53 protein-coding genes and 1 tRNA gene (2 of these 54 cut by a window edge) are annotated in these 55213 nt (G+C 69.0%); 23 read left to right on the top strand and 31 right to left on the bottom strand.

Annotated elements, in window-relative coordinates; genetic code table 11:
• Positions 1 to 712 carry the 3' portion of a lytic murein transglycosylase gene (locus JGR78_RS00535; RefSeq protein WP_182792179.1) on the top strand. 557 nt of this gene lie to the left of the window's left edge, so only the last 712 of its 1269 coding nucleotides appear in the window; the start codon falls outside the window, past its left edge; the stop codon is at positions 710 to 712.
• Between the two features lie 172 nt (positions 713 to 884).
• Here the strand turns inward: JGR78_RS00535 and JGR78_RS00530 are convergent.
• Positions 885 to 958: transfer RNA gene (locus tag JGR78_RS00530), tRNA-Cys, on the bottom strand.
• A 224-nt stretch (positions 959 to 1182) separates the two neighbouring features.
• Positions 1183 to 2409: an argininosuccinate synthase gene (locus tag JGR78_RS00525; protein WP_182792180.1), complete on the bottom strand. Its 1227-nt coding sequence runs from the start codon at positions 2407 to 2409 to the stop codon at positions 1183 to 1185.
• A 118-nt stretch (positions 2410 to 2527) separates the two neighbouring features.
• Between JGR78_RS00525 and ilvA the strand changes: the two genes are divergently transcribed.
• Entirely contained in the window at positions 2528 to 3775 is a 1248-nt protein-coding gene (ilvA, locus tag JGR78_RS00520; protein WP_182792181.1) for a threonine ammonia-lyase IlvA, read from the top strand.
• Positions 3776 to 3925: 150 nt separating this feature from the next.
• A complete protein-coding gene (locus JGR78_RS00515; RefSeq protein ID WP_234450796.1) occupies positions 3926 to 5185 on the top strand; it encodes a PP2C family protein-serine/threonine phosphatase in 1260 nt (419 codons plus the stop codon).
• Here the strand turns inward: JGR78_RS00515 and JGR78_RS00510 are convergent.
• The 6 genes from JGR78_RS00510 to JGR78_RS00485 form a co-directional block, all read right to left on the bottom strand.
• Positions 5178 to 5837, bottom strand: coding sequence for a L,D-transpeptidase (locus JGR78_RS00510; protein WP_182792183.1), 660 nt, complete (start codon positions 5835 to 5837; stop codon positions 5178 to 5180). The two genes, JGR78_RS00515 and JGR78_RS00510, sit on opposite strands and share 8 nt — an antisense overlap.
• Positions 5838 to 6420: 583 nt before the next feature.
• On the bottom strand, positions 6421 to 6939 hold the full coding sequence (locus JGR78_RS00505) for a histidine phosphatase family protein (protein ID WP_182792184.1): 519 nt from the start codon (positions 6937 to 6939) through the stop codon (positions 6421 to 6423).
• 92 nt (positions 6940 to 7031) lie between these two features.
• Positions 7032 to 7931: an acetylglutamate kinase gene (gene argB / locus JGR78_RS00500; RefSeq protein ID WP_182792289.1), complete on the bottom strand. Its 900-nt coding sequence runs from the start codon at positions 7929 to 7931 to the stop codon at positions 7032 to 7034.
• Between the two features lie 74 nt (positions 7932 to 8005).
• Positions 8006 to 10981, bottom strand: coding sequence for a calcium-binding protein (locus tag JGR78_RS00495; protein ID WP_234450795.1), 2976 nt, complete (start codon positions 10979 to 10981; stop codon positions 8006 to 8008).
• 92 nt (positions 10982 to 11073) lie between these two features.
• A complete protein-coding gene (locus JGR78_RS00490; RefSeq protein ID WP_182804427.1) occupies positions 11074 to 12222 on the bottom strand; it encodes a GNAT family N-acetyltransferase in 1149 nt (382 codons plus the stop codon).
• A 31-nt stretch (positions 12223 to 12253) separates the two neighbouring features.
• Complete coding sequence (locus JGR78_RS00485; protein ID WP_182792186.1) at positions 12254 to 13093, bottom strand: MoxR family ATPase; 840 nt, start codon at positions 13091 to 13093, stop codon at positions 12254 to 12256.
• Between the two features lie 166 nt (positions 13094 to 13259).
• On the opposite strand from JGR78_RS00485, the gene dksA reads away from it, so the two are divergent.
• On the top strand, positions 13260 to 13682 hold the full coding sequence (gene dksA / locus JGR78_RS00480; RefSeq protein WP_182792187.1) for an RNA polymerase-binding protein DksA: 423 nt from the start codon (positions 13260 to 13262) through the stop codon (positions 13680 to 13682).
• Between the two features lie 61 nt (positions 13683 to 13743).
• Positions 13744 to 14877, top strand: a complete 1134-nt coding sequence (locus JGR78_RS00475) for an FAD-dependent monooxygenase (protein WP_182792188.1) — start codon at positions 13744 to 13746, stop codon at positions 14875 to 14877.
• Between the two features lie 173 nt (positions 14878 to 15050).
• On the opposite strand, the gene glmM is transcribed toward JGR78_RS00475, so the two are convergent.
• The 6 genes from glmM to xth form a co-directional block, all read right to left on the bottom strand.
• Positions 15051 to 16400 (bottom strand): phosphoglucosamine mutase, encoded by a 1350-nt coding sequence (gene glmM / locus JGR78_RS00470; protein ID WP_182792189.1) that lies wholly within the window; start codon positions 16398 to 16400, stop codon positions 15051 to 15053.
• Positions 16397 to 17386 (bottom strand): dihydropteroate synthase, encoded by a 990-nt coding sequence (folP, locus tag JGR78_RS00465; RefSeq protein ID WP_182792190.1) that lies wholly within the window; start codon positions 17384 to 17386, stop codon positions 16397 to 16399. Before folP ends, glmM begins: the two co-directional genes overlap by 4 nt.
• 56 nt (positions 17387 to 17442) lie before the next feature.
• Positions 17443 to 18228 (bottom strand): dihydroneopterin aldolase, encoded by a 786-nt coding sequence (locus JGR78_RS00460; RefSeq protein WP_182792191.1) that lies wholly within the window; start codon positions 18226 to 18228, stop codon positions 17443 to 17445.
• Positions 18229 to 18295: 67 nt separating this feature from the next.
• Positions 18296 to 18835, bottom strand: coding sequence for a cell wall hydrolase (locus JGR78_RS00455; RefSeq protein ID WP_182804429.1), 540 nt, complete (start codon positions 18833 to 18835; stop codon positions 18296 to 18298).
• Between the two features lie 191 nt (positions 18836 to 19026).
• Entirely contained in the window at positions 19027 to 21624 is a 2598-nt protein-coding gene (locus JGR78_RS00450; RefSeq protein WP_182804431.1) for a putative PEP-binding protein, read from the bottom strand.
• Between the two features lie 55 nt (positions 21625 to 21679).
• Positions 21680 to 22468 carry an exodeoxyribonuclease III gene (gene xth, locus JGR78_RS00445; protein WP_182792194.1) on the bottom strand — a complete coding sequence of 263 codons (789 nt, stop codon included), beginning with the start codon at positions 22466 to 22468 and terminating at the stop codon, positions 21680 to 21682.
• A gap of 103 nt (positions 22469 to 22571) precedes the next feature.
• On the opposite strand from xth, the gene JGR78_RS00440 reads away from it, so the two are divergent.
• Entirely contained in the window at positions 22572 to 23075 is a 504-nt protein-coding gene (locus tag JGR78_RS00440) for a DUF421 domain-containing protein (RefSeq protein WP_182792195.1), read from the top strand.
• A 15-nt stretch (positions 23076 to 23090) separates the two neighbouring features.
• On the opposite strand, the gene JGR78_RS00435 is transcribed toward JGR78_RS00440, so the two are convergent.
• Both JGR78_RS00435 and JGR78_RS00430 read right to left on the bottom strand, forming a co-directional pair.
• On the bottom strand, positions 23091 to 24362 hold the full coding sequence (locus JGR78_RS00435) for a hemolysin family protein (protein WP_182792196.1): 1272 nt from the start codon (positions 24360 to 24362) through the stop codon (positions 23091 to 23093).
• A 6-nt stretch (positions 24363 to 24368) separates the two neighbouring features.
• Positions 24369 to 24692 (bottom strand): iron-sulfur cluster assembly accessory protein, encoded by a 324-nt coding sequence (locus tag JGR78_RS00430; protein WP_182804433.1) that lies wholly within the window; start codon positions 24690 to 24692, stop codon positions 24369 to 24371.
• Between the two features lie 81 nt (positions 24693 to 24773).
• Between JGR78_RS00430 and JGR78_RS00425 the strand changes: the two genes are divergently transcribed.
• Complete coding sequence (locus JGR78_RS00425; RefSeq protein ID WP_182792291.1) at positions 24774 to 25934, top strand: deoxyguanosinetriphosphate triphosphohydrolase; 1161 nt, start codon at positions 24774 to 24776, stop codon at positions 25932 to 25934.
• A 3-nt stretch (positions 25935 to 25937) separates the two neighbouring features.
• Here JGR78_RS00425 and JGR78_RS00420 read toward each other — a convergent pair whose 3' ends face one another.
• Positions 25938 to 26822, bottom strand: a complete 885-nt coding sequence (locus JGR78_RS00420) for a DMT family transporter (RefSeq protein WP_182804435.1) — start codon at positions 26820 to 26822, stop codon at positions 25938 to 25940.
• A gap of 107 nt (positions 26823 to 26929) precedes the next feature.
• Here JGR78_RS00420 and JGR78_RS00415 point away from each other — a divergent pair, with 107 nt between their 5' ends.
• A complete protein-coding gene (locus JGR78_RS00415) occupies positions 26930 to 27349 on the top strand; it encodes an OsmC family peroxiredoxin (RefSeq protein WP_305798480.1) in 420 nt (139 codons plus the stop codon).
• A 3-nt stretch (positions 27350 to 27352) separates the two neighbouring features.
• Here JGR78_RS00415 and JGR78_RS00410 read toward each other — a convergent pair whose 3' ends face one another.
• The 3 genes from JGR78_RS00410 to JGR78_RS00400 all read right to left on the bottom strand — a co-directional run bounded on the left by JGR78_RS00410 (position 27353) and on the right by JGR78_RS00400 (position 30722).
• Positions 27353 to 28069, bottom strand: a complete 717-nt coding sequence (locus JGR78_RS00410) for a hypothetical protein (RefSeq protein WP_182792200.1) — start codon at positions 28067 to 28069, stop codon at positions 27353 to 27355.
• The gene (locus JGR78_RS00405) at positions 28069 to 29667 is read right to left on the bottom strand and encodes a peptide chain release factor 3 (RefSeq protein ID WP_182792201.1); all 1599 of its coding nucleotides are present in this window, start codon (positions 29665 to 29667) and stop codon (positions 28069 to 28071) included. Before JGR78_RS00405 ends, JGR78_RS00410 begins: the two co-directional genes overlap by 1 nt.
• A gap of 182 nt (positions 29668 to 29849) precedes the next feature.
• Positions 29850 to 30722, bottom strand: a complete 873-nt coding sequence (locus tag JGR78_RS00400; RefSeq protein ID WP_182792292.1) for a branched-chain amino acid aminotransferase — start codon at positions 30720 to 30722, stop codon at positions 29850 to 29852.
• Positions 30723 to 30883: 161 nt separating this feature from the next.
• Between JGR78_RS00400 and JGR78_RS00395 the strand changes: the two genes are divergently transcribed.
• Together JGR78_RS00395 and JGR78_RS00390 are read left to right on the top strand one after the other, a co-directional pair.
• Positions 30884 to 31429 (top strand): MarR family winged helix-turn-helix transcriptional regulator, encoded by a 546-nt coding sequence (locus JGR78_RS00395; protein ID WP_182792202.1) that lies wholly within the window; start codon positions 30884 to 30886, stop codon positions 31427 to 31429.
• On the top strand, positions 31426 to 32130 hold the full coding sequence (locus JGR78_RS00390) for a response regulator (protein ID WP_182792203.1): 705 nt from the start codon (positions 31426 to 31428) through the stop codon (positions 32128 to 32130). Before JGR78_RS00395 ends, JGR78_RS00390 begins: the two co-directional genes overlap by 4 nt.
• Before the next feature lie 196 nt (positions 32131 to 32326).
• Here the strand turns inward: JGR78_RS00390 and rfbA are convergent, their stop codons facing one another.
• The 4 genes from rfbA to rfbC are packed head-to-tail and all read right to left on the bottom strand — an operon-like array spanning position 32327 to position 35706.
• Complete coding sequence (gene rfbA, locus JGR78_RS00385) at positions 32327 to 33211, bottom strand: glucose-1-phosphate thymidylyltransferase RfbA (RefSeq protein ID WP_182792204.1); 885 nt, start codon at positions 33209 to 33211, stop codon at positions 32327 to 32329.
• Positions 33208 to 34059: a dTDP-4-dehydrorhamnose reductase gene (rfbD, locus tag JGR78_RS00380; protein WP_182792205.1), complete on the bottom strand. Its 852-nt coding sequence runs from the start codon at positions 34057 to 34059 to the stop codon at positions 33208 to 33210. Before rfbD ends, rfbA begins: the two co-directional genes overlap by 4 nt.
• 58 nt (positions 34060 to 34117) lie before the next feature.
• The gene (rfbB, locus tag JGR78_RS00375; protein WP_182804437.1) at positions 34118 to 35155 is read right to left on the bottom strand and encodes a dTDP-glucose 4,6-dehydratase; all 1038 of its coding nucleotides are present in this window, start codon (positions 35153 to 35155) and stop codon (positions 34118 to 34120) included.
• Positions 35152 to 35706, bottom strand: coding sequence for a dTDP-4-dehydrorhamnose 3,5-epimerase (gene rfbC / locus JGR78_RS00370; RefSeq protein WP_182804439.1), 555 nt, complete (start codon positions 35704 to 35706; stop codon positions 35152 to 35154). Before rfbC ends, rfbB begins: the two co-directional genes overlap by 4 nt.
• Positions 35707 to 35814: 108 nt before the next feature.
• Here rfbC and rsmD point away from each other — a divergent pair, with 108 nt between their 5' ends.
• The gene (rsmD, locus tag JGR78_RS00365; protein WP_182792208.1) at positions 35815 to 36372 is read left to right on the top strand and encodes a 16S rRNA (guanine(966)-N(2))-methyltransferase RsmD; all 558 of its coding nucleotides are present in this window, start codon (positions 35815 to 35817) and stop codon (positions 36370 to 36372) included.
• An 87-nt stretch (positions 36373 to 36459) separates the two neighbouring features.
• Here rsmD and mog read toward each other — a convergent pair whose 3' ends face one another.
• The gene (mog, locus tag JGR78_RS00360) at positions 36460 to 37002 is read right to left on the bottom strand and encodes a molybdopterin adenylyltransferase (RefSeq protein WP_182792209.1); all 543 of its coding nucleotides are present in this window, start codon (positions 37000 to 37002) and stop codon (positions 36460 to 36462) included.
• 152 nt (positions 37003 to 37154) lie between these two features.
• Here mog and JGR78_RS00355 point away from each other — a divergent pair, with 152 nt between their 5' ends.
• The 3 genes from JGR78_RS00355 to JGR78_RS00345 are packed head-to-tail and all read left to right on the top strand — an operon-like array spanning position 37155 to position 40195.
• Positions 37155 to 37808, top strand: a complete 654-nt coding sequence (locus JGR78_RS00355) for a protein-L-isoaspartate O-methyltransferase (RefSeq protein WP_182804499.1) — start codon at positions 37155 to 37157, stop codon at positions 37806 to 37808.
• Positions 37805 to 39196, top strand: a complete 1392-nt coding sequence (locus JGR78_RS00350; protein WP_234450794.1) for a TolC family outer membrane protein — start codon at positions 37805 to 37807, stop codon at positions 39194 to 39196. The genes JGR78_RS00355 and JGR78_RS00350 overlap by 4 nt, the downstream gene beginning before the upstream one ends.
• A gap of 45 nt (positions 39197 to 39241) precedes the next feature.
• A complete protein-coding gene (locus JGR78_RS00345; protein WP_200559377.1) occupies positions 39242 to 40195 on the top strand; it encodes a hypothetical protein in 954 nt (317 codons plus the stop codon).
• 192 nt (positions 40196 to 40387) lie between these two features.
• On the opposite strand, the gene JGR78_RS00340 is transcribed toward JGR78_RS00345, so the two are convergent.
• Genes JGR78_RS00340 through surE form a run of 3 tightly spaced genes read right to left on the bottom strand, consistent with a single transcriptional unit; the run spans position 40388 to position 42943 of the window.
• Complete coding sequence (locus JGR78_RS00340) at positions 40388 to 41449, bottom strand: M23 family metallopeptidase (RefSeq protein WP_200559376.1); 1062 nt, start codon at positions 41447 to 41449, stop codon at positions 40388 to 40390.
• Positions 41450 to 41479: 30 nt separating this feature from the next.
• Positions 41480 to 42142 (bottom strand): protein-L-isoaspartate(D-aspartate) O-methyltransferase, encoded by a 663-nt coding sequence (locus tag JGR78_RS00335; protein ID WP_182792296.1) that lies wholly within the window; start codon positions 42140 to 42142, stop codon positions 41480 to 41482.
• A 6-nt stretch (positions 42143 to 42148) separates the two neighbouring features.
• Positions 42149 to 42943 (bottom strand): 5'/3'-nucleotidase SurE, encoded by a 795-nt coding sequence (surE, locus tag JGR78_RS00330; protein ID WP_182792211.1) that lies wholly within the window; start codon positions 42941 to 42943, stop codon positions 42149 to 42151.
• A gap of 155 nt (positions 42944 to 43098) precedes the next feature.
• Here surE and JGR78_RS00325 point away from each other — a divergent pair, with 155 nt between their 5' ends.
• Genes JGR78_RS00325 through JGR78_RS00315 form a run of 3 tightly spaced genes read left to right on the top strand, consistent with a single transcriptional unit; the run spans position 43099 to position 45400 of the window.
• Positions 43099 to 44013, top strand: a complete 915-nt coding sequence (locus JGR78_RS00325; RefSeq protein WP_182792212.1) for a sulfite exporter TauE/SafE family protein — start codon at positions 43099 to 43101, stop codon at positions 44011 to 44013.
• 4 nt (positions 44014 to 44017) lie between these two features.
• Entirely contained in the window at positions 44018 to 44860 is an 843-nt protein-coding gene (locus JGR78_RS00320) for a TIGR02186 family protein (protein WP_182792213.1), read from the top strand.
• A gap of 51 nt (positions 44861 to 44911) precedes the next feature.
• Positions 44912 to 45400 carry a DUF305 domain-containing protein gene (locus tag JGR78_RS00315; RefSeq protein WP_182792214.1) on the top strand — a complete coding sequence of 163 codons (489 nt, stop codon included), beginning with the start codon at positions 44912 to 44914 and terminating at the stop codon, positions 45398 to 45400.
• Between the two features lie 3 nt (positions 45401 to 45403).
• Here the strand turns inward: JGR78_RS00315 and JGR78_RS00310 are convergent, their stop codons facing one another.
• The gene (locus JGR78_RS00310) at positions 45404 to 46585 is read right to left on the bottom strand and encodes an alanine--glyoxylate aminotransferase family protein (protein ID WP_182792215.1); all 1182 of its coding nucleotides are present in this window, start codon (positions 46583 to 46585) and stop codon (positions 45404 to 45406) included.
• Between the two features lie 184 nt (positions 46586 to 46769).
• Between JGR78_RS00310 and JGR78_RS00305 the strand changes: the two genes are divergently transcribed.
• From JGR78_RS00305 to JGR78_RS00285, 5 genes are all read left to right on the top strand, one after another.
• Positions 46770 to 48509 (top strand): ABC transporter ATP-binding protein, encoded by a 1740-nt coding sequence (locus JGR78_RS00305; RefSeq protein ID WP_182792216.1) that lies wholly within the window; start codon positions 46770 to 46772, stop codon positions 48507 to 48509.
• Positions 48509 to 49255, top strand: a complete 747-nt coding sequence (locus JGR78_RS00300; RefSeq protein WP_182804443.1) for a folate-binding protein YgfZ — start codon at positions 48509 to 48511, stop codon at positions 49253 to 49255. Before JGR78_RS00305 ends, JGR78_RS00300 begins: the two co-directional genes overlap by 1 nt.
• 288 nt (positions 49256 to 49543) lie before the next feature.
• Positions 49544 to 50632 (top strand): DNA polymerase IV, encoded by a 1089-nt coding sequence (gene dinB / locus JGR78_RS00295; protein WP_182804445.1) that lies wholly within the window; start codon positions 49544 to 49546, stop codon positions 50630 to 50632.
• Positions 50633 to 50691: 59 nt separating this feature from the next.
• Positions 50692 to 51555: an EamA family transporter gene (locus tag JGR78_RS00290; RefSeq protein WP_182804447.1), complete on the top strand. Its 864-nt coding sequence runs from the start codon at positions 50692 to 50694 to the stop codon at positions 51553 to 51555.
• A gap of 277 nt (positions 51556 to 51832) precedes the next feature.
• Positions 51833 to 52159, top strand: coding sequence for a DUF6280 family protein (locus JGR78_RS00285; protein WP_036704285.1), 327 nt, complete (start codon positions 51833 to 51835; stop codon positions 52157 to 52159).
• Between the two features lie 52 nt (positions 52160 to 52211).
• On the opposite strand, the gene JGR78_RS00280 is transcribed toward JGR78_RS00285, so the two are convergent.
• Positions 52212 to 52931 carry an LrgB family protein gene (locus JGR78_RS00280; RefSeq protein WP_182792220.1) on the bottom strand — a complete coding sequence of 240 codons (720 nt, stop codon included), beginning with the start codon at positions 52929 to 52931 and terminating at the stop codon, positions 52212 to 52214.
• Positions 52928 to 53281 carry a CidA/LrgA family protein gene (locus tag JGR78_RS00275; RefSeq protein WP_182792221.1) on the bottom strand — a complete coding sequence of 118 codons (354 nt, stop codon included), beginning with the start codon at positions 53279 to 53281 and terminating at the stop codon, positions 52928 to 52930. Before JGR78_RS00275 ends, JGR78_RS00280 begins: the two co-directional genes overlap by 4 nt.
• Positions 53282 to 53406: 125 nt before the next feature.
• Between JGR78_RS00275 and JGR78_RS00270 the strand changes: the two genes are divergently transcribed.
• A protein-coding gene (locus tag JGR78_RS00270; RefSeq protein WP_182804449.1) for a chromosome segregation SMC family protein crosses the window boundary here: on the top strand, positions 53407 to 55213 show its 5' portion. 1646 nt of this gene lie beyond the right edge of the window; 1807 of the gene's 3453 nt are visible here — the first part of the coding sequence; the start codon lies at positions 53407 to 53409; its stop codon lies off the right edge, out of view.

Genomic DNA, 55213 nt, shown 5'->3' with positions numbered 1-55213 from the left:
AGCGCTGCGGATCATCCAGGCGGGCGACACCGCGCCGGAACATATGCTTGGGTCCTGGGCGGGGGCGATGGGGCACACGCAGTTCATGCCGAACTCGTATCTCAGCTATGCGGTCGATTTCACCGGCGACGGGCGGCGCGACATCTGGTCGGACGACCCGACCGATTCGCTGGCCTCGACCGCAGCCTATCTGGCCCGCAACGGCTGGCAGCGCGGCCAGCCCTGGGTGGTCGAGGTCGTGGTGCCCGAGGGCTTCACCGCCGTCGGCAAGGGCACGCGGACCAGCACCAGCCAGCTTGCGGCGATGGGCGTGCGGGCGGCGAGCGGCCGCGGGCTGCCGGCCGGCACCGGCTCGATCATCCGGCCTGCGGGGGCTCGGGGGCCTGCGTTCCTGATCCTCGACAACTTCCGCTCGATCCTGCGCTACAACAACTCGGACAGCTATGCGCTGGGCGTGAGCTACCTGGCCGAGGCGATCGCCGGCCGCCCTGGCATCCAGGCTGCATGGCCCCGGTCCGACCGCCCGCTGACGCAAGGAGAGCGGACCGAGATCCAGCGCCTGCTGACCGCCCGCGGCTTTTACCGCGACGAGATCGACGGCAAGATCGGCACCGGCACGATGGAGGCGATCTCGGCCTTCCAGCGATCCATCGGCGTCCCGCCCGACGGCTACGCGACCTCGATCCTGCTGGGGCAGTTGCGGGGGCGCTGAGGCTGCGAGGGAAAAGGGAAAGACCCGGCATGCGAAGGGCGGCCGGGCCTTTTCATGCCGCAATGCCAGATGTACGGCAGGCATCCGGCGAGGTTTGCCGGAAACCCGTGGTTCCAGAGCCTTGAGCGGAAAATGGCGAAGGAAGGACGCCGGCCTGACTGGGGTCTCACCCTGGAGGCGGGTACCGGAATCGAACCGGTCTTCACGGATTTGCAATCCGCTGCGTAACCTCTCCGCCAACCCGCCTCGGTGAGGTGCAGGACAGATAGGCGAAACCGCCCTGCCCTGCAAGCCACTGCATGACCCTTGAAACCGGGCAAGCAGAGGAAGGTCCACCAGGCGCCCCCAAAAGAAAGGGGATCGCGGAACAGCCGTCATGACTGAACTCTCGCAAGACGGGCAGGCCGATATTAACGGAAAGGGCCGCAAAGGCGGCCCTTTCCAGTGCAGTGGGGACAAAGCCCCCCTTCTTACTTCACCCGCGCGTTGCGGTTGCCGATCAGCTTCAGCCGCAACGCGTTCAGCTTGATGAAGCCGGCCGCGTCCTTCTGGTCATAGGCACCGGCGTCCTCCTCGAAGGTGACGTGCGCCTCAGAGTAGAGGCTCAGGTCCGACCAGCGGCCCACGCAGTTGACCGAACCCTTGTAAAGCTTCAGCCGCACAATGCCCGAGACATATTCCTGCGACTTGTCGATCAACGCCTGCAGCATCTCGCGTTCAGGGCTGAACCAGAAGCCGTTGTAGATCAGTTCCGCATAACGCGGCATCAGGCTGTCCTTGAGATGCCCCGAGCCCGAATCGAGCGTGATCTGCTCGATGCCGCGATGCGCTTCCAGCAGGATGGTGCCACCGGGGGTTTCGTAGATGCCGCGCGACTTCATGCCGACAAAGCGGTTTTCCACGAAGTCAAGCCGCCCGATGCCGTGCCTGCGGCCATATTCGTTCAGCGCCGTCAGCAGCACCGCGGGCGACATCGCCTCGCCGTTGATCGCCACCGCATCGCCGCGCTCGAAGGTGACTTCGATATGTTCGGGCTGGTCCGGCGCGTCCTCGGGGTTCACCGTGCGCTGATAGACGTAGTCGGGCGCTTCCTCGGCCGGATTCTCCAGCGCCTTCCCCTCGGACGAGGTGTGCAACAGGTTCGCATCGACGCTGAACGGCGCCTCGCCGCGCTTGTCCTTGGCGATCGGGATCTGGTTCGCTTCCGCGAATTCGATCAGCTTCGTGCGGCTGGTCAGGTCCCAGATCCGCCAGGGGGCGATCACCTTGATCGAGGGGTCCAGCGCATAGGCCGACAGTTCGAACCGCACCTGGTCGTTGCCCTTGCCGGTCGCGCCATGGGCCACGGCATCGGCGCCATGCTCATGCGCGATCTCGACCAGCCGTTTCGAGATCAGGGGCCGCGCGATCGAGGTCCCCAGCAGATACTGCCCCTCGTAGACCGCGTTCGCCCGGAACATCGGGAAGACATAGTCATGCACGAATTCCTCGCGCAGGTCCTCGATGTGGATGTTTTCCGGCCGGATGCCCAGCAGTTCGGCCTTCTGGCGCGCAGGCTCAAGCTCCTCGCCTTGGCCGAGGTCGGCGGTGAAGGTGATGACCTCGCAGCCATATTCCGTCTGCAGCCACTTCAGGATGATCGAGGTGTCGAGCCCCCCGGAATAGGCGAGAACGACTTTCTTCGGCGCGTCAGACATCAGGGGGCCCTCTTGATCCGCGATTTTCCAGCGGATTATGGCGTTTCGATGGGTCTCACAAGGGCAAGGGGCTCAGGCCACGCTGGCAATCCATTGCGACCGCGCTTATCCCTGCACCATGAGCGATCCCGACTCCTCCGTCCGCCAGGCCGAAGCGGCGCTGCGCGCGCTGTTCGACCCCACGCCGCTGCTGCGCAACGACCATCTTTCGGCCCGCTACGGCGCCGAGATCTGGCTCAAGCGTGAGGATCTGACCCCGGTGCGCAGCTACAAGCTGCGTGGGGCCTTCAACGCGATGCGTCATGCCAAGGCCGGGCCGGGGGCGCATTTCGTCTGCGCCAGCGCCGGCAACCACGCGCAGGGCGTGGCCTTCGCCTGCCGCCATTTCGGGGCCGAGGGGACGATCTTCATGCCCGTGACAACGCCCAGGCAGAAGATCGACAAGACCCGCATCTTCGGCAATGGCGCGGTCGAGATCGTGCTGACCGGCGACTATTTCGACCAGACCCTGCGGGCAGCGCAGGAGTTCACCAAGGCCCAGAACGCCACCTTTCTGTCGCCTTTCGACGACGCCTGCGTGATCGAGGGCCAGGCGACGGTTGCAACCGAAATCCTCGCCCAGATGGAGGCCGCGCCCGATCTCGTGGTCCTTCCTGTCGGCGGTGGCGGCCTTGCGGCCGGCGTCACCGGCGTCATGTCCGCCCAGTCACCCCGGACCCGCTTTGCCTTTGTCGAACCGGGCGGCGGCGCCAGCCTGCGGGCGGCACTGGAAGCCGGCCACCCCGTCGCCCTGCCCGCCATCGACAACTTCGTGGACGGCGCCGCCGTCGCGCGGATCGGCGAACTGCCCTTCCGGCACCTGTCCCGCTTTGCGCCCTCGAACGTGGTGATCGCGCCCGAGGACCGCATCTGCGCCACCATGATCGAAATGCTGAACGTCGAGGGGATCGTGCTGGAACCCGCCGGCGCGCTGGCCGTGGACGCCCTGCGCGACCTCGGCGCGGATGGCGCGCTGGAGGGCAAGAGCGTGGTCTGCATCTGCTCGGGCGGGAACTTCGACTTCGAGCGGCTGCCCGAGGTGCGCGAGCGGGCGCAGCGCTGGGCGGGGCTGAAGAAATACTTCATCCTGCGCCTGCCGCAGCGGCCCGGTGCATTGCGCGAGTTCCTGAACCTGCTCGGCCCCGAGGACGACATCGCGCGCTTTGAATACTTGAAGAAATCGGCACGCAACTTCGGCTCGGTCCTGATCGGGATCGAAACCACCAGCCCCGCCAATCTGGACGCACTGTCCCGGCGGCTGGCCGAGGCGGGCCTTGACTGGCGCGACATCACCGGGGACGCGGTGCTGTCCGAGTTCCTGATCTGACACCAACCCGCCGGCCTCCTTCCCGCCGGTCGGGACGCCGGATTCCGCCGCGATGTCAACGCGGCTTTCGCAGGTCCTTCGCTTAACCGCACGTTCACTGGGCCGCTGTAGCCTGCCCCCAAGAAACAGCCGAATCGTTTAGCCGCGTCCGTGCCGGCAGGCGCGCCGGGCCATGTTCCTCGCCGCCGGCTGGTGCTGCTGGCCGATGCCAGCCGGGCGCACCGGCGCATGCTGTCGATCCAGTTGCAGCGCGCCGGCTATCGGGTCGTCGAGGCGGCGGAAGGCGAATCCGCCCTGCAGGTCTGCCGGGATCTCGAACCTGACCTGATCCTGTCCGACTCACATCTGGGAGCGCTGTCGGGGCTGGAACTCTGCCGCGCCCACCGGACCATGCCACGCCAAGGCTACGGCTATTTCATCCTTCTGACCTCCAGCACCCAGCGTGAAGACATCGCGGTGGCACTGGGCGCCGGCGCCGACGATTTCCTGATGAAGCCCATCTCCGGCGCCGAACTGCTGGCCCGCATCCGCGCCGCCGAACGCGTGCTGGACATGCACGACAACCTGGCCGCCGCGAACCGCGAACTGCAAGGCGCGCTTGAACGGCTGCACCACGCCCAGGAACAGATGACTGCCGACCTGCGCGAGGCACGCAAGCTGCAGCAGGCGATGATCCGAGAACGCCAGCGCAGCTTCGGGCCGTTCCGGGTGTCGCTGCTGATGCGCCCGGCCGGCATGATCGGCGGCGATTTCGTGGGTTTCCAACAGCTCGACGATAGGGCCATCGGCCTGCACGCGGTGGACGTGTCCGGGCACGGTGTCGCCTCGGCCCTGCTGACGGCGCGGGTTGCGGCGCAGATCGAGGCGCTGTCGCAGGATCATCAGGTCGAGCCGGCGCGGCTCGTGTCCACCTTGAACGACCTGATGCTGGATGGCCCGATCGCCGAAGCCTACCTGACCATGGTCTATGCCCGGCTGGATCTTTCGACGCACCGGCTGCGGCTGGTGCAGGCAGGTCACCCCCACCCCTTTCTTCAGCGGGCCAGCGGCGCGATCGAGCGCGTGGGCCATGGCGGACTGCCGGTCGGCGTGCTGGAAGGCGCGCGTTTTGACGAGATCGAGGTCGTGCTGAACCCGGGCGACAGGATGCTGATCGTTTCGGACGGGATCACCGACGCGGCCAGCAGTCGGGGCGAACCCTTGGGCGAGGACGGGCTGCGGGCGATCCTGCAACTGAACGCGCCTGTTTCAGGCCATGCGCTGCTGGAATCCATGTGCTGGTCGGTCGCCGCCTTTGCCAGCGGGGAACGGGCGGACGACCTGTCCGCCGTGCTGATCGAGCATCTCGCGCCTGCCCCGGTGCTGGCGGGTCCGGGGCAGCGCGTGGACCCTGCCGAGGGGATCAGATGACCAGAACCTGCGTGCCGACCTTGGTCAGCGCGAAAAGTTGCTGGATATGCTCGTTGTAAAGCCCGATGCAGCCGTTCGAGGACTTGCGCCCGATCTTGCGGGTATCGTGGGTGCCGTGGATGCGGTAATAGGTCCAGCTCAGCCACAGCGCATGGGTGCCCATCGGGTTGTCCGGCCCCGGCGGGACGAAATCCGGCCATTCCGGGTTGCGCTTCTTCATCTCGGGCGTGGGCGACCACGAAGGGCCGTCCACCTTCTTGATGATCTCGGTGCGGCCGCGGCGGGTCAGGTCCTCGCTGACCGGGATCGAGGTCGGGAACAGGCGAAAGTCGGTGCCGTCCTCGGACCAGTAGCTCAGTGCACGCGAGGTCAGGTCCACCAGGACCGCGCCGTTGTTGAGATTGCTGAAATAAGGCTGCCAGTCGTGCATGCGGAAGCTGGACACGTTGCGGCGGTTGTCTGCCGCGGCGTCATGCTGCACCAGACCTGCATCGGGGGTCGCACCTGCGCCGGGCGTGCCCTGCAACGGCTGGCCGGTATAGGGATCGACCGCCTGCGCGGCGGCGGAACCCGCGAAGCCTGCGGCGCCCAGCGCAAGCGAGGTAGCAAGAAAGGACCGCCGGTCGAGGGCGGATCGGTGGGTGACGGACATCTCAATCTCCTGTCGGCCTGGGCCCCTGCGGGCACTTGCGGCAATCGCCTCGTGATATGAAGCCAGCACATAGCTGGGGCGGGGTCGAGATCAACTCACAGCGGCGTCAGTGGTTCAACTTTCCCCCGCCCTGCGGTTCCCGGGCCACATGATAGCAGGAAAGACGCCGCGGCCGACCTGCGCGAGAAGCCGGCCATGTGCTTTTCCTCTACGAACACAGTCGGAAAAGATCCGGAAGGATGGGGCGCCGGGCCGGAGCCTTCCGTCACCAGACCGCAGTGTGCCCAAGGCAGGCGAGCCCGGGATTGCCCCTCAAGCGCAGCCGAGGAGTTTCATGCGTTGCACGAAGCCGCCCGTTTGCAGGCATTGCCAAAAGGTCCGCCAATCCCTTGCGGCTCCTGCAAGAAAGAATCCTGCGTCAGATACGGCAGCCGCGCCTCAGGCGCAGCATGGGGCCTGAGGCGAACGGCCTTGCCACTTGCAGGCGCCGCTGACAGGTCCGCCATCTTCCTGTCGCGCAGGTTTTCCCGCTGCAGCACAAGCCCAAGCGAAGCGGAACGCCCTCCGCCAGCGCCCCGGACGCTCAGTCCCGCCCGTCGAGCCGGACGAAATCGCGGACGCTGCCCTGCCCCGGCTCGATTTCGGCCCAGTTGTCGGACTGGAAATCGACCACCAGCGTGGCTGCCGTCGGATAGCGGCGGAACTGCGGGTCCAACGGCGGACGGGCGGGCAGCATCGCGGCAAAGGCGGCGATGCCGGGGTTGTGGCCGATCATCATCACCGTAGGCGCCGTCGCGGTCTTCAGAACCCGCAGCATCAACTCGGGGGCGGCGTGGTAGAGGGCCGGCTCGATCCGCAGGTCGGGCCGGGTCTCGAACACGGCCTGGGCCACGCAGTCCCAGGTCTCGCGCGTTCGCCGGGACGAGGAGCACAGCACTTCCTCGGGCTCGTAGCCGCGGCTTGCCAGCCAGTCGCCCAGCGCGCGGGCCGAGCGGAGGCCGCGCGCGTTCAGCGGGCGGTCGTGGTCGGGCAGCGTCGGGTCGTCCCAGTCGGACTTGGCATGGCGTGTCAGAATCAGGCGGCAATGTCCCAGCGGTGTCATCCTGATCCTTTCCCTCGGGTCCGATCACGAATCAGAGTGCCACCCGCGCCCGCAAGCCGCAAGCCGCTCTCCGGCCCATGGGCGATGCGAGGTCACAGGCCGCTGCCGCCCTGCCGCAGCCCATGAGGCTTGACCCGGGGCTCGCTGGACCGGATCAGGCTGCCCGCGCCCTGCTCGGTGAACAGTTCCAGCAGCGCCGCATGGGGCACCCGCCCGTCCAGGATCACGACGGCGCGCACGCCCTCGTCCAGCGCCGCAAGCGCCGTTTCGGTCTTGGGGATCATGCCGCCGGCGATGGTGCCGTCAGCGATCATCGCCCGCACCTGGTCGGGGTGGATCTGGGTCAGGACCTGCCCCGAGCCGTCCTTGACCCCCGCCACGTCGGTCAGCAGCAGCAGACGGTCGGCCTTGAGCGCGCCGGCGATGGCGCCTGCGGCGGTGTCGCCGTTTACGTTGAAGGTCTCGTTGTCGGCCATGCCGGTCGCCACCGGCGCGATCACCGGGATCAGCCCGGCAAGGTAAAGGTCGCGGATGATCTGCACGTTCATCTCGATGGGGCGCCCGACGAAGCCCAGTTCGGGGTCGTCAGCCTCGCAGACCATCAGGTCGTCGTCCTTGCCGGAAATCCCTATGGCCCGCCCGCCCGCGTCGTTGATGGCCTGCACGATGCGCTTGTTGACGAGGCCCGACAGCACCATTTCCACCACCTGCACGGCCTCGACGGTGGTGACGCGCTTGCCGCGGACAAAGCGGCTTTCGATGCCCAGCCGGTTCAGCAGGTCGTTGATCATCGGCCCGCCGCCGTGAACGACGACCGGGTGGATGCCCACCTGCTTCATCAGCACGATGTCCTTGGCGAACTCGGCCATGGCGGCGTCGTCGCCCATTGCGTTGCCGCCGAACTTCACGACGACTACGGCGCCCGCGTAGCGCTGCATGTAGGGCAGCGCCTCGGACAGGGTGCGGGCGGTGGTGACGAAGTCTCGATCCATGCTCTGCAGTCTCATGCGCTGTCCTCGTGGGTGCGGGCGAGGCTAGGCAAAGCCGTGTCCGAGGTCCAGAGCGCCTACAGGATGAAGTCCGTATCGCCGATGGCAAGCGCCCCCTGCAGGACAAGCGCGAAATCGGCGCTGCCGTCACTGTCTGTATCGGCCTCGATGCGGACGGTGTCGGCATGGATGAACCAGCGCAGTTCCTTGTCGCCGCGGCTGAAGGGCGCGCCGCCGACCGGCGCGACCCTGAGGGCCGAAAGGTCGATGCGGTCCACGCCCGGCGAGAAATCAGCGATCACGTCCTCGGTCCCCGGCGGCGAATCCACGGGATCGAAGATGAACACGTCGGCACCCGCCCCTCCGGTCATGAGGTCAAGCCCGTCGTCTCCCTGCAGGACATCCGCGCCATTCCCGCCGGTCAGGACATCGTTGCCGGCGCCGCCCTTCAGCGTGTCGCTGCCCTGCCCCCCCGCCAGCCGGTCGGCGCCGTGCCCGCCCAGCAGCAGATCGTCGCCGCCGTCGCCGAAAAGCTGGTCGTCGTCCCAACTGCCGTCGATGGTGTCGTTCCCCTCGCCCCCCATCATGAGATCGGCGCCGGCTTCGCCCAGCATCAGGTCATTGCCCGCCTCGCCGTAAAGGCTGTCGTTGCCCATCCCTCCGATCAGGCGGTCGGCGCCATCACCGCCATGCATGCTGTCGTGGCCGACATTCCCGCGCAGGGTGTCGTTGCCCCGACCGCCGGTCATGCTGTCGTTGCCGCCTTCGCCGATCAGGAAATCATTGCCGTCGTCCCCGAACAGCCGGTCGTCATGGTCGCCCCCGAAGATCGTGTCGTTGCCGTTGCCGCCATGGATCACGTCGCGCCCTGCCGCGCCCAGCAGCAGGTCGTCGCCATCCTCGCCCAGAACGGTATCGTCCCCCGGACCGGCATTGACGTTGTCGCGCCCAGCCCCTGCGGTCACGGAATCATTGCCGGCGCCGGGCCGCAGGGTGTCGTTCCCCGGCCCGGCCTGCATCCGGTCGTTGCCCCCGCCGGCGAACATCATGTTGTTGCCCAGCAGGTCGACCAGCAGGTTGTCGCCGCTCACGTCCAGCATCAGGTCGTCGCCCGCATCCCCCAGCAGGGTGTCATTGCCGGCCATGCCGAAGATGCGGTCGTTGCCCGCGCCGCCGGACAGGTGATCGTTGCCCGCGCCGCCGTTCAGCCGGTCGTTCCCGGCGCCGCCCTGAATCCGGTCGTTGCCGGTTTCACCGCCGATCAGGTCGTCGCCGTCCTCTCCGGCCACGCTGTCGTCCCCGTCCCCGGCAAGCACGAGATCGTTGCCACCCCCCCCACGGATCGAATCATTGCCCGCGCCTCCCCATACGGTGTCCTCGCCGTCCTGGCCGACAATGCTGTCATTGCCCATGCCGCCCTGCAGGAAATCCTCGAGATCGCCGCCGAGGATCGTGTCATTGCCGCCATAGCCGTAAACCAGCGAGCCGCCGCGTCCTGCCCTGAGCAGATCCCCCTTGGCCGTGCCCAGAACGGTCGAGCGCACGTCGGGCGGCTGGTAATGGGCTACGGGAAACATCCCGTTGTCGAAATCGCCCGCGCTCAGCGGGCGGCCGTTCTGGGTGCGGACCTCGATCGTGGTGTCGCCGAAGCGGATCCTGACCCCCCAGCTCTGCGGGATGAACTTGAGCTGCGAGACCGAGCGGATCATGCCCAGCATCGACATGTCGATCCGGTCGAGGCCCGGCTGGAAGTCGCGGATGGTGATGCGTCCCGCGACCCGCATCGGGATGAACAGGTCGGCCCCCGCCCCGCCGTAAAGGTCGATGGTGCGGGACCCGGCGATCAGGATGTCGTCGCCAGCGCCGCCCTCGATCCGGGTGGTGTTCATCCCAGCCTGGAGCAGATCGTTCGCGTCCGTGCCCCTGTGGGCGCCGTTCCCGACCTGGCGGGTCTGGCCGATCCGGCCGGGATCAATGACGAACTGGCTGACGCCCCTTTCCACCTCGGACCCCGCGAAGACGACGATCCTGCCGCCCATCACCCGCACCGCTAGCGCCGAGACATCACTCAGCGCCCACCGCGCATCGTCGGCGATGGTGTCGAGGTGGATCAGCCGCCCGTCGGGGGTCAGGGTGAACAGGCTCAGGCCGTCGTCCGCGCCGCCCACCACGACAAAGGCGCGGCCGTCGATCGTCACCCCCTCCATCACCGTGGCTTTCTGAAAACGGGTGGTGCGTTCGTCGATGACGTGATCGACCGGGACCAGCCCGCCCCCGGCGACGATCCGCACGGTGGTCAGCGAGGAACTGTAGGCGGAACTGACGACCAGATAATGCCGCCCGTCGACCTCAAGCGCCACGATGTCGCGCGGGCCGTTGAAGCCGGTGCCGCGAGTGGCGCCCAGGAACTCGCCCGGCGCCAGCCTGCCGTCGGGCAGAACGACATGGGACGAGACGAAGTTGCCGCGCGTCGAGACGGCGACAAGCAGGTCTACCCCCCCGAGCCTCAGCGGCACCAGGGCGTCGATCTGGGCGTCGGGGGGCAGCTTGGGCGGGACGGCCGAGGTGCCCGCCTGCTCGATCCGCCCGTCGGGGCGCTGGCGCCACAGGCCGAAGACCGGCTGGTCGTGGCGGGCGGCGTAGATCACCGCCTGCCCGCCGGCCAGCGTGAAGCTGCCCGCGTGCAGCAGGTCCGAGGGCAGCGCCGCCCCCTCGATCCCGCTGTCGCGGGCGCCGCGCCTGCCATCCGCCCCGATCCGGCTGACCGCGTCCGCTCCGCCGCGCAGCCCTCCCATCAGAAGCGACACGCCGCCGGGGCGGTCGAGCAGGATCGCCTGCGGCTCGGCCAGATGGGAAAGCCGGCGCTGGTAGTCATACGAGGCGATGACGCGGGCCAGCTTGTCCGCCGCCGCCACGTCCCAGATCGAGACGCCCCCGCCCGCATGGGTCGTGCCGACCAGAACCGTGCGCTCGCCCACCCGACCCAGGGTCAGGTCGGTCAGGCTTCGCACAAAGCCCTGGGTTACCGTGGTGACATACCGAAATCTGGCCATCCGCCCTGCCGCCGCTTGCGATGATCGCAGGCGTCAGGGTGGGTTCCAGCCCTTAACAATCGGTAAGAATCCGGCCCTTCCGGCCCGAGGCTTTAGGTGGCATTTGAACCATCGCCCCGCCGATAGGGGCCGAAGGCGGCGGTTTCGGCCATGTCATCGCCGACCGCCTCGGTCTCTTGCGCGAGGTATCCGGCAAGCGCCCGGCGGAAGCCCGTATCGGCAACCCAGTGGATCGAATGGGTCTCGGCCGGCATGTAGCCGCGGGCGAGCTTGTGTTCCCCCTGCGCGCCCGCCTCGACGCGGGAAAGCCCGTGTTCGATCGCCCAGTCGATGGCGCGGTGATAGCACAGCTCGAAATGCAGGAATGGGTGGTCCTCGGTGCAGCCCCAGTAGCGGCCGAACAGCGTCTCGCGCCCGATCAGGTTCAGAGCCCCCGCGACCGGGCGGCCGTCGCGCTCGGCCAGAAACAGCAGGCAGTCGTCGCGCATGGTCTGGTGCAGTAGGTCGAAGAAGGCCCGCGTCAGGTAGGGCCGCCCCCATTTGCGCCCGCCGGTGTCCTGATAGAAGGTCCACATCGCGTCCCAATGCTGGGGACGCAACTCGTCGCCGGTCAGCGCGAGGATGCGGCCGCCGAAGGCATTGGCCCGCTCGCGTTCCTTGCGCAGCGCCTTGCGCTTGCGGCTGGAGAGCGCGGCAAGGAAGTCCTCGTAGCTGCCGTAGCCGTCATTGAGCCAGTGATACTGCGTCGTGGTGCGGCCCAGCCAGCCCTGCGCCTCGCCCAAGGCCCGCTCGGCCTCGGTGCAGAAGGTGACATGGGCCGAGGACAGGTCGGCCCGCGTCGCCACCTGCGTCATCGCCGCCAGCAAGCCCGCCTGCACCTGCGGGTCATCCGCAATCAGACGCGGCCCCGTGGCGGGAGTGAAGGGCACGGCGCATTGCAGCTTGGGGTAATACTGCCCGCCTGCCCGCCGCCAGGCATCCGCCCAGGCATGGTCGAAGATGTATTCGCCCTGGCTGTGGGTCTTGAGGTAAAGCGGCGCAACGCCCACCACCTTGTTCCCGATCCGGGCCACCAGATGCGAGGGGTGCCAGCCCGTCCCCTTGCCCACCGACTTCGACTGCTCCAGCGCCAGCAGGAAGCGGTGGCTGGTGAAGGGATCGCCGCCCGCACCGCAGGTGTCCCACGCGGCGGCGTCCAGCGCATCCACGCCATGCAGGATGGAAATGGTCAGTTCGGCCATGTCCGGGAAGATAAGCCGGAGCCAGACGGTTTCAACGCTGCCGGCGCGCCATGAAGGCCAGCCGCTCGAACAGCGCCACGTCCTGCTCGTTCTTCAGCAGCGCGCCATGCAGCCTGGGCAGCATCTCGTTCGGAGGACGCTTGAGATCCTCGGGCGACAGGTCCTCGGCGAGGATCAGCTTGAGCCAGTCAAGGAACTCGCTGGTCGAGGGCTTCTTCTTCAGCCCCGGCGCCTCGCGCAATTCGAAGAACTGGTGCAGCGCCTCGTCCAGCAGGCGCTGTTTCAGCCCTGGATAATGGACCCCCACGATCTGCTTCAGGGTCTCGGCATCGGGGAAGCGGATGTAATGGAAGAAGCAGCGGCGCAGGAAGGCGTCGGGCAGCTCCTTCTCGTTGTTCGAGGTGATGATGACAACCGGCCGGTGCCGCGCTACCACCGTCTCGCCGGTCTCGTAGACGTGGAACTCCATCCGGTCGAGTTCCTGCAGAAGGTCGTTCGGGAACTCGATGTCGGCCTTGTCGATCTCGTCGATCAGCAGGACGACCTTGCCCGGCGCGTCGAAGGCCTGCCACAGCTTGCCGCGGCGGATGTAGTTGGAAACATCGTGGACGCGTTCCTCGCCCAACTGGCTGTCGCGCAAGCGGCTGACGGCGTCGTATTCGTAGAGCCCCTGCTGGGCCTTGGTGGTGGACTTCACGTTCCATTCGATGATTGGCAGGCCGAGGCTTGCAGCGACCTGCCGCGCGAGTTCGGTCTTGCCGGTCCCCGGCTCTCCCTTGACCAGCAGCGGGCGTTCCAGCGTCACGGCGGCATTCACCGCCAGTGCGAGGTCGGGGGGCGCCACATAGCTTTCGGTGGAACGGAACTGCATGGATCGGTCCTTCTGGCAGGCGGGCGAACCAGCGGACACTAGGCCGCGGGCCGCTCACGGGCAAGTTCGGCCCCGGCGTCACGCGACTATTTCCTTCCTGCGCCTCATCCTTTAAGGGGGCGCCAAAGGAACGGGCACCGCCCTCGGTCCCGCCTTCGGAGGAGCCATGAAGCGCCAGACTTTCCTTCCCGAAGAATATCGTCCCGCCGAGGACGAGCCCTTCATGAATGAACGCCAGCTTGAATATTTCCGCCGCAAGCTGCTGGCCTGGAAGCAGGAGCTTCTGGACCAGTCCGCCGAAACGCTGGAAGGGATGAAGGACAGCGGCCGCAATGTCCCCGACATCGCCGACCGCGCATCCGAGGAAACCGACCGCGCGATCGAGCTGCGCACCCGCGACCGCCAGCGCAAGCTGGTCAGCAAGATCGACGCCGCCCTGCGCCGGATCGAGACGGGCGAGTTCGGCTATTGCGAGATGACCGGCGAGCCGATCAGCCTGCGCCGCCTGGACGCTCGCCCCATCGCCACCATGACGCTGGAAGCGCAGGAAAAGCACGAACGGCGCGAGCGCGTCCACCGGGACGACTGACCGCATCGCCTGTCCGCGGCCCCTTGCTTACGGCTGCGGCCCGGAACAGAAGGGCGGGAAAATGGCAGGCATCGGGGCGCTGCAAGGACGTGCGGCCATCATCATCGGCGGTGGCATCGGCGGGCTGACCGCCGCGCTGGCCTTGGCGCAGAGAGGTGCCCGCGTCACCGTCCATGAACGCGCCGGGGCTTATCGCGAGGTCGGCGCGGGCATCCAGGTCAGCCCCAATGCCGGCCGCGTGCTGGACGCGCTGGGGCTGAGAAAGGCTTTTCACGCTGCCTCGGCCCCCTCTCACGGGGTCGAGTTGCGCGACGATACTGGCGCTCTGGTCCTTGCCATGGACTTTATCCGCCTCCGTCCGCAGACGAGCTTCCGCACCGTCCACCGCGCCCGTCTGCTGCAGGTCCTTGAGGACGCGGCTCGCACGGCGGGCGTCGAGATCCGTCTCGGCTCGCCCGTCGAGACATTGCCCGAGGCGCCCCTCGTGATCGGCGCGGACGGCTTGCACAGCCGCGTCCGGGTGGCGCTGAACGGGTCCGAGACGCCCTTTTTCACCGGCCAGACCGCTTGGCGGGCGATCATCCCCGCGGAAGATGACGCCCGCCCGGTGTCGCAGGTCTTCATGGGGTCGGGACGGCATCTGGTCAGTTATCCGCTGGGCTTCGGCCTGCGCAACATCGTGGCCGTGATCGAGCGCCCCGACTGGACCGGCGAAGGCTGGTCGCAGACGGATGATCCCCGGAACCTGCGCCTTGCCTATGCGGGCTTCGGCGGCCCGGTTCCGGGCTGGCTGGCGCAGGTCACGGAAACCGGCCTCTGGGGACTGTTCCGGCACGAGGTCGCGCCCCGCTGGCACGACGACAGCCGCGCGATCCTGGGGGACGCGGCGCATCCCACCCTGCCCTTTCTCGCCCAAGGGGCCTGCATGGCGATCGAGGATGCCTGGGTGCTGGCCGCTTGCCTCGACGCCGATCCCGACCAGCCTCGCGCCTTGGCCCGCTATCAGGCGCGGCGGCGCGACCGCTGCGCCCGGATCGTCGCGGCGGCCACGGCGAATGCCCGGAACTATCACCTGTCCGGGCCAAAGCGCCTTGCGGGTCACACGGCGCTGCGGCTCGCCAATCGCCTCGCGCCAAGAGCGGTGTTCGAGCGCTTCGCTTGGGTCTATGACCACGACCCTACCGCGACAGGCTGACCGGCGGGCTTCTTCTTTGCCCGGCATCCCGGGCATCGAGCCGCCCGAACAGGGGATGGATCAGAAAACCGCCGTCATGGCCGCTTTTCCGCCGGATGAGTCCAGTGGCCCGTTTTCCGGCGAAAAGGGGCCGGCAGGCCGGACCGGGCAGCGCCCCGGTCCGGCGTCTCCGCTCAGGCCGCCGCCTTCTCGACTGCCGCGACGATGCCCTCCACGACCTCGCGCAGCACGGCCTCGTCCTCGGCCTCGGCCATGACGCGGATGAGGGGCTCGGTGCCGGACTTGCGGATCAGGACGCGGCCCGACTGCGCCAGCCGCGCCTCGGCGCTGGCGATCTCGGCGCGGACCGCCTCGGCCGACAGGGGATCGGCCCCGGCCTTGTAGCGCACGTTCTTCAGCATCTGCGGCACGGGGTCGAACTGGCGCACCAGATCGCTGGCCGGCCTGCCGCTGTCGGACAGCGCCGCGAGGAACTGCAGCCCGGCGATCAGGCCGTCCCCGGTCGTGGCATAGTCGGTCATCACGATATGGCCCGACTGCTCGCCGCCGAGGTTGAAGCCCGCGCCGCGCATCCGTTCCACCACATAGCGGTCGCCGACAGCCGTGCGCTCCAGCCGCAACCCGCGGCCCGTCAGAAAACGCTCCAACCCGAGGTTCGACATTACCGTGGCGACCAGCGCCCCCCCGCGCAGCCTGCCCGCGTCAGCCCAGCGGCTGGCCAGCAGCGCCATGATCTGGTCGCCGTCGGCCACCGCGCCGGTTTCGTCGATGATCATCACCCGGTCCGCGTCACCGTCGAGGCTGATGCCCAGATGCCCGCCATGCTCCAGCACCGCCGCCGCCGCGGCCTGCGGGTGGGTGGAGCCCACGCCATCGTTGATGTTGAAGCCGTCCGGGTCCACCCCCAGCGGAATCACCTCGGCGCCAAGTTCCCACAGCACCTCTGGGGCAGCGCGATAGGCCGCGCCGTTCGCGCAGTCGATCACCACCTTCAGCCCGTCCAGCCGCTGGCCCTGCGGGAAGGTGGTCTTGGCGTATTCGACATAGCGCCCGCGACCGTCGTCAATCCGCCTGGCCCGCCCGATCTTGGCGGGCGCGGCCAGCGGGATCTCAGCGGCGAGGATCGCCTCGATCTCAAGCTCGGCCTCGTCGGACAGCTTGAAGCCGTCGGGGCCGAAGAACTTGATGCCGTTGTCATCGGCCGGATTGTGGCTGGCCGAGATCATGATGCCCAGATCGGCCCGCATCGACCGCGTGAGATAGCCCACCGCGGGCGTCGGCACCGGCCCCAGCAGCAGCACGTTCATGCCCGTGCTGGTCAGACCCGCCGTCAGCGCGTTTTCCAGCATGTAGCCCGACAGCCGGGTATCCTTGCCGATCACGACCCGGTGCCCGTTGCTGCCGTTCTCGCTGCGGAAGTAGCGCCCCGCCGCCGCGCCGAGGCGCAACGCCATCTCGGCGGTCATCGGATGGCTGTTCGCGCGCCCGCGCACCCCGTCGGTGCCGAAAAGCTTTCTGCTCATGCCTCTGCCCTCGTTATCGCCTGCCACAGGGCAAGCCCTTGTCTGGTCCCGGCCACGTCATGGACCCGGTGGATCTGGATGCCCTGCTGCACCGCCGCCAGCGTCACGGCAAGGGATCCGGGGTCGCGGGCCGCAGCCTCTCCGGCACCGCCGAGCGCGCCGACGAACCGCTTGCGCGAGGCCCCCAGCAGCACCGGCACCCCGAGCCCATGGTAAAGCGATATCCGGCGCAGGATGGCAAGGTTATGTTCCTGCGTCTTGCCGAAGCCGATGCCGGGGTCGATCACGATCCGGTCGCGCGGAATGCCCGCCGCCTCGGCCCGCGCGATCCGCAGCGCCAGCGCGTCATGGACATCCAGCAGCACGTCGTCATAGCGCGGATCGTCCTGCATCGTCTCGGGAACGCCCTGCGCGTGCATCAGGCAGAGAGCCGCGCCGGTTTCCGCCACGACCGCTGCCATGCCGGGGTCGAAGTCAAGACCCGAGACGTCGTTCACCACCCCCGCGCCCGCCCCGACGCCCTCGCGCGCCACTGCGGCCTTGCGGGTGTCCAACGAAACCGGAACCTCGCCCGATAGCGCCCGGACCGCAGGGTGGATGCGGGCGATCTCGTCGGACACAGACACCGCCTGTGATCCGGGCCGGGTCGATTCGCCGCCGATGTCGAGGATATGCGCCCCCTCGGCCGCCAGTCCGCGACCATGGGCGATGCCGCCATCCGCATTCCAGCGACCGCCGTCCGAAAAGCTGTCGGGGGTCACGTTGACGATGCCCATGATGCGCGGCGCGTCCATCGCAAGGCCCAGCACGGGCGGGCGCGGGGCGGTCAAGGCCGCGATGACCTCGGGCGGTGCTTGCGTGACGATCCGGGGCACGCCGCCGCGGGTCAGAAGCTCAAAGGACGAGAAATGCACCCATCCCCCCGCGAGCCGCCAGCGGCCGGGTCCGAGATCGGGGATGGGACGGAAATATTCGGTCGCAGCCATGGTCTGACGGGGGCTCCTCTCTGCTAGATGCCGCGGGTGCAGGCGTCCTGCAAGGCTCAGCTGCCTAGCCGGGTCGAGGGGATGGGGAAGCCCGCCGCAGCGGCCGGCAGTGCCGCGCCCTCGGGCAGCGCCCAGTCGATGCGCACCGCCTGCAGCCGGGCGGCGAGCCACAGGGTCAGCGCTTCGGGCTCGGCACTGACCGCTTCATCGGCGGCCATCCGCGTCGGCGCCCAGACCACCGCAATCCCGTTCGCCGCCGCCCAGTCGATCTCGGTCCGGCTGTCGGCGACGTTGATCCCCAATTCCCCGGCCAGCGCCCATGCGGCCTGATCCAGCGCCAGCAGGGCGATGCGCCGGGAGTCGCCACCCTGCGGCAGCGGCAGGCGAGGGGCGGCGGGCACGACCACCAAGGGGCCTGCGGCCAGCGCGACGGGGCGGCCCATGAACAGCAGGGCCGGGCGCGCGGCCTCGGTCCGCACCTCGACCTGCCCCTTGCGCCGGCTCAGCGTCACGCCCAGCGCGCCGGGCACGCGGTCCAGCTTTTCGACCCTGACCGTCACCTCGGCAGCCCGGGGGTGCGTCAGCACCTGCGCGGCGATGCGTTCGGCCAGGGTTTCCAGCAGGTCATAGCGGCGGTCGGCCAGCCCATCGGCCACTGCCGCCACCAGCACGTCATAGCTGAGGATCGCGTCCACCTGATCCCCCGCGCCCGTTACCGGCTGCGCCAGGGCGACCTCGATGCCGAAGCGCAGGCGCTGGGTCTGGCCGCGTTCGCTCTGGAAGGCGCCGATCTCGGCGGCAACGACGTGGTCGCGCAGGTGGATGCGGTCGGGGATGCTCATGGCCCCTGTTGGAACGAACAAGGCCCCGCCGCAAGGGCGAGGCCAGCCATCCGCAGCGAAAAGCTCGTCAGTTCGAGGCGACCCGCTGCCCGTCGGCGCGGCGATAGAAGATATGGGCGCCGATCCTGGTCGTCCGGGTGAAGCGCTTGGCCCAGGACGGCTTGACATAGGTGGTGTGGAAATAGGTGGCACCCCCGGTCAGGCTGCGCGGCGCGCCGGCCAAGGCCTCGGTCGCGATCTTCTGGGCGCGCTGGGCTGCCGCGCGGTCGCGCATCCGGCCGACCTTGCCCTTGTAGCTGAACTGCTTGGGCTGGTTGATGACCCCGCAGACCGAGCCGGGGAAGGCCGGGTGATCGACACGGTTCAGGATGACCTCGGCCACCGCCCGCTGTCCCTTCACCGACTCGCCCCGTGCCTCGTGGTAAAGCGCCTCGGTCAGGCATTGCAGCGAGGCGTTCGAGGCACCGCCCGCCTTGGCCTGGATCACCCGCTCGGGTCCGCCGGCTGCGCTGCGCGCATTCTGGGCAAAGGCCCCGTCAGAAAGGGTCGGCAGGGCGAGCGCAAAACACACTGCAACTTGCGCCAGCCTTTTTAACAGCTTGCTCATCAAGGTCGTCCTGTCGTTTCCATGCCGCGAGGGGCCTGGGCCCGCCGTCGCGGTTGCTGGAAGGGGACATGCGCGGCTTGCGACAGACTGCGCCAGTCAAACAAACCGTGAGGACGGGAACCGCAGCCAGAACAGACAATTCGGGCAAGAACCCGCCGAGCGAGTTGGCGCGCTTCGGCGAAAATCGGCGTTCAGCGGAACCTTGTCCGACCTTCGACGGAACCGGCGATCAGTTCCAGGTCCGAATCATCCCGCGCTGTTTCGGCCAACCGGCAGAGAACGGCCTCTTGCGCTGCGGCCAGCCGCGCGACCGGCACCCGGAAGGGCGAGCAACTGACGTAATCCAGCCCCGCGCGCTGGCAGAAGGCGATGGATTCGGGATTTCCGGCGTGCTCGCCGCACATGGCGACGGTGATGCCCGCCTTGTGCGCCCGCGCCCGCTGGGCGCCGATCAGGACAAGTTCGCCCACGCCGTCCTGGTCGAGGATATGAAAGGGGTCCTCGGCATAGACCCCTTGCGCGACATAGCTGCCCATGAAGCGGGCGGCGTCGTCGCGCGACAGGCCATAGGTCATCTGGGTCAGGTCGTTCGTGCCGAAGGACAGAAAGGCGCAATGTTCGGCTATGTCGCCCGCCCGCAGGGCGGCGCGCGGCGTTTCCACCATGACGCCAAGGCGATAGGTGAACTCGGCGCGGCTTTCGGCGCGGACGGCGGCGGCGATGCCCTCGATCCGGTGGCGGACCATCTCGACCTCGCGCATGGCACTGACCAGCGGGATCATGATCTCGGGCACGACGCTGTGGCCGTCGCGGCCGACCTCGACCGCGGCCTCGAAGATGGCCCGGGCCTGCATCTCGTAGATCTCGGGGACGGTGATGCCCAGCCGCACCCCGCGCATCCCCAGCATGGGGTTGTATTCGGTCAGCGCCTCGACCCGGCGGACCACGTCCGACAGCGGCAGGTCCAGCGATTCGGCCAGTTCCCGCATCCCCTCCCGGTCATGGGGCAGGAACTCGTGCAGGGGCGGGTCGAACAGGCGGATGGTGACGGGATAGCCGTCCATGATGCGGAACAGGGTGGTGAAATCGCCCCGCTGCATCGGCAGCAGGCGGTCAAGCGCGAGGCGGCGGTCCTCGGCCCGGTCGGCGAAGATCATCTCGCGCATGGCGGGCAGGCGGGCGTCGTCGAAGAACATGTGTTCGGTGCGGCAAAGGCCGATGCCCTGGGCGCCGAAGCGGCGCGCGCAGGTGGCGTCCTGCGGCGTGTCGGCATTGGCACGCACGCCCATCGTGCGGGCGGCGTCGGCCCATTCCAGCAACTGGTTGAAGCTGTCGTCCAGCGCCGGTTCCAGCATGGCGGCGGCGCCTCCGAGGATCTCGCCCGAGGTGCCGTCCACCGTGATCTGCTCGCCTTCGCGGAAGCTGCGCTCGCCCACGCGCATCACCCGCCCGCGCACGTCGATATGGATGCCGGATGCGCCGACGATGCAGGGCAGCCCCAGCCCCCGCGCGATGACAGCGGCGTGGCTGGACATGCCGCCGCGTTCCGTGAGCACCGCGACCGAGGCGTGCATCCCCCGGATATCCTCGGGCAGCGTCTCGCGGCGGACCAGCACGCAGGATTCACCCCGCGCCGCTGCGGCCTGGGCGGCGGCGGCGGAAAAGACGATGCGGCCGGTCGCGGCGCCGGGGCTGGCGGCCATGCCGCCGGTGATGACGTCGCGGGGCGCGCGGGGATCGACCTGGTGGTGCAGCAGGTCGGTCAGCGCCCGGGGCTGAACCCGCATCAACGCCTGTTCCGGCGGGATGATGCCGTCAAGGGCAAGCCCCACCGCGATCCGCACCGCCGCGCGCGAGGACCGCTGCACCCGCACCGCGTCGATCAGCGACAAGCGGCTGTCGGCCACGACGAACTCGATCTGCATTTCTTCGCGCAGCCGCTCACGGGCGGCGACGCCGAAGCGGACGAGGTCGGCGAAGACCTCGGGCGCGGCCTCCTCCAGCGAGGGGCCGCGCGGGTCGCGGGTCAGGTAGATCGACTCGGCGTCGTGGCGTTGCGCCCGGCCCTGCGTCTGGCCGCGGAAGCGCCCGGTGATCCGCGGCGTGCCGGTCACGCTGTCGATGAACTGGATGGTGCCCGAGCCGGTGACGCCCGGCCCCATGGCCAGCGCCATGTCCTGCACGACCAGGCCCAGTGGCGCATCCGCAGGGGCGCCCTTGGCCTGCCGCAGCAGCCGCGCTGTCGGGCCTTCCCATGCGCGCGCCATGGACCGCAGCACCTCGACCAGTTGCCGCTCGGGGTCCTGCGGGAACTCCTCGTCGGTCTCGTCCTGGTAGTTGTCCAGCGCCTCGGCCAGGGTCGCGGTCGAATCGCTGAACATGTCGGGGTCGAGCCGGGCGACATGGATCGCATAGGCCTGCACGAAGCCGCGATACAGCGCGTCCGCCGCCTCGACACCAAGCCTCCGGGTCAGCTCGGCATGGCGGGCAGCGTTCATGCCGACGTTCAGGACCGATCGTGGCCCGCCCCATTCCGGGTCCAGCGCCGAGGGCCGCACCCCCAGCAACCCCCCGGTGCAACCGATCAGCCGCCCGAGATCGGCGCCGGGCAGCGGACGGCCCGCGGCGATGGCGCGGACGGCGGCGACGGGAATGGCGAAGCTGCGCGGCACCGGCAGGTCCATGCGGATCAGCCGTTGCAGGCACTTGGCGCGCCAGCCGTGCAGGGCGGTCTCGACCCGCGCAGAGGGGGTGATTTCGGTGATGGTCGTGTCGCTGGGCTGGTCCATGGCCCGGCACCCTAAGCCCGGCCCGGTTCCGCGGGCAAGAGAGAACGCGGCGGCTTCAGGCGGAAAGCTCGACCCAGACGGGAACGTGGTCGCTGGGCTTGTCGCCCGCGCGCTGGTCGCGATCGATGCCTGCCCCCCGCATTAGGTCGGCCGCCTGCGGCGACAGCAGCAGGTGGTCGATGCGGATGCCGTTGTCGCGTTCCCAAGACTGGCGCTGGTAATCCCAGAAGGTAAAGGGGCCGCGGGTGGCATGGGGGTCCGTGATGCGGATCGCGTCGGTCCAGCCCTGGTTGACGATCCGGCGGTAGGCCGCGCGGGTTTCGGGCAGGAACAGCGCGTCGTCCACCCAAGCCTCGGGCCTGGCGGCGTCGCGGGGTTCCGGGATGACGTTGTAGTCGCCCAGCATCACCACCGGGGTTTCACCCGCCAGCAGCTCGGCCGCGCGCAGGCGCAGCCGTTCCATCCATGCCAGCTTGTAGTCGTATTTCGGCCCCGGCACGGGGTTGCCATTCGGCAGATACAGCCCCGCCACGGTGACGGCGTGATGATCGCCCATCACCACGGCCTCGATCCAGCGGGCCTGTTCGTCCGTCTCGTCGCCGGGCAGGCCGCGCCGGACCTCTTCGACGGGCAGGCGCGACAGGACGGCAACGCCATTCCAGCTTTTCTGGCCGTGGGTCCAGACGCGCCAGCCCAGGTCCTCGATGATCTCGGCCGGGAAGCCCTCGTCCACCGACTTGATTTCCTGCAGCACCACGACATCGGGCTGCGCCTCGGGCAGCCAGGCCACAAGCTGGTGCAACCGCGCCTTGATCCCGTTGACGTTGAAACTGGCGATCTTCATGGGCGCGACCCTAGGGCGGGACCGCAGCCGGGGCAAGGCGAGGCGCAGGAACCGGCCGCGCCGGCGAGGATTGAACATGCTGAACTAGCAGAGGATCAAGGCCATGTTCCAGCTTGAAACCCCCATCCTTGAACTGATCGCGCGGGGTGCTTTCCTGTTCATCCTGTTCATGACCCTGTTCCGGCTGCTGCCCCGCCGCACGGGGGGCGAGCTTGCGCCCATGGATCTCGTGTTCCTGCTGCTGGTCACCGAGGCCGCGGCCCATTCGCTGGGGGACTACACCTCGCTGGCGGACGGCTCGGTGATGATCTTCACGCTGATCGCGCTGAACTACCTGACGAACCGGCTGTCCTTTCACTTCCCCTGGTTCGAGCGGGTCGCGGAACATTCGCCCCTGCAGATCATCAGGGACGGCAAGACGATCCCGCGCAACCTGCGCAAGGAACTGATCACGCCCGAAGAACTGATGGGCCACCTGCGCCTGAACGGCGTGGGCGACATCTCGCAGGTCATCAGCGCCCATGTCGAGGGCGACGGACGGCTCAGCGTGGTGACGAAAGGCGGCGAGGGCGGAGGAGAGGCCGAGGACAGTGAAAGCCGCGCCTGACAGGCGGCCTCGCGGCTACTCGACCGCGACCGGGGGCGTGACGATCAGCTTGTCGATCCGCATGGCGTCCATGTCCGCGACCTCGAAGGTCCAGCCCTCGTGCTGGAACACCTCGCCGGTGCGGGGGATGCGGTTGATGAGCGCCAGCACCATGCCCGCCACGGTGTTGAAATCGCCGTCGGGCGCGGGAAAGCCCGTCTCGCCCGCGAATTCGTCGGCGCTTTCGCCGCCCGACACCAGCCAGGACCCGTCCGCGCGGCGCACCATGTCGGGCTCGTCGCCCTCGGCGGCGGCGAAGTCGCCGGTGATCGCCTCCAGCAGGTCCATGGCGGTGATGATGCCCTGGAAATGCCCGTATTCGTCATAAACCAGCACCATGCGCGAAGGGGTGACGCGCATCACCTCGATCACCGACAGGGCGTCGGCGGCGTCCAGAACCGTCGGCGCCTCGCGCATCAGCGCCCGCAGGTCGGGGCTTTCGACCCCGAGCAGGTCGCGCAGCGCCACGACGCCCAGAATCTCGTCGTCCGAGCCTTCGGTTATCGGCAGGCGCGAGAAGCGGGCGGCGCGGGCCTTTTCCATCACAACCTCGGGCGGGTCGTTCACATCGATCATTTCGACATCCCGGCGGGGCGTCATCATGGCGGCGGCGGATCGATCGGCGACGCGCATGACGCCTGCGATCATGCCGCGTTCGCCTTCCATCAGGACGCCCGCCTGCGTCGCTTCGGCGATGGTCATGCGGACTTCCTCGTCGGTGATCGCCCGGTCCGAACTGCCGCCAATGCCGATCAGCCGCAGCACGAGCCGCGCCGCCGCATCCAGAAACCAGACCAGCGGCGTCCCGATCTTTGCCACCATCCGCATGGCCGGGGCAACGCGGGCGGCGATGCGTTCGGGGTTCGCCATGGCGATCTGCTTGGGCACAAGCTCGCCGATGATCACCGACAGCGCGGTGATGGCGGCGACGACCAAAAACACGCCCAGCGATTGCGCAACGCCGTAGGGCACGCCCGCCGACACCAGCGCCGCGCCTGCGCGGGCGCCCAGCGTGGCCCCGGACACGGCGCCCAGCAGGACGCCGACAAGAGTGATCCCGATCTGCACGGCCGACAGGAACTTGCCCGGCTGTTCCAGCAGGTCCAGCGCCGCCTGCGCGCCGCTGTCGCCCTTTTCGGCCATGCTGGTCAGCCGGGCGGGACGCGAGGACACCACCGCCAGTTCGGACATCGACAACAGGCCGTTCACGATGGTGAGGGCGACGATCAGCAGGATTTCAAAGAACATGGGGCGTCAGATCGAAAAGGACGTGCCGCAGCCGCAGGAGGAACTGGCGTTCGGGTTATCGATCGTGAAGTGTGCGCCGATCAGCTCGTCCGACCAGTCGATCCGGGCGCCGGCAAGGAAGGGCAGCGAGACCGGATCGACGACCACGCGCTGGCCCTCGGCTTCAAGGACAAGATCGTCCGAGGCCGGTTCATCCATGCGGATGTCGTACTGAAAGCCAGAGCAGCCGCCGCCCAGGACGGCGACCCGCAGCGCCGGCCCCGGTCCGCCTGCGTTGATCTCTGCCAGCCGCGCGAAGGCGCGGGGCGTGACCATCGGTGGCAGGTTCATGGGGCGTTCCCGTTTCGTTGAGGTTTTACAGACTATAGGGTCGCGGGTGCCTTGCTGCAAGGAAGCCCGATGGTCGCCGTCCTGCCTGCACCCTATGCCTGCCAGCCGGAAGAAAGCCGCGGCCGTCTTTACCCCGAGGAACTGTCCACCTTCCGCAGCCCGTGGCAGCGCGACCGCGACCGCATCATCCATTCCTCGGCCTTCCGGCGGCTCAAGCACAAGACCCAGGTTTTCGTGGAACATGACGGCGACGAATACCGCGGCGATTATTACCGCACCCGCCTGACCCACACGATCGAGGTGGCGCAGGTCGCCCGCACCATCGCCGCCGCGCTGGGCCTGAACACCGACCTCGCCGAGGCGGTGGCGCTGGCCCATGACCTGGGGCACCCTCCCTTCGGCCATACCGGAGAGGATGCGCTGGCCGCCCTGATGGCCCCCTATGGCGGCTTCGACCACAACGCGCAGGCGCTGCGGATCGTGACGCGGCTCGAACGCCATTACGCGGGCTTCGACGGGCTGAACCTGACATGGGAGACGCTGGAGGGCATCGCCAAGCACAACGGTCCCGTGGCCGCCCCCTACCCCTGGGCGCTGGCCGAGGTGAACGCGGCCTGGGACCTGCGCCTGTCCACCTTTGCCAGCGCCGAGGCGCAGGTTGCGGCCGTGGCCGATGACGTGGCCTACAACCACCACGACCTGCATGACGGGCTACGCTCGGGCCTATTCACCGAGGCCGACCTGATGGAACTGCCGCTGATCGGTCCCGCCTTCGCCGAGGTGGACCGCCGCCATCCCGGCCTTGAAACGATGCGCCGCCGGCACGAGGCCCTGCGCCGCGTCTTCGGCGTCATGGTTGAGGACGTGATCGCCGTGGCCCAGGGCCGGATCGAGGCCGCCCAGCCGCAAAGCGCCGAGGCGATCCGCGCCATGGACGGTCCGATCATCCGCTTTTCCAAGCCGCTGTATCAGAGCCTCAAGGCGATCAAGCAGTTCCTGTTCCAGCGGATGTATCGCGCGCCCTCGGTGATGGAGGAACGCGCCCGGGTCACCGTCATCCTGAACGCGATCTTCCCGATGATGCTGGACGACCCCCGCCTGATGCCCGGGGACTGGCAGGCCGAGGCGCTGGGCGCGGGCGACCGCACCGCCTGCGCCCGCGTGGTGCTGGACTACATCGCCGGGATGACCGACCGCTTCGCCATTGCGGAATGGCGGCGGCTCACGGGCGGACAGGGCTGAACCTCAGCGCAGGAAGATCAGCGCCATCCCCGTGACAGCGACCAGCGCCCCGGCCCAACTGGCGGCAGGCGGGCGCTCGCCGGTGACGATCCACAGCACCGGCAGGATCAGCACCGGCGACAGCGCCGACAGGGTGGACACGATCCCCACCTTGCCCCCTTGCAGCGCGAACAGCAGCAGCGTCATGCCCACCACCATCGCCAGCAGCCCCGAGGCCACGATCTGCGCCGCACCCCTGCCCGACAGCCGCCCCAGAGGCCGCGCCGCACCCAGCGGCAGCCGCGACAGCGTTCCCAAGCACAACGCACCCACCATCACCCGCACCAGCGAGGCCACCATCGGATCAAGCCCCGCCGCCATCGCCGGCCGCGCGATCAGCGACCCCGACGCCTGCCCCAGCGCCGCCAGCAGGCCCAGCGCCACGCCCTGCCAGATCGGGCCATGCACCCGTTCCAGATGATTTGTCGGCGCCCGCCCCAGCACGCAGATCGCGACGCCCGTGGCGCACAGCACCACCCCAGCCACACCCTGCGGCGCCAGCGTTTCCCCAAGAACCAGCCAGCCAAGCAGCGCCGCCATCGGCGCGTTCATTGCAAACAGCGCCCCCGTGCGGCGCGGCCCCAGCCTGCGCAGGGCGAAGAACAGCACCGTGTCGCCCATGAAGACGCCGACGAATCCCGACAGCGCCAGCACCGGCAGCAAGGCGGGATCGGTGCCCCGCCATGCGCCCGAGACAAGCACCAGCGCCGCCAGCACCAACGTGACAAAGCACTGCCGGTAGAGGTTGAAGGCGAATGGCCCGACCTCGGCCACCGGCCGCGCGGCCAGAAGCCCGGTCAGCGCCCAGCAGACCGCCGCGCCGAGTGCCGCAAGCTCGTGTATCGGCACCTGTCGCCCGTCCCCTGCCCGTTTGCGTCCCTGCTAGCGCCCGGATTGAACCTCGGCAACGTCCCCCGCGTTGGGGGGCGAACCAACTCAGGAGAGGCGACATGGCGATCACCAAAACCGGCTCGGCCCGCTGGCAAGGCGGCATCAAGGACGGCAAGGGCGAGGTCTCGACCGAATCCGGCGCGCTGTCGGGTCTGGCCTATGGCTTCAACACCCGCTTCGAGGGCCAGCCCGGCACCAACCCCGAGGAACTGATCGGCGCCGCCCACGCCGCCTGCTTCAGCATGGCGCTGTCGGGGCAACTGGAAAATGCGGGGGTGAAGGACGCGCGGATCGAAAGCTCGTCCGCCGTGACGATCGAGAAGCAGGGCGACGGCTTCGCCATCACCAAGGCGCACTTGACGGCCCATGTTTCGGGCCAAGGCGACGAGGCCGCGATCCGGCAGGCGGCCGAGGCGGCAAAGTCAGGCTGCCCGGTCAGCAAGGTGCTGAATGCGGAAGTGACGATGGACCTGACGGTGGGTTGAGGGTCAGGAGATGATTTCCAGTTTCGCCGGACCTTGGGCCGCGAAAGCATGAACAGCTTGGCTTAGCTGATCTTGTAGTGAGACTGGCGCGGAAAAAATGAACAGCACGTTGGGGCTGGTCCGCGCCCGGAGGACGGGAAGGCACTCGTCCTCCGGGAATGTCATGGCAAGCCGTGCTCTCACTGCCTGCGCCCGTTTTATCGGATCACACTGTCGAGCAAACTGGATCGTCACCGCGATCTTCCCGGCACTCCGATAAGCGGCAACCTCGCGGAAGAAAGCATATCTTTTTGACGTTGCAGCGGTCATGGACTGGACTTCCAATCCAACATCCGGGTCAAGAAACACCAGATTGGCCTCACGCAGCCGTTCGAGCGCCTGCGCGTTCCACTCAGGTCTGAGTTCAATCGACGGAACAGGATCGTCGAAAAGCATCGTTCCGGTAGGAAGTGCGCCACTGTCCGCTAGCGTTTCGAAGCTTCGGCATTCGGATGCCCCAAAAACCGCCAACCGGGCTTTGAGGTCGTCGTCCCACGACCAATCCTGCCCTGAGAGATGCTGGCGCTTCTCTCCATGCCCAGCCTCTGCGGCAATCGAGAGCGCATCCGGGCAAGTGAGATACCAATTGATCCCGATTCCCAAGCCCATTTGAGAACCAAGAAATCTGAGAAGCGAGTATTTGACGAAATCGTGACTATCGCCCAGATACCTCTCTTGCATTACACCATCATTTCCTTCGTCGCCGTCAGCTTCAATTCAGGATGATCCCGCACGACCCGGTCGATGTCCCACTGCAGCCGGGTCAGATACACCACATCGCCGTCGTTGTCCGTCGCCATGTGCTGCTTGTTCGTCTGCGCGAACTTCTCGACCGCCTCTTTCGGGCCGGACAGCCAGCGGGCCGAGGTGAACTGCGAGGCCTCGAACCGCACCGGCAGGCTGTATTCCTGCTCGATCCGGCTCGCCAGCACGTCGAACTGCAGCGCGCCGACCACGCCCACGATGAAGCCCGAGCCGATCATCGGCTTGAAGACCTTGGCAGCACCCTCCTCGGCGAACTGCATCAGCGCCTTTTCCAGATGCTTGGCCTTCATCGGATCTCCCGCGCGCACCGTCTGCAGCAGTTCCGGCGCGAAGGACGGGATGCCGGTGAAGCGCAGCGCCTCACCTTCCGTCAGCGCGTCGCCGATGCGAAGCTGGCCGTGGTTGGGGATGCCGATGATGTCGCCGGCCCAAGCCTCCTCGGCCAGTTCCCGATCGGCGGCGAGGAACAGGACCGGGTTCGACACCGCCATCGGCTTCTTCGACCGGACGTGCAGCAGCTTCATCCCGCGCTCGAAATGCCCCGAGGCGAGGCGCACGAAAGCCACCCGGTCCCGGTGCTTGGGGTCCATGTTGGCCTGCACCTTGAAGACGAAGCCGGTGACATCGCCTTCCTCGGGCGCGATCTCGCGCTCGGCGGCGTTCTGCGGCTGGGGCTGCGGCCCGAACTCGCCGATGCCCAGCATCAGTTCCTTGACACCGAAGCTGTTGATGGCGCTGCCGAACCAGATCGGGGTCATATGGCCTTCGAGGAAGGGCTTGCGGTCGAAGGTAGGCAGCAGTTCGCGCGCCATCTCGACCTCTTCCCGCAGCTTTTCCAGCAGGTCGGCGGGGATGTGCTCGGCCAGCCTCGGGTCGTCGAGACCAGTGAGGCGGATCGATTCCGCCACGCGGTTGCGGTCGGCGCGGTCCATCAGCTCCAGCCGGTCGTGCAGCAGGTCATAGGTGCCCAGAAAATCGCGGCCCGAGCCGATGGGCCAGTTTGCCGGGGCCACGTCGATGGCGAGGTTTTCCTGGATCTCGTCGATGATCTCGAAGGTGTCGCGGCTTTCCCGGTCCATCTTGTTGCAGAAGGTCAGGATCGGCAGGTCGCGCATCCGGCAGACCTCGAACAGCTTCCGGGTCTGGCTTTCGACGCCCTTGGCCCCGTCGATCACCATGATCGCGGCGTCCACTGCGGTCAGGGTGCGATAGGTGTCCTCGGAAAAGTCCGAGTGGCCGGGCGTGTCCACGAGGTTGAAGCGGTAAGGCCCGAAGTCGAAGGACATGGCGGATGCGCTGACGGAAATCCCCCGGTCCTGCTCCATCTTCATGAAGTCGGACCGCGTGCGCCGCGCCTCGCCCTTGGCGCGGACCTGGCCCGCCATCTGGATCGCGCCCCCGAACAGCAGGAACTTCTCGGTCAGCGTGGTCTTGCCGGCGTCCGGATGCGCGATGATCGCGAAGGTCCGGCGGCGGGCGATTTCGGGCGGCAGTTGGGGGCGATTGTCCAGCATGGGCGGCATGTAACCTTCAACGCCGCGCCCCGCAACGGACCGAACCGCCCGAAAGCCACATGACTCTTCGGACGGTTCTCAAATATCCCGGGCTTCCGAGCGCCCGGAGGACAGTCCAGTGGACTGTTTTCAGCAAGGAAGGCCATGGCAGTGGCGAGCGGGGCAGCGCCCCGGCCCAGCGGTCAGGCCCGCACCAGCGCCTCGTAGCTTTCGGCGATCTTCCGCGTCGTCGGCCCCACCTGGAAATGCCAGTTCTCGCCGATCTGGGCGACAGGCGTGACCTCTGCGGCCGAGCCGGTCAGAAAGCATTCCTGAAAGCTCTCCACTTCTTCGGGCAGGATGTGGCGCTCGTGCACGGCCATCCCCTGATCCTTGCACATCTGGATCACGGTCTGCCGCGTGATGCCGTTCAGAAAGGCGTCGGCCAGCGGCGTGTGGATCTCCCCATCACGCACGAAGAAGACGTTGGCCCCGGTCGCCTCGGCCACATAGCCGCGATAGTCCATGAACAGCGAATCCGAGCAGCCCTTCTTCTCGGCCGCGTGCTTGGACATGGTGCAGATCATGTAAAGCCCCGCCGCCTTGGCCGCCGCCGGGATCGTCTCGGGGCTCGGCCGCTTCCACTTCGAGATGTCGAGCTTCGCGCCCTGCCACTTGGCGTCGCCGTAATAGCTGCCCCATTCCCAGGTGCAGATGGCCAGCCGCACCGGGTTATGGCTGGCGGCCACCCCCATGTCGGGCCCGGCGCCGCGGAAGGCCAGCGCCCGGACATAGGCGTTGGTGAAGCCGTTGGCCTCAAGCACCGCGCGCTTGGCCTCGCAGATCTGCTCGGGCGTCCAGGGGATGTCCATGTCGATCAACTCGCCCGACTTCAGCAGGCGCTCGGAATGCTGTCGCGACTTGAAGATCTTGCCGTCATAGCAGCGCTCGCCCTCGAAGACGGCGCTGGCATAGTGCAGCGCATGGGTCAGGACATGGACCTTGGCGTCGCGCCAGTCGACCAGTTCTCCGTCCATCCAGATCTTGCCGTCGCGGTCTTCGTAGCTGCCTGCCATGATCCCCATGAGCCTCGTGATTTGCGAATGTTTCGCGCGACCCTGCCGCGAAGGGCAAAAAGTTGCGTCAGAGGCAAGGGGTAGAGATTGATTCTTGGAAAGTCAACAACACTGCCCTATCCTTGGCCCAACCCTCGGCAACAAGGATGCGGCAACCCGGAATGAGAAGCGACCCCCATCCCATTCCCGGCGGCGAAAGCCTGCTGTTCCTGACCGACGACCAGATCCGGCGTGGCATCGAGGCGATGTATTTCGCCTATCGCGCCTTCACCTCGGACCCCGACCTGATCCTTGAAGAAATCGGCTATGGCCGCGCCCACCATAGGGCGCTGCACTTCATTACCCGCGATCCGGGCCTGACCGTTACCTCGCTGCTGGCAGTGCTGGGCGTGACCAAGCAATCCCTGAACCGCGTGCTGCGGACGCTGATCGAGGACGGGCTGGTGGACAGCCGCATCGGCCGCCGCGACCGGCGCGAGCGCCAGCTTTACCTGACCGAGAAGGGCACGGCGCTGGAACGGCGGCTCTCCGAGGCGCAGCGCGCCCGCGTCCGCGCCGCCTATCGCGCCGCCGGGCCGCAGGCGGTCGCCGGTTTCCGGCAGGTGCTGGAGGCGATGATGGACGGCGAGATGCTGGGCCAGTTCCGCGCCTTGCGCGAAGCGCCGGAACAGCGCCTCGTTCCCCGCCGCACGGGGGCCACGGGATGAGCAATCCCGACGCTCACCTTCTGATCGTCGATGACGACGAACGCATCCGCACGCTGCTGCGCCGCTTCCTCGTGCGCAACGGCTATTACGTCACGACTGCCAAGGACGCCGCACAGGCCCGCCGCCTGCTGGCAGGGCTGGAGTTCGACCTGATCGTGCTGGACGTGATGATGCCGGGCGAGGACGGGATCACGCTCACCCGATCGCTGCGCCGCCACAGCCAGACCCCGGTCCTGCTGCTGACCGCCAAGGGCGACACCGACGACCGGATCGCGGGACTGGAATCCGGGGCGGACGACTACCTGCCCAAGCCCTTCGAGCCGCGCGAGCTTCTGCTGCGGATCGCCGCCATCCTGCGCCGGATGCCTGCGGTCGAGAACCGGGGTCCCAAGTTCCTGACGCTCGGCCCCATGCGCTTCGACACCGCCAAGGGCGAGTTGTGGAGCGGCGACACGCCCATCCACCTGACCGGCAGCGAGCAGACCCTGATGCGGCGTCTGGCCGAAACGCCGGGCGAGGCCGTGGACCGCCCCACGCTGATCGAGGAACTGGGCCGCGAGCCGGACGACGCGGGCGAGAACTCGGACCGCGCCATCGACGTGCAGATCACCCGCCTGCGCCGCAAGATCGAGCCTGACCCGCGCGAGCCGCGCTACCTGCAGACCGTGCGCGGCGCGGGCTACATGCTGGTGCCGGATTGAACCCGGATGCCTGCGTCGCCGTCGCAGCGGGGGGGGATTCCTTCCCCCGGGCTGTGCCCCCGGCTTGCTGAAAACAGTCCATCGGACCCATCAGGCGGAAAAACAGCCATGATGGCTGTTTTCTGATCCGCTGTTGTCCGGGCGCTGGCCAGCCCCGGATGATGTTCAGGCAAAGACGAAAGCCAAGCACAGGCCGTCACGCCAGCGGCACCTGGTCCAGCAGCCTTGCCAGATACATTCCGTAATCGGTCTTCCCGAACTTCTGCGCCTGGGTGCGCAGTTGCACGTCGCTGATCCAGCCCTGCTGGTAGGCGGCCTCGTCGGGGCTGCCCGACTGCATCCCCTGGCGCTCTTCCAGTGTGCGGACAAAGTTGCCGGCGTCCAGCAGGCTGCTGTGGGTGCCGGTGTCGAGCCAGGCGAAACCGCGGCCCATGCGCTCGACGGTCAGCCGGCCCTCGTGCAGGTAGGTTTCCAGCAGGGTGGCAATCTCCAGTTCGCCACGTTCCGAGGGCGTCACGTCGCGGGCACGACGCGAGGCATCGGCGTCGAGGAAGTAAAGCCCGGTGACCGCATAGTTCGAGGGCGGCACCGCGGGCTTCTCGATGATCTGCACGGCCCGGCCCCTGTCGTCGAAAGCCACGACGCCGTAGCGTTCGGGATCGGCCACGTGATAGCCGAAGACCGTCGCCTCCTGCCGTGCGTCGGCCTGCGCCAGCATTTCGGTCAGCCCGTGGCCGTGGAAGATGTTGTCGCCCAGCACCATCGCCGAGGGCGCCCCGGCAAGGAACTCCTCGGCCAGGACATAGGCTTGCGCCAGCCCCTCGGGCCGGGGCTGCACGATCCAGGTCAGTTCGATCCCCCACTGTCGGCCGTCGCCCAGCAGCCGCTGGAACTGCGCTTGGTCGTCGGGGGTGGTGATGATCGCAATCTCGCGGATGCCGGTCAGCATCAGCACCGACAGGGGATAATAGATCATCGGCTTGTCATAGACCGGCAGAAGCTGCTTCGAGACGCCCAGCGTGATCGGGTAAAGGCGGGTGCCCGAACCCCCGGCCAGGATGATGCCCTTGCGGCGGCTCATGCGGAAAGCTCCTGAATGACGCGATCGAGCCCTGCCCGCCAGTCCGGGCGCGCGATGCCGAAGGCGCGGGTGATGGCGCCGCAGTCAAGGCGCGAGTTCAACGGCCGCCGCGCCGGGGTGGGATAGGCGCTGGTCGGGATGTCCACGACCTGCGGCGCGAGACCCGAGCGGGCGAAGATCTCGCGGGCGAAATCAGCCCAGCTCACGTCGGGCGCGCCCGCGAAGTGATAGAGGCCGCCCTTGGCCGGATCGGCCACCATCGCCCGTGCCATCGTCAGAAGGGCACCCGCGATGTCACCCGCGGGCGTCGGCCCGCCGACCTGGTCGGAGACGATGGTCAGCCGCTCGCGCTCGGCCCCCAGCCGCCGCATGGTCCTGACGAAATTCGTGCCATGCGCCGAGAAGACCCAGCTTGTCCGCAGCACCGCCCATTGCCCGCCGGCGGCAGCGATGGCGCGCTCGCCATCGAGCTTGGTCTGTCCATAGGCCCCAAGCGGGCCGGTTGGCGCCTCCTCGCGGCGCAGCGCCTCTCCCGAGCCGTCAAAGACATAATCCGTCGAGACATGAAGAAACGGGATGCCCGCCTCGGCACAGGCGGCGGCCATGGCACCCGGCGCCCGGGCATTGACCAGCCGGGCAAGCTCCGGCTCCGTCTCGGCCCGGTCCACCGCGGTATAGGCCGCAGCGTTGATGACACAGGCGGGGCGGACCTCTCGGATCAGCGCGGCGCAGGCGGCCGGATCGGCCAGGTCGGCCTCGTCGCGGCCGACGAAGCGCGCCTCGGGCGCAAGCCGCGCGAGTTCCCGCGCCACCTGCCCCGTGCGGCCGAAGATCATCAGACCGTCCATCGTGGATTCTCCCTCAGGGGCTTCATCCTGGCCCAAATACCCATGCGCTCGCGCAACCTCAGCCCGCCCCCAGCCGCCTGCCCACGCCCTGTCGGGCCAGCAGCGGGCGCCACCAGTCCTCGTTCTCGAGATACCAGGCGACGGTGCGCTTCAGCCCTTCCTCGACCGTGACCGAGGGGCGCCAGTCCAGTTCGGTGCGGATGCGAGTCGGGTCGATCGCATAGCGCCGGTCATGGCCCGGGCGGTCAGTCACGAAGCGGATCAGGCGGTCATGCGGGCCGCCTTCGGGCCGCATATCGTCCAGATGCGCGCAGATGGTGCGCACGAGGTCGATGTTGCGGGCCTCGTTCTCGCCGCCGATGTTGTAGCTGCGGCCGACCGCGCCCTGTTCGAGGCACAGCAGCAGCGCATCGGCGTGGTCCTCGACATACAGCCAGTCGCGCACATTGCCGCCATCGCCATAGACCGGGATCTCGCGCCCGTGCAGGGCATTGAGGATCACCACCGGCACCAGCTTCTCGGGGAAGTGGAAGGGGCCGTAGTTGTTGGAACAGTTCGTCAGCACCACCGGCAACCCGTAGGTCTCGTGCCAGGCGCGCACCAGATGGTCGGATGCCGCCTTGGACGCCGAATAGGGCGAGCGCGGGTCGTAGGGCGTAGCTTCCGTGAACTGCCCTGTCTCGCCGAGCGATCCGAAGACCTCGTCGGTTGAGATGTGATGAAAGCGGAAGCCCTCGGGCCTGCCCTCGCGCGTCCACCAAGCCCGCGCCGCTTCCAGCAGGTTACAGGTGCCGGTCACATTGGTCTCGATGAAGGCGCCGGGGCCGTCGATCGAGCGGTCCACGTGGCTTTCCGCGGCGAGATGCATCACCGCATCCGGCCGGTGCGTCGCGAAGACGCGATCCAGCGCCGTGCGGTCGCGGATGTCGGCCTGCTCGAAGGCGTAGCGCGGGCTTCCCGCCACCGAGGCCACGCTCTCAAGGTTCGCCGCATAGGTCAGCGCGTCGAGGTTCACGACCTCATGCCCGCGCCCGACCGCCAGCCGCACCACCGCCGAGCCGATGAAGCCCGCACCGCCCGTCACGAGGATCTTCATGCCGCCCCCTCGAAGGGTGATTGCCAGTCGACGAAGGGCACCGCGGCCCGGTCCTTCTCGGACAGGATCGGCCGGGCCACGCCCCAGTCGATGCCGAGGCTGTCCCAGCGCACCGCCCCATCCGCCGCACGGTCGTAATGGCCCGTGCACTTGTAGACGACCTCGGTGTCGTCCTCGCGCGTGACGAAGCCATGCAGGAAGCCCGGCGGCACCCAGAGCTGGCGGCCGTTCTGAAAGGTCAGTTCAACCCCGACCCATTGCCCATAGGTTTCGCTGCCGCGCCGCCCGTCCACCGCCACGTCGTAAAGGGCGCCCCGCCCGCAGCGCACCAGCTTGCCCTGCGCAGAGGGGGGCGCCTGGTAATGCAGCCCGCGCAGCGTGCCCGCCTTGGCCGAGAGCGAGTGGTTATCCTGCACGAACGGGGGCAGATGCACCCCCGCCTCCTCCAGCGTCCGTCGGTTCCAGCTTTCCGAAAAGAAGCCCCGGTGGTCGCCGAACCGCGCAGGCGTCAGCACCAGAACCCCCGACAGGGCCGTCTCCTCGATCCGCATCCCAACCTCTCGATCCCAGTCGAACGGCGCTTGCCATTTTTCCCGCAAAAGGGAAAGCCGCGTGCAACCAGGACGGTCATGCGGACCGCCGGATAGGGAGAGCTGTCCATGCGAATCGTCGGCGGCCGCCTGCGCGGGCTGAAACTGGCCGAAGTCGGCGCGGGCGATCCCGCCGCGCATCTGCGCCCCACCAGCGATCGGGTGCGCGAGGCGATCTTCAACCTCGTCCTCAACAGCCACGGCTTCCCGATCGAGGGCGCGCAGGTGCTGGACCTCTTCGCCGGAACCGGGGCGCTGGGCCTCGAGGCGCTGTCGCGCGGCGCGGCCCGGGTTGCCTTCGTGGACGAGGGCGCGAGCGCCCGCGCCCTCTTGCGGGCGAATGTGGAAAAAGCCCGGGCCATGGGCGCGACCGATATCTGGCGGCGCGATGCCACCAATCTCGGGCCGAACCGGGGCGCGGGCTATGACCTCGTCTTCCTCGACCCTCCCTATGGCCAGCGGCTGGGCGAGGCCGCGCTTTCCTCGGCGCTGGCGGGCAACTGGCTGGCCCCCGAGGCGCTGGTGGTGTGGGAGGAGGACACCGCCCCCCTGCCCCCCGAGGGCCTGACCCGGATCGACCAGCGCCGCTACGGCGACACGCTCGTCACCCTGTTGCGTGCGGCCTGACCCGCTTCGCTCACCTAGGGTCTTTCTCCATCGCACGAATATCCCGGTGGTGCGGGGGCTGTCCCACGGTCCGGCGCCCCGGTCCGCTCAGACCTTCGGCCGGAACGCCACGATCCGCGCCGGGTCTGTCTCGATCCGGGCGGCGCCGATCAGGTCCAGGCAGTAGGGCACGGCCGCGAAGACCGCGTCCAGGCAGGTGGCGATGGCGGCGGGCTTGCCGGGCAGAAGGATCATCAGGCAGGCGTCACGGATGCCTGCCGTCTGCCGCGACAGGATGGCGGTCGGCACCCCTTCGGCCAGGCTCGCGCGGCGCATCTCCTCGCCGAAGCCTGCCAGTTCCTTTTCGATCACCTCGGCCAGCGCCTCGGGCGTCTCGTCGCGGGGGGCGGGGCCGGTGCCGCCGGAAATCAGGATCAGGTCGGCGCCCTCGCCTTCCGACAGCCGCCGCAGGGTCGCCGCCACCCCCTCGCGTCCGTCAGGAATGACATGGCGGGCGATGTCGGCGGGCGAGGTCACGACCTCGCGCAGCCAGGCCTCGACGGCCGGGCCGCTGCGGTCCTCGTATTCGCCGCGGCTGGCACGGTCGGACACGGTCACGATGGCAATGCGGGCGGTCTGGCGCTGGGTCACGTCGGGGCTCCGGCAGGGTGGAGTGCGCGCATCCTGCCCCCTTCGCGCGCCGATTGAAACGGCGTTTCCGCGGCAGGGTGGCGATGGGGCGGCGTTGCCCCGGCCCCGCAATCGTGCCAGAGAATGGGGAAAAGCACAGCCGGATGGCCGCGATGACAGATTTCCAGGAACGCCGCACGACAATGGTGGACACCCAGGTGCGCACGAATGACGTGACCAAATACAACGTGATCGCGGCGATGCTCGAGGTCCCGAGAGAGCAGTTCGTCCCCGACAGCCGCCGCGACGTCGCCTATATCGGCGAGAACGTGGACCTGGTCCGCGGCCGCGTGCTGCTGGAACCCCGGACGATCGCCAAGATGATCGACGCGCTGGACATCCAGCCGACCCAGCTCGTGCTGGATGTGGGGGCGGGCTTCGGCTACTCGGCCGCGGTGGTGGGGCGGCTGGCGCAGGCCGTCGTGGCGCTCGAGGAAGACGCCGAGATGGCGGCCGAGGCGACGCGGCGGCTGGCCGCGGCGGGTGCCGACAACGTCGCGGTGGTTGCCGGGCCGCTGGCCGCGGGCCACCCGGCCGAGGCGCCCTATGACGCCATTTTCGTCGAAGGCGGCATCGAGGAGATGCCCGCCGATCTTGCCGCGCAACTTGCAGAAGGAGGTCGCATCATGGCGCTGTTCCGCGAAGGCGCGCTCGGGGTGGTGCGCCTCGGCATCAAGCTGGATGGCGTGATCACCTGGCGCTACGCCTTCAACGCCAGCGCTCCCGTCCTGCCGGGCTTCGCCCGCCGGGCGGAGTTCTCGCTGTGAGGGGGCGGCGTCTTCTGGCCGCGGCACTGGCGCTGGGCACCGCCTTGTCGTCGCTGCCGGCTTGGGCCGAATCGCTGGCCGATACCATGGTGGGGGCTTATCGCCACTCGGCCCTGCTGGAACAGAACCGCGCCCTGCTGCGGGCGGCGGACGAGGACGTGGCGCAAAGCATGGCCGCGCTGCGCCCGGTCGTGCAATGGGCCGCCTCGCATAATTTCCAGCAGGTGGACGGGATCGAGGCCGTCGCGACCACGCTGGAACTGGTGGGGCAGATGACGCTGTATGACTGGGGCCGCGGGCAACTGGCGATCGACATCGCCAAGGAACAGGTCCTCGCCACCCGCGAATCGCTGATCTCGGTGGAACAGGACATATTGCTGACCGCCGTGCAGGCCTATCTGGACATCCGCAGCGCCGAACAGCAGGTGGCGCTGCAGAACAACTCGGTCGGGCTGCTGACGCGCGAACGGCAGGCGGCGCAGGACCGCTTCGACGTGGGCGAGATCACCACCACCGACGTGGCCCTTGCCGAGGCGCAGCTTGCCGCAACCCGCGCGAGCCTTGCCTCCGCTCAGGGCCAGCTTCAGATCGCAGGCGAGAACTACCGCAACGCCGTGGGACGCGAGCCGGGCGATCTCGATCCGCCGCCGCCCCTGCCTGCGCGCCCCGCCTCGGTCGAGATCGCGCGGGATACCGCGCGCCGCACCCATCCGGCGATCCGGCAGGCGCAGCGCGCCGTCGCCGCCGCCGAACTGGGCGTCGCCGCGGCCGCGGCCGAACGCCGCCCGCAGCTCACGGGCTCGGTGGGGCTTGGCACGACGCGGGCACCGGGTCGGACGCTGCTCGGCACGGGCGACCAGGATAACACGACGACGCTCAGCGCCGGGGTGCAGGCCAGCCAGACCATCTACTCGGGCGGGCGGCTTCCCGCCGCGCATCGCCGGGCCATGGCGCAGCGTGATTCGGCCCGCTCGGCGCTGCTGGACACCGTGCGGCAGGTCGAGCTGGTGCTGGGTACCGCCTGGGCCAACATCGACGTCGCCCGCGCCCAGATCGGTTCCATCGAGGAACAGATCTCGGCCGCCGAACAGGCCTATGAAGGCGTGCGCGAGGAAGCCACCCTTGGCGCGCGCACCACGCTGGACGTGCTGGACGCCGAACAGGACCTGCTGGAAGCGCGGGCCGACCGGATCACGGCGGAAGCCAACCTGCAGTTAGCACATTATCAACTTCTGGCCGCTATGGGTCTGCTGACGGTAGAGCACCTTCAGCTTGGGATCCCCACCTATGACCCATCGGCCTATTACAACGCGGTGCGCGACGCCCCCTACACCAGCACGCAGGGCCAGAACCTCGACCGCGTGCTGCGCGCGATCGGCAAGCAGTAAGGCGGCGCGGGCGACCGACGCCACCCTTGCCGGGGGCGTCGTGGCATGAGCGTTCCTCGCCCCAGGATCGAACGTCCCGATGACATGGGCGACGTTCTGGCCGAGATCCGCCGGCTGGTCGCACGCGGCGGCCCCGCCTCCCAGCTTGACCAAGGGCCGATGGTGGTGACCGCCCGCGTCACCGCCGGCACCGGGGACGAGCGGCAGCGGAACCCGGCGCAGTCCCTTGCCCTGTCGGTGGAACTGCCGATGTCGGGATCGGCGCAACCGGCCTCGGCCAGCAGGACATTCCCGGCGGACTCGACCAGCGTCATTGTCAAGGATGGCAGGCAAGCGCCCGCCCCCGGTCCGGTTGCCGGCGACAAGGTTGCGCCCTTCCGACTTGACCCGGATGCGATGGTTCCTGCGGCCGGGCAGGGAGGCCCGCTGCGCCTGACCCCCAGACCGGCCGCAAAGGACGATGCCGGTGCTGACGCGGATGCGGATCATCCCCCCATGTCCGCGATTCCGGCACCGCCGGCCAGCCCCGTCCACAGCATCTTTCTGCCTCCCGCCGACACGCAACCGGCGCGGCCCGCCGTGGGACCCTTGATGCCGCCAGCCGCCGAAAGGCCGTGGCCTGCCGGCTCGGACATCGCGCCGGAACCGCAGCCGCCGCTACCCGCCCCGGATGGCACGGCGCCGACAACATCCGGTCCGCGCACAGGCGAGCCGGCCGACACCCTTCTTTCAAACGGAAAGCCTGACATGCAAGCCCATGCGAACAGCCCCGCCGCCCCGATGCACGCCGACCCTGTTTCCGGCCGCTTCCCCCAGGGCGTGGGCGAGGGCCTGCCCGGCGACGAGGAAAACCCCCTTCGCGCCCTGCTGCGCGAGGTCGTGCGCGAGGAGTTCGCGGGCGAGTTGACGCGCAGTCTCGACGACAACCTCCGCCGCATGGTCCGGGCCGAGATCGCAGCCGCCCTGACCGAGGCGCTGGTGCGCCCCCCGCGCGGCTGATCGTGCCGCGGCATCGCGCCTTGTCAGCATTTGCAAGGCGCTGACAACAAGACGCGGCGGGATCGACAACGGATTCCGCTGCCACCCAGCCGCCCAATTGCACAAAGCCATATCGGGCCGGCACCGGGCTACTGCATCCCATCGGCGTCTCCAACGGCGCTGGAGCCAGCGGGGAAAAAAGCCGCCGGTGCTTCAAAGGTAGTCCTCGGGGTCCACGCTGTCGAAGCCGTTGCGGACCTCGAAATGCAGAAGCCCGCTGCTGCGTGCCGCGCCGATGGTCTGGCCGCGGCTGACCGAATCGCCCTTGTTCACCGACAGCTTGTCCACGCCGGCATAGACCGTCATCAGCCCGTCGTCATGGCGGACCACCACGATCGGTATTCCGTCCGTGTCGCGGGTCACGGCCGCGACCGTGCCGCTGCCTGCCGCCTTGATGGGTGAACCGGGCGCGGCCGCGATGTCGATGCCCTCGTTCGTGCCCTTCCTGTAGGCGCGGGCGATCGAGCCGCTGGCCGGCATGGCGAACTTGCCGCTGCCCGAGGCCGCGGTGCGGGTGCTGCCCAGATCCGGGGCGGGCGCCCTGGGCGCCGGGGCGCTTGCGGGGCGGGTCTCCTCGCCCGGCAGGGGCTGCGCAGAGGACGGCGGGCGGGGTGTGGCCGAGCCGACGCCGGGGGCGGTCACGACATTGGCCGTGGTCACCGCGCCGCTGGCGGGGATGGCCAGGCGCTGGCCCACGCGCAGGCTCATCGTCTCGGGCAGCCCGTTGGCGCGGGCGAGGTCCTGGACCGGGACTCCGTAGCGCCGGGCGATGGACCATGCGGTTTCGCCCGCCACCACCGTATGCAACCGTGCGCTTGCCACGGCACCCCCGCCCGATGGGGCCGCGGATGTCGTGGGCGCGCCTGCGCCCTGAACCGCGGGCTGGCGGACGCCCTGACCGGCGAAGGGGTCCGAGACCTGCGCCGTTCCACTGCCCGCAGCCGCAGTCGTCCCCGCAGCCGCAGCGCCGCGCGGCCATTGGATCTGCGGCATCTGCAGCCGGCCGAGGCCGGCCACGGTCATGGAAGGGCCGGCGCCCGCCGCGCCGGGGGCGGAGGCCGCACCGGGAACGGGCGCCGCGCCGGGGGTCGCCCCCGGCGGCTGCGTGCATCCTGCCAGCGCCAGCGCCAGCGCCAGCGCACAGACCCCGGCGCGCCCGGCAAGGAAACCCAAACCCGCGCGGTCCTGCCCCCGCGCCGCGACTGAAATGGTCATCTGCCCGTCCTCATCGTCTTCTTGCGGGGGTCATGTCTGTCCCAACCCCTCGACCAGCGGCACGAACCGCACCTGCCGCAGCTCGTCATAGGCATAGCCCGTTTCCGTCCGCGTGACGCGGATCAGGGTCTGCACCGCGTCCGACTGCCCGACCGGCACCACCATGATACCGCCCACCTTCAGTTGCGACAACAGCGGGCCGGGGGGGTCCTCGGCCGCGGCCGTCACCATGATGCGGTCGAAGGGCGCCTGCTCGGGCAGCCCGAAGGAGCCGTCTGCGACCCGCGCCGTGATGTTGGTCAGCCCGACGCGGCGGAAGACCTCCTCGGCCTCGACCACCAGCCGGCGGTGGCGGTCCACCGTCATCACCCGGCGGCACAGGACCGACAGCACCGCCGCCTGGTAGCCCGAGCCTGTCCCGATCTCGAGCACCATGTCGCGCGGCCCCACGTTCAGCGCCTGCGTCATCAGCGCCACGACCGAGGGCTGGCTGATCGTCTGCCCGCAGGCGATGGGCAGGGGCGTGTCCTCGTAGGCGCGATCCTCGAAATGGCCGCGCACAAAGGCGCCGCGGTCGATCCGCTCCATCGCGGCCAGCACGCGGGGGTCGGTCACGCCGCGCGAGCGCAGGGCATACAGGAAGCGCATCTGCCGCTCGGCCGGGCCTTCTTCATCGCCGGGAGGGTCGGCCATCATGGCTCAGCCCTCGTCCAGCACTGCCGCAAGGCGGTCGAGCGTTCTGTGACAGGTCAGGTCGGGACGCATCGGCGTCACCGCGATATGGTCCGCCAGCAGCGCCTCGACATCGCTGCCCTTTCCTGCCCGCGCCATCTGCGGGCCGCCTGCGATCCACAGGAAGCGCCGCCCGTTCGGCGCGACCTGCGCCTCGACCCCGAAGCGGACATCGGCGCGGCGGCCCTGCGGCGTCACGCGGATGCCCTGAACCTCGGCGGCCGAACAGGGCGGGAAGTTGACGTTGTAGAACAGGGGGTAATCCTCGCCCTCGCCCCAGTCGGCCCGGTCCAGCAGCGCCCGGATCACGCGGGCGCCATGGGTGCGGGCGCCCTCGAAGGGATCGTCCAGCCGGGCCGTGCGAGGGCCGAGATACTGCGACAGGGCGATCGAGCGGACGCCCTGCAGAGCGCCTTCCATCGCCCCGCCGACCGTGCCCGAATACATCGCGTTCTCGCCCGCGTTGTTGCCGCGGTTCACGCCCGACAGCACGAGGTCCGGCCTGCGGTCCGACATGATGTCCCACAGGCCCGCCAGCACGCAGTCGGCCGGACTGCCCTCGGCCGCCCAGCGGCGGGGCGCGAGTTCCGCGATCAGGGTGGGGTGCGAATAGCTGATGCAGTGGCCGACGCCCGACTGCTCGAAGGCGGGGGCGACGGTCCAGACCTCGCCGTCGGGTCCGGCGAGTTCCGCCGCGATTTCGGCCAGCGCCTGCAGTCCCGGCGCGTTGATGCCGTCGTCGTTGGTGATCAGAATCCGCATCGCTGTCCCCGCTGCGGCACGCGGGCCGCGGTTCCGGCCCGCCCTTTCGCGCCGCACCCTGATTAGCCTTGTGCAGCCTTGGCGTGCAAGCCGCGCGAATCGCTGTTTGACGCCCACGCCGCAGGGTATCAGGATGGCCGAAAAGCCGGGCAGCCATGCAGATATTCCTTCCCATCGCCGATGTCTCGGTGAATGCCTTCACGCTGATCGCCCTTGGCGGCATCGTCGGGCTGATGAGCGGCCTGTTCGGCGTCGGCGGCGGCTTCCTGATCACGCCGCTGCTGTTCTTCATCGGCATCCCGCCCGCGATCGCGGTCGCGACCGGCGCGAACCAGGTTGTGGCCTCAAGCTTTTCCGGGGTGCTGGCGCATCTGCGGCGCAAGACGGTGGATATCCGCATGGGGGTGGTGCTGCTGGTGGGCGGCATCATCGGGTCTGCGCTGGGGGTCGGCGTCTTCAACCTGCTGCAGCGCCTGGGCCAGGTCGAGCTTGTGGTGCAGCTCAGCTATGTCGCGTTTCTGGGCGTCGTCGGCCTGACGATGCTGCGCGAAAGCCTGGGGGCGCTGTTCGCGTCGAAATCCCCCGGCGGCCCGGCCCGGCGTCGGCTGCACGAACACAGCTGGGTCCACCGCATGCCCTGGAAGATGAAGTTCCGCGCATCCGGGCTTTACATCAGCGTCATCCCGCCCCTGCTGGTCGGGCTGGCCGTGGGGGTGCTGGCGGCGATCATGGGGGTCGGCGGCGGGATCATCATGGTGCCCGCGATGATCTACCTGCTAGGGATGCCGACAAAGGTCGTGATCGGCACCTCGCTGTTCCAGATCGCGGCGGTCAGCGCCTTCACCACGCTGATGCACGCGGTCAGTTCCAACACCGTGGACATCATGCTGGCGGTGCTGCTGATCGTGGGCGGCGTCGTCGGCGCGCAGGTCGGGACGCATTGGGGCGCCAGGCTGAGGGCCGAGCAGTTGCGGGTGCTGCTGGCCCTGCTGGTGCTGGGGGTCTGCGGCCGGCTGGCCTATGACCTGGTGGTGCGGCCGGCGGACCTTTACTCCATCGCGGCGGGCTAGGGCGATGTGGCGGCGGGTCATGGCGGCGTTGCTGGTGGCGGCATGGCCCTTGGCGGTGGCGGCGCAGGAAGGCGCCCCTCCGGCGACCTTGCCGCTGGAACGCGCCCCCGCCGTGCCCGCGCCCGAGGCGCCCCCGTCCGAGCGGCTGGTCAGCGGGCTGTCGCAGGACGAGGTGGCGATCAACGCCACCTTCACCGGGTCCGAGATCCTGATCTACGGCGCGATCCGCCGGGACCTTCCCAAGGCGCGGGATGAATCGCCCGGCATCATCGTCACCGTGGAAGGCCCGTCGCAATCCGTCACCGTCCGGCGCAAGGAACGCGTCGGCCCGATCTGGGTCAACACCCAGGGCGTGCGGATCGGCGCCGCCCCCGACTTCTACGCCGTGGCCAGCAGCGGCCCGCTGGACCGGATGCTCGACCCCGCCGAGGACGTACGCTTCCGCATCTCGCCGCCGCTTGCCATGCGGGCCCTGTCGGCAGGGGTCGAGGTCGAGGACCCCACCCCCTTCACCGCGGCGCTGCTGCGCATCCGCGCCGAGTCGGGCCGCTATTTCGTCGACGAGGGCGCGGTGCAGATCGTGGACGACACGCTGTTCCGCGCCGACATCCGCCTGCCCGCGAACCTGATCGAGGGCGATTATCGCGCCCGCATCTTCCTGATCCGCGACGGGCAGGTGATCGACAGCGACACGGTGCCGATCCGGGTGCAGAAGGTGGGGCTGGAACGCTGGCTCTACCGGCTGTCGATCCATCAGCCCTTCTGGTACGGGCTGATGTCGCTGGCCATCGCCATGGCGGCGGGGCTGATCGCCTCGGCGGCCTTCCGGGCGCTGCGCCGGGGCTGATCCTTTCGGGCGCCCGCGCGTTGGGGTGCGACCTGACCAGAGGAACCCGCCATGACCCGCAACCTCCGCCTGACCCTGATCGGCAGCGCCGCCGCCCTGCTGGCCCTGCCCGCGCTGGCCCAGACCCCGGCGCCTGCGACCGAGGCCCCGGCCGCGCAGGGCACGCCCGCGAACGCCGCCGAGGCAAATCGCGCGGCGATGCAGAAGATGCATGCCGAGATGATGATCGAGCCTACCGGCGACGCCGACGTGGATTTCATCCGCGGCATGATCCCGCATCATCAGGGCGCGATCGACATGGCCCGGATCGAGCTTCAGTTCGGAGACGACCCCGAGGCCCGCCGGATGGCCCAGGAAATCATCGCCGCGCAAGAGGCCGAGATCGCTGCCATGCAGGACTGGCTGCAACGGAACGCCCCGGAACCCGCGGCGGCCGGTGCGGCTGCGCCCGAGGCGCCTGCGCCGAAGCCGGCCCTTGAGGCCGTCCCCGCCCCGCGGCCTGCCGCGGACGGCACGCCCGAGCCCAAGCCCGCGACCTGAGCCTCAGCCCGACGCGCCGCTGCGCTTGGCGATCTCGGCCGCGGCGGCCGCGGCCCCTCCGCCGGCATGAGGCAGGCCGAGGGCGACCAGCCCCGCCTCGATGGTCGCCAGCGTGCCGAGGTGCATCTGCGCGCTGACATGGCCCATATGCGCGATCCGCAGCGCGTCGGCGGGTTCCGGCGTGCCAAGGCCGATGCCCAGCGTCAGCCCGGCCACCTCCTCGGTCCATGCCCGCAGACGGTCCGCCCCCGGCAGGGTGGCGGCCGTGACGGACCGCGCCCGCGCCGCCGGGTCGCGCACCATGGCGCGCGGTCCCGCGCCGCCCGCGCCCCAGGCATCCAGCGCGGCCCAGGTCGCGGCAGCCAGCGCCTCGTGCCGGGACCAGGCGGCCTCAAGCCCTTCCTCGTCCAGCAGCATCGCCAGTGCCTCGGCCAGCCCGTAGATATGCTGGACCGGCGGCGTCCCGCCCCAATGGCGCCACAACTCCTCGGCACCGCTGCGAGGGCGCCAGTCCCAATAGGGGGTGGCCGCGCCCCGGCCCGCCGCGATCCGGTCCGAATACCAGACAAAGGCCAGCCCCGGCGGCACCATCAGCCCCTTCTGGCTGGCGGACACCAGCAGGTCCACGCCCCAGTCGTCCATCCGCATCGGCTCGCACCCCAAGGACGCGATCGCATCCACCGCCAGCGCCGCCGGATGATCCCCCATTGCGTCCCGGATCGCAGGGATGTCGAGGCGCACCGAACTGGCCGTGTCCACCTGGCAGGCCAGCACCGCCCGGATCTCGCCCGCCCTGTCGGCCGCCAGCCTGTCGCGCAGCCGCTGCGGGTCCACTGCGGCGAAAGGCTCGGCCTCGATCCGCTCGACCCGCACGCCCATCGCCTCGGCCGTCACCGCCCAGCCGCGGCCGAAATGCCCCGTCACCAGCACCAGCGCCAAGTCGCCGGGGGCCAGCAGGTTCATGTTCGCGGCCTCCCAGCCCGCATGGCCATTGCCGATATAGGCCGCGACGTTCTGCGCCGTCCCGGCCAGCCGCTTCAGTTCTCCCATCACTTTCAGGTTCAACTCGGTCAACTCGGGCCCGTAGATGTCGGGCGAGGGCCGGTGCATCGCCCGCAGCACCCGGTCTGGCACCGGCGAGGGACCGGGAATGGCAAGCATATGGCGGCCGGCGGCAAAGCTCATGGGAACACCTCGGGGGAAAGCAGCCGCATGACTAGAACCCCTGCTCTGCCGCGTCCATCCCGTCCCCTGGCCCCAGGTTGCTTCTTTCTGGCCCAACTGCCCAAGGGCAAAGCCCCTTTCCGCCGCTGCTTGTCCCCCCATCCTGTCCCCGCTATCCCCGGAACCGACCCGCAGGAGAGCCCGGATGCCGTCACGCGCCGAACGACAACGCGGCCTCTTCGGAAGGCTCTGGCAGGATTACCTGCGCCGCTACTGGCCGCGCATGGGTGTGGCCACGGTGCTGATGGTGATCGAGGGCTCGACACTGGCCTTTCTCAGCTGGATGCTGAAGCCGCTGTTCGACCGCGTCTTCGTGGGGCAGGACGAAAGCGCGATCTGGTGGGTCGGCGGCGTCATCTTCAGCCTTTTCCTGATCCGCGCCGCCACCTATGTCATCACCCGCGCCATCCTGACCTCGGTCCAGCAGGGCGTGGCCTCGCGAATGCAGACGGACCTGCTGGCGCATATCATGACGCTGGACGGGGACTTCTTCCAGACCAACCCACCCGGCGCCCTGATCGAAAGGGTGCAGGGCGACACGATGGCGATCCGGTCCATCTGGACCACCTTCATCACCGGGGCGGGGCGCGACGCGATCTCGCTGGTGGCGCTGTTCGGGGTGGCGGTGGCGACCGACCCGATGTGGACGGCCGCCGCGCTGGTGGGCGCGCCGCTGCTGATCCTGCCCACGGCCTATGCCCAGCGCTACATCCGCCGCAAGACGCGGCAGAACCGCGCCCGCGCCTCGGTCCGCGCCACAAGGCTGGACGAGGTGCTGCACGGCATCACCGCCGTCCGCCTTTACCGGATGGAGGATTACCAGGCCGAAAGCTTCCGCCGCATCGTCGGCGACATCCGCGAATCCGAAACCAAGATGAGCGCGGTCAACGCTGTGGTCCCCGCGATGATCGACATCGTGACGGGCCTGGGCTTCCTCGGCGTCCTGATCCTCGGCGGGGCGCAGGTCACCAGCGGCGAGCGGACGGTGGGCGACTTCATGTCCTTCTTCACCGCGCTGGCGCTGGCCTTCCAGCCGCTGCGCCGGCTTGGGGGGCTTGCCGGCGGATGGCAGACGGCGGCGGCCTCGCTGGAACGGATCTATGCGGTCTTCGACACCCGGCCGACGATCCGTTCCGGTCCCCGGACCGAGCCGCCCCCCGACACCACGATCCGGCTTGAGGAGGTGCATCTCGCCTACGGCGCCCACAAGGTGCTGCACGGGCTGTCCTTTACCGCCGAGGCGGGGCAAACGACGGCGCTGGTCGGCCCTTCCGGCGCGGGCAAGTCCACGGTCTTCAACCTGCTGACCCGGATGGTGGACGCCGATGCGGGCGCCGTCACGCTGGGCGGCGTGCCGGTCGCCGACTTCACCCTGCCCATCCTGCGCGACCAGTTCTCGACGGTCAGCCAGGACGCGGCGCTGTTCGACGAGACGCTGCGCGAGAACATCACCCTGGGGCATGGGGTCCCCGAGGACCGCCTGCGCGCCGCCGTGGTCGCCGCCCGCGTGGCCGATTTCGCCGACGCCCTGCCCATGGGACTGGACACCCGCGTCGGCCCCCGCGGTTCGGCCCTGTCGGGCGGCCAGCGCCAGCGCGTCGCCATCGCCCGCGCGCTGCTGCGCGACGCGCCCGTTCTGCTGCTGGACGAGGCCACCAGCGCGCTTGACGCCGCATCCGAGCGGCTGGTCCAGCAGGCGTTGGACGAACTGAGCCAGGGGCGCACGACGCTGGTGATCGCCCACCGCCTGTCCACCATCCGCGCCGCCCACCGCATCGTGGTGATCGAGGCGGGACGGGTTGTGGAACAGGGGACGCATGACCAGCTTATGGAAGCGAATGGCGCCTATGCGGCGCTGGTGAAACTGCAGTTCGGGGGCGAGTGATGCGGCAGATCCTGCGCGTCGGCGGAGCGGATCGGGTTGAGTTCCTGCAGGGGCTGGTAACGAATGACGTCACCCGCGCGCCTGTCTGGACGGCGCTGCTGACGGCACAGGGCAAGTATCTGGCGGATTTCCTGATCGTGCCGGAGGGGGATTCGCTGCTGATCGACGTGGACGCGCGGCTTGCCGGTGACCTCGTACGGCGGCTGTCGATGTACAAGCTGCGCTCGGCGGTCGAATTGACCGAAACCGGCCTCAAGGTGTCGCGCGGCACCGGCGAGGCCCCTGCCGGAGCCATCGTCGACCCCCGCCATCCGGCGCTGGGCTGGCGGCTTTACGGCGAAACCGACAGCGACGACGGCACCGACTGGGACGCCATCCGCGTGACCCATACCATCCCCAAGTCGCTGGTCGAACTGATCCCGAACGAAACCTTCATCCTCGAAGCCGGGTTCGAGCGCCTGCACGGAGTCGATTTCCGCAAGGGCTGCTATGTCGGGCAGGAGGTCACCGCCCGCATGAAACACAAGACCGAATTGCGGAAAGGCCTTGTCACCGTCGCGGTGGACGGCGAGGTTCCGGTCGGCACGCCCATCCTGATGGCGGACGGGCGCGAGGCGGGAACCCTGTTCACCCAGTCAGGCGGACGCGGCATCGCCCATCTGCGCTTCGACCGCATCGGCGAGGGGCTGACCGCCGGGGGCATGGCGGTCCTTGCGGCCGATGGGCAGGTGCAAGCCGACCCGTAGGGTGCGTGGTTTCCACGCACCATGGTCTGCGGCCGGCGCAGGGAACCCACCCGTTCCGCGGACTTCACCGCCGGACGGGGGCTGTCTGCCCCCGCGAGGCCTGCGGCCTCTTCCCCTGAGGATATTTGAGAACCGTCCGAAAGCGAAAGGACGCGCCGGCTGGAGGGTGGGAACGCGCATCCTCAGGAGCCTGCCGCGCCGCAGGGTGCGTGCTCGGAACGCGCCATGTCCTGCGGGCGGTGCGTGGAAACCACGCATCCTGCGCCCGAAACGTCGTGGCTTCGCGCCATGATCCCTGACGCGCCCGGGCGCATCCGCCGCATCGTCCATATCGACATGGACGCCTTTTTTGCCAGCGTGGAACAGCGCGACAACCCGGATCTGCGCGGCAAGCCGGTGGCGGTCGGCGGCTCGTCCCTGCGCGGCGTCGTGGCGGCGGCCAGCTACGAGGCGCGGCCCTTTGGCGTGCACTCGGCCATGCCCTCGGTCCGGGCGAAGCGGCTCTGCCCCGAGCTCATCTTCGTCAAGGGCCGGTTCGAGGTCTATCGCGCCGTCAGCAACCAGATCCGCGAGATCTTCGCCCGCTTCACTCCTCTGATCGAACCCTTGTCGCTGGACGAGGCCTATCTGGACCTGACCGACCACCTTGAAGGCCGCACCGCCACGGCCATCGCGCAGGAGATCCGGGCGCTGATCCGGCTTGAGACCGGGCTGACCGCCTCGGCCGGGGTCAGCTACAACAAGTTTCTGGCCAAGCTGGCGTCCGACCAGCGCAAGCCCGACGGCCTTTACGTCATCCCGCCCGAGGCTGGGCCGGGCTTTGTCCTGACCCTGCCCATCGCCCGCTTTCACGGCATCGGTCCCGCCACGGCGGCCAGGATGGAACGCCACGGCATCCGCACCGGCGCCGACCTGCACCGCCAGAGCCTCGAGTTCCTGACGACACGCTTCGGCAAGGCGGGCCGCTATTACTGGAACATCGCCCGCGGCATCGACGACCGCGAGGTGCGCCCGAACCGCGAGCGCAAGTCCATCGGCGCAGAGACCACCTTCTTCACCGACATCCACGACCTCGCCGCCGCCGCCGGGGCGCTGGAGCCGCTGGCCGAGAAGGTCTGGCGCCATGCCGGCCCCCGCGAAGTCTCGGGACGAACGGTGACGCTCAAGGCGAAATACACCGATTTCCAGATCGTCACCCGCGCCCATAGCCAGCCTGCGCCCGTCATGTCGCAGGCGGAACTGCTGGCGCAGGCCACGGCCCTGCTGCCGCAGGTGCTGCCCGATCCGCGCGGGGTGCGGCTTCTGGGGATCACGCTGTCGAGCCTCTGCCCCCTGCCGCAGGGCCCGCAGCCCGAACAACTGGACCTGTTCGGCTGAGGCTTGCGGCGGCCGCATGGATCGGCTCCATTGCGGCGATTTTCACGAAAGGGCGGCGGATGCAGGGGGGCGATCGCGGGCTGGTCCTGCTGGTGCCGGTGCTGTGGGGACTGAACTTCCCGGCCACCGCGCTGATGCTGGACCATTACCCGCCGTTTCTGGCGGCCACCCTGCGCTTTGTCCTGATGGCGATCCCGGCGATCCTGTTCGTCCCCTTCCCGCAGGTCAGGCTTCGCTGGTTGATCGGCACGGGGCTGGGGCTGGGCGTCATGCAATTCTCGTTCCTTTACCTGGGAATGGCGACGGGGATGCCGGCTGGGCTTGCCTCGCTGGTGCTGCAGGCCTCGGCGCCCTTCACCATCCTTCTGGCGGCCGCTTTCCTGGGCGAGCGGCTGACGCCCCTGCGGCTGGCGGGCATCGGCCTTGCCGTGCTGGGGCTGACGATCATCGGCACCGCCCGCGCGCAATCGGCGGCGCTGCTACCGATGATGCTGACGCTGTTGGCCGCGCTGGGCTGGGCCGTCGGCAACATCTGCTCGCGGCTGGCGCGTGCGCCAAAGCCCCTGCACCTGACGATGTGGATGTCGATCGTCCCGCCCATTCCCCTGTTCTTGCTGTCGCTGCTGATGGAGGGCCCCCGAATCGTCCCTGCGCTGGGCGGCGCCTTCACGACTGCAGCCATGCCCGCCAACCTCGGCCTGCTTTACATCATCGTCTTCGCCACGGTCCTGGGCTACGGCATCTGGAACACGCTGATGTCGCGCTATCCCGCCAGCGAGGTCGCGCCCTGGTCGATGCTGGTGCCCATCGTGGGCTTTTCGTCCGCCTGGGTGATGCTGGGCGAAAGGCCCCGCCTTCTGGAACTGGCGGCCGGGGCGCTGGTCATCGCCGGGGTGGTTCTCGCCAGCCGGACGGCGGCATGACAGTAACCCTTTTTAGTTAAGTTGCAGGCAACTTTTGACAATGCCGCGGGTTGTCAAGCGGCCTTGATGCCCCAAGTGCCATCAAATCGTCGCGAAAAACGCAGTATATGTGGATCGCTGCGGGTTTGCGTGGGATGCATGGCGGGGTTGCGGGCAAGGGGATAACGAATCGGTGTCGTGACAGGCTAATCCTTCGCGACACCCTTCAGGGCAAAGAACACTCGGGGCCGGCGACCCCGCTCCTCGCGTTGGCGGGGTGAGAAAGACAGGAAACTTCATGCGTGATTTCGTGGACGGCTCGGCATTCAATTTCGAACAGGGGCAGCGGGCCCGCAAGCTTTTCGCCGCCGTTGTTCTGGCGGCGCTGGACGATGCCATTGCGGATGACAAGAAATACGGCAACGGGGCCGAACAGATCGCCCGGTGGGCGCGGTCGCGCGACGGGCGCGAGGTTCTCAGCTGCGCCGGCATCGACCCGAATGAGCGGGTGGTGAAGGGGCTGGTCGAATTCGTCAGCAAGGGCGTGCGCACCTCGGTCGCGCTGTCGCGCGAGGAAAGCGAACGCCGCATGGCCGCCGAGGCCGAGGAAGCCGAGGCCGCGTAAGCTGCGGGTTCATCGCATCACAGGCCGCCCCATCCGGGCGGCCTTTTTCGTTTCAGCCGAAGAACCGCAGCGCCAGCGGCGCGATGATCGCGGTCAGCACGGCGTTCAGCCCCATGCCGATCCCGGCGAATGCCCCGGCCGTGGGGTTCACCTGGAACGCCCGCGCCGTCCCGATCCCATGCGCGGCGGTCCCGACCGCAAGCCCCCGCGCCCGCCAGTCGCGAAAGCCCAGCGCGTCGAACAGCGGCGTCACGATGATCGCACCGAGGATGCCCGTCAGCAGCACCAGCACCGCGGTCAGCGTGGGCTGCCCGCCCAGCCTCTCGGCGATGCCGATGGCGACGGGCGCCGTGGTAGACTTGGGGGCGAGCGAGGCCATGACCTCGGCCCCCAGCCCGAAGGCCCGCGCGATCGCAAGGGCCGAGACGACCGCCACTACCGAGGCCGCCACCAGCCCCGCGAGGATCGGCAGCGCCGCCGCCCGCATTTGCGGCAGGTTGTCGTGCATCGGCAGCGCAAGGCAGACCGTCGCGGGGCCAAGCATGAAATGGACGAACTGCGCGCCCTCGAAATAGGTGGCATAGGGTGTGCCGGTCACCGTCAGCAGCAGCCCAAGCAGGATGACGGCGATCAGCACCGGGTTGGCCCAGCTTTGGCGTCCTGCGGCGCGGAAAGCCGCCTCGCCCAGCGCATATCCCATCAGTGTCGCCGTCAGCCACAGCAGCGGCCCTTGGGAAAGATAGGCCCAGATCAAGGCGGGGTCGGCGTTCATCGCTCCTCCTGTCCGGTGAGGCGGGCGACGAAGATAAAGGCCCCGGACCCCGCGACCAGCGCCAGCACGGTTGAGACGACGATCGCCACCAGCAGCGCCAGCCCGTGTTCGCGCAAAAGTGGCAGATGCGCGACGATGCCGACGCCAGCGGGCACGAAGAACAGCGACAGATGCGCCAGCACCCCCTCCCCCACCGGCCGCAGCCAGCCGGCAAGGCCGGGCCGCAGCCGCATCGCGCCCAGCAGCAGCACCAGCCCCACGACCGGACCCGGCAGGGGCAGGTCCAGCCCGCGGGAGATGACCTCCCCGACAAGCTGGAAGCACAGGATGGTGACAAGCGCCGGGACCATGCCGCATGGTTAGCACGGGCCGGGCCGATTGGAAGCACCCGGCTTTTCGCCTTTCGGAAAACCGCGGCCCGCGTTGACTTGCCCGCGCGCACAGGTTGAATCGCCGCGGATCAAAGGAAACCCGCTTGCAGTTCGACCGCCTTCGCCTTTCCGGCTTCAAAAGCTTCGTGGACCCGACCGAACTGGTCATCCTCCAGGGGCTGACCGGCGTCGTCGGCCCCAATGGCTGCGGCAAGTCGAACCTGCTGGAAGCCCTGCGCTGGGTCATGGGCGAAAGCCGCCCGACCGCCATGCGCGGCGACGGGATGGAGGACGTGATCTTCGCCGGCACCACCCGCCGCCCCGCCAAGGGTCGGGCCGAGGTGACGCTGGCCCTCGACAACCGCGCCCGGCTTGCCCCCGTCGGCTTCAACGACGCCGACACGCTGGACGTGACGCGGCGGATCACCCGCGATGCCGGCTCGGCCTATCGCATCAACGGGCGCGAGGTGCGGGCGCGGGACGTGCAGATGCTGTTCGCGGATGCCTCGACCGGGGCGCAGTCGCCCGCGCTGGTGCGGCAGGGGCAGATTTCCGAGCTGATCAACGCCCGCCCCAAGGCGCGGCGCCGGGTGCTGGAGGAAGCGGCGGGCATCGGCGGGCTCTACCAGCGCCGGCACGAGGCCGAGTTGCGGCTGAACGGGGCCGAGCAGAACCTGACCCGCGTGGACGACACGCTGGAACAGTTGGCCGCGCAGGCGGCGGCGCTGGCGCGGCAGGCGCGGACGGCGGCGCGCTACCGCGAGATCGGCGCGGCCCTGCGCCGGGCTGAGGGCGCGCTGGTTTACCGACGCTGGTCCGAAGCGCAGGCCGCGCTGACGGCGGCACTCACGGCCTTCGCCGAAGCCCGCGCAACCGCCGCGCAGGCCGAGGCCGCTGCCCGCGCAGCCACCACCGCGCGAGCGCAGGCCGAGGCCGCCCTGCCCGCCCTCCGCGATGAGGACAGCATCGCCGCCGCGATCCAGGCCCGGGCCGCCGCCGAGGCCGAGGCGCTGGACGACGCCGAGGCCCGCGCCCGTGACACGCTTGCCACTCTGACCGCCCGCCTTGCCCAACTCGACCGCGACAGTGAGCGCGAGTCCGCGTTGAACCGCGACGCGGGCGAGGTTCTGGCACGGCTGACACACGAACGCGAGGAACTGGAGCAGGCCGATGCCGGCCATGAAGACCGGCTTGCTGCAGCCCAGATCGCCGCCGAGGATGCTGCCACTGCCCTGCGCGGGATCGAGGCGCGGCTTGGTGAACTCACCGACGAAGCGGCCCGCCTCGCCGCCCGCCACCAGTCCGCCGAGCGGCTGGTCGCGGACCTGCGCGTCATGCGCGAGCGAGCCGAGCGCGCCCAGACCGAGGCAGAAGCTGCTGTCACCCGCGCCGAAGCTGCAGGCCGCGAGGCCGAAGCCACCCTGGCGCAGGCGCAGGCCGCGCAGGAAGCCACCCGCGCCGCCGCAACGCAAGCCGAGGCCCGCCTTTCTGCCGCCGAGACCGACCGCGCCGCCGCAAGCGATGCCGAAACCGCCGCCCGCGCGACCCGCGCCCATGCCGAGGGCGAGGCCGCCGCGCTGGAGGCCGAGCGCAGCGCCCTATCCCGCCTCCTCGCCCGTGGCCGGGCCGAGGCGGGCGCGCTGCTGGACGCCCTCACCGTTGCGCCGGGCTTCGAGGTTGCGCTGGGCGCGGCGCTCGGCGACGACCTGCGGCTGCCCGTGACCGACGAAGGCCTCGGCTGGCGGACCCTGTCCATCCCCGACGACGACCCGGCCCTGCCCGAAGGCGCGGCCCCGCTTGGCGCGCAGGTTCAAGGCGCCCCTGCCCTTTCCCGCCGCTTGGCCCAGATCGGCCTTGTCGCGGATGCCGCAAGCGCCGCCCGGATGCAGCCGCACCTTCGCCCCGGCCAAC

Source organism: Paracoccus sp. MC1862, from assembly GCF_016617715.1.
Taxonomy (GTDB): Bacteria; Pseudomonadota; Alphaproteobacteria; order Rhodobacterales; family Rhodobacteraceae; genus Paracoccus.
The sequence above is the reverse complement of the archived record's forward strand: the minus strand, read 5'-3'. Positions and strand labels throughout refer to the sequence as shown.

Coding starts and splice junctions, on each gene's coding strand:
- JGR78_RS00525 (WP_182792180.1), bottom strand. CDS start 2,409: ATGTCTGACGCGCCGAAGAAAGTCGTTCTCGCCTATTCCGGGGGGCTC.
- ilvA (WP_182792181.1), top strand. CDS start 2,528: ATGAGCGATCCCGACTCCTCCGTCCGCCAGGCCGAAGCGGCGCTGCGC.
- JGR78_RS00510 (WP_182792183.1), bottom strand. CDS start 5,837: ATGTCCGTCACCCACCGATCCGCCCTCGACCGGCGGTCCTTTCTTGCT.
- JGR78_RS00505 (WP_182792184.1), bottom strand. CDS start 6,939: ATGACACCGCTGGGACATTGCCGCCTGATTCTGACACGCCATGCCAAG.
- argB (WP_182792289.1), bottom strand. CDS start 7,931: ATGGATCGAGACTTCGTCACCACCGCCCGCACCCTGTCCGAGGCGCTG.
- JGR78_RS00495 (WP_234450795.1), bottom strand. CDS start 10,981: ATGGCCAGATTTCGGTATGTCACCACGGTAACCCAGGGCTTTGTGCGA.
- JGR78_RS00490 (WP_182804427.1), bottom strand. CDS start 12,222: ATGGCCGAACTGACCATTTCCATCCTGCATGGCGTGGATGCGCTGGAC.
- JGR78_RS00485 (WP_182792186.1), bottom strand. CDS start 13,093: ATGCAGTTCCGTTCCACCGAAAGCTATGTGGCGCCCCCCGACCTCGCA.
- dksA (WP_182792187.1), top strand. CDS start 13,260: ATGAAGCGCCAGACTTTCCTTCCCGAAGAATATCGTCCCGCCGAGGAC.
- JGR78_RS00475 (WP_182792188.1), top strand. CDS start 13,744: ATGGCAGGCATCGGGGCGCTGCAAGGACGTGCGGCCATCATCATCGGC.
- glmM (WP_182792189.1), bottom strand. CDS start 16,400: ATGAGCAGAAAGCTTTTCGGCACCGACGGGGTGCGCGGGCGCGCGAAC.
- folP (WP_182792190.1), bottom strand. CDS start 17,386: ATGGCTGCGACCGAATATTTCCGTCCCATCCCCGATCTCGGACCCGGC.
- JGR78_RS00460 (WP_182792191.1), bottom strand. CDS start 18,228: ATGAGCATCCCCGACCGCATCCACCTGCGCGACCACGTCGTTGCCGCC.
- JGR78_RS00455 (WP_182804429.1), bottom strand. CDS start 18,835: ATGAGCAAGCTGTTAAAAAGGCTGGCGCAAGTTGCAGTGTGTTTTGCG.
- JGR78_RS00450 (WP_182804431.1), bottom strand. CDS start 21,624: ATGGACCAGCCCAGCGACACGACCATCACCGAAATCACCCCCTCTGCG.
- xth (WP_182792194.1), bottom strand. CDS start 22,468: ATGAAGATCGCCAGTTTCAACGTCAACGGGATCAAGGCGCGGTTGCAC.
- JGR78_RS00440 (WP_182792195.1), top strand. CDS start 22,572: ATGTTCCAGCTTGAAACCCCCATCCTTGAACTGATCGCGCGGGGTGCT.
- JGR78_RS00435 (WP_182792196.1), bottom strand. CDS start 24,362: ATGTTCTTTGAAATCCTGCTGATCGTCGCCCTCACCATCGTGAACGGC.
- JGR78_RS00430 (WP_182804433.1), bottom strand. CDS start 24,692: ATGAACCTGCCACCGATGGTCACGCCCCGCGCCTTCGCGCGGCTGGCA.
- JGR78_RS00410 (WP_182792200.1), bottom strand. CDS start 28,069: ATGCAAGAGAGGTATCTGGGCGATAGTCACGATTTCGTCAAATACTCG.
- JGR78_RS00405 (WP_182792201.1), bottom strand. CDS start 29,667: ATGCTGGACAATCGCCCCCAACTGCCGCCCGAAATCGCCCGCCGCCGG.
- JGR78_RS00400 (WP_182792292.1), bottom strand. CDS start 30,722: ATGGCAGGCAGCTACGAAGACCGCGACGGCAAGATCTGGATGGACGGA.
- JGR78_RS00395 (WP_182792202.1), top strand. CDS start 30,884: ATGAGAAGCGACCCCCATCCCATTCCCGGCGGCGAAAGCCTGCTGTTC.
- JGR78_RS00390 (WP_182792203.1), top strand. CDS start 31,426: ATGAGCAATCCCGACGCTCACCTTCTGATCGTCGATGACGACGAACGC.
- rfbA (WP_182792204.1), bottom strand. CDS start 33,211: ATGAGCCGCCGCAAGGGCATCATCCTGGCCGGGGGTTCGGGCACCCGC.
- rfbD (WP_182792205.1), bottom strand. CDS start 34,059: ATGGACGGTCTGATGATCTTCGGCCGCACGGGGCAGGTGGCGCGGGAA.
- rfbB (WP_182804437.1), bottom strand. CDS start 35,155: ATGAAGATCCTCGTGACGGGCGGTGCGGGCTTCATCGGCTCGGCGGTG.
- rfbC (WP_182804439.1), bottom strand. CDS start 35,706: ATGCGGATCGAGGAGACGGCCCTGTCGGGGGTTCTGGTGCTGACGCCT.
- rsmD (WP_182792208.1), top strand. CDS start 35,815: ATGCGAATCGTCGGCGGCCGCCTGCGCGGGCTGAAACTGGCCGAAGTC.
- JGR78_RS00355 (WP_182804499.1), top strand. CDS start 37,155: ATGACAGATTTCCAGGAACGCCGCACGACAATGGTGGACACCCAGGTG.
- JGR78_RS00345 (WP_200559377.1), top strand. CDS start 39,242: ATGAGCGTTCCTCGCCCCAGGATCGAACGTCCCGATGACATGGGCGAC.
- JGR78_RS00340 (WP_200559376.1), bottom strand. CDS start 41,449: ATGACCATTTCAGTCGCGGCGCGGGGGCAGGACCGCGCGGGTTTGGGT.
- JGR78_RS00335 (WP_182792296.1), bottom strand. CDS start 42,142: ATGGCCGACCCTCCCGGCGATGAAGAAGGCCCGGCCGAGCGGCAGATG.
- surE (WP_182792211.1), bottom strand. CDS start 42,943: ATGCGGATTCTGATCACCAACGACGACGGCATCAACGCGCCGGGACTG.
- JGR78_RS00325 (WP_182792212.1), top strand. CDS start 43,099: ATGCAGATATTCCTTCCCATCGCCGATGTCTCGGTGAATGCCTTCACG.
- JGR78_RS00320 (WP_182792213.1), top strand. CDS start 44,018: ATGTGGCGGCGGGTCATGGCGGCGTTGCTGGTGGCGGCATGGCCCTTG.
- JGR78_RS00315 (WP_182792214.1), top strand. CDS start 44,912: ATGACCCGCAACCTCCGCCTGACCCTGATCGGCAGCGCCGCCGCCCTG.
- JGR78_RS00310 (WP_182792215.1), bottom strand. CDS start 46,585: ATGAGCTTTGCCGCCGGCCGCCATATGCTTGCCATTCCCGGTCCCTCG.
- JGR78_RS00305 (WP_182792216.1), top strand. CDS start 46,770: ATGCCGTCACGCGCCGAACGACAACGCGGCCTCTTCGGAAGGCTCTGG.
- JGR78_RS00300 (WP_182804443.1), top strand. CDS start 48,509: ATGCGGCAGATCCTGCGCGTCGGCGGAGCGGATCGGGTTGAGTTCCTG.
- dinB (WP_182804445.1), top strand. CDS start 49,544: ATGATCCCTGACGCGCCCGGGCGCATCCGCCGCATCGTCCATATCGAC.
- JGR78_RS00290 (WP_182804447.1), top strand. CDS start 50,692: ATGCAGGGGGGCGATCGCGGGCTGGTCCTGCTGGTGCCGGTGCTGTGG.
- JGR78_RS00285 (WP_036704285.1), top strand. CDS start 51,833: ATGCGTGATTTCGTGGACGGCTCGGCATTCAATTTCGAACAGGGGCAG.
- JGR78_RS00280 (WP_182792220.1), bottom strand. CDS start 52,931: ATGAACGCCGACCCCGCCTTGATCTGGGCCTATCTTTCCCAAGGGCCG.
- JGR78_RS00275 (WP_182792221.1), bottom strand. CDS start 53,281: ATGGTCCCGGCGCTTGTCACCATCCTGTGCTTCCAGCTTGTCGGGGAG.